The organism is Stenotrophomonas sp. 96582_Sma, assembly GCF_056480905.1.
Map to the genome: position 1 here is coordinate 3,767,865 of NZ_CM151122.1, position 52,100 is coordinate 3,819,964.

The 52,100-nt window shown below is 65.8% G+C and carries 69 protein-coding genes and 1 tRNA gene (2 of these 70 cut by a window edge); 28 read left to right on the forward strand and 42 right to left on the reverse strand.

Annotated elements, in window-relative coordinates; translation table 11 throughout:
• Both ACZK2R_RS17570 and ACZK2R_RS17575 read left to right on the forward strand, forming a co-directional pair.
• On the forward strand, positions 1-232 hold the 3' portion of the coding sequence (locus ACZK2R_RS17570; RefSeq protein WP_180837839.1) for a CPBP family glutamic-type intramembrane protease. 536 nt of this gene lie to the left of the window's left edge; the window shows 232 of its 768 coding nt (coding positions 537-768); its start codon lies off the left edge, out of view; it ends in the stop codon at positions 230-232.
• 94 nt (positions 233-326) lie between these two features.
• The gene (locus ACZK2R_RS17575; protein ID WP_049400506.1) at positions 327-752 is read left to right on the forward strand and encodes a response regulator; all 426 of its coding nucleotides are present in this window, start codon (positions 327-329) and stop codon (positions 750-752) included.
• A gap of 107 nt (positions 753-859) precedes the next feature.
• On the opposite strand, the gene ACZK2R_RS17580 is transcribed toward ACZK2R_RS17575, so the two are convergent.
• Together ACZK2R_RS17580 and ACZK2R_RS17585 are read right to left on the reverse strand one after the other, a co-directional pair.
• Positions 860-1,798, reverse strand: a complete 939-nt coding sequence (locus tag ACZK2R_RS17580) for an alpha/beta hydrolase (protein WP_180837838.1) — start codon at positions 1,796-1,798, stop codon at positions 860-862.
• An 84-nt stretch (positions 1,799-1,882) separates the two neighbouring features.
• Complete coding sequence (locus ACZK2R_RS17585) at positions 1,883-2,734, reverse strand: alpha/beta hydrolase (RefSeq protein ID WP_180837837.1); 852 nt, start codon at positions 2,732-2,734, stop codon at positions 1,883-1,885.
• A 173-nt stretch (positions 2,735-2,907) separates the two neighbouring features.
• Between ACZK2R_RS17585 and ACZK2R_RS17590 the strand changes: the two genes are divergently transcribed.
• Positions 2,908-3,246, forward strand: coding sequence for a hypothetical protein (locus ACZK2R_RS17590; protein WP_180837836.1), 339 nt, complete (start codon positions 2,908-2,910; stop codon positions 3,244-3,246).
• A 248-nt stretch (positions 3,247-3,494) separates the two neighbouring features.
• Here the strand turns inward: ACZK2R_RS17590 and ACZK2R_RS17595 are convergent, their stop codons facing one another.
• On the reverse strand, positions 3,495-3,839 hold the full coding sequence (locus ACZK2R_RS17595) for a hypothetical protein (protein ID WP_478487442.1): 345 nt from the start codon (positions 3,837-3,839) through the stop codon (positions 3,495-3,497).
• Positions 3,840-4,084: 245 nt separating this feature from the next.
• Between ACZK2R_RS17595 and ACZK2R_RS17600 the strand changes: the two genes are divergently transcribed.
• Positions 4,085-4,750 (forward strand): SOS response-associated peptidase, encoded by a 666-nt coding sequence (locus ACZK2R_RS17600; protein WP_478487444.1) that lies wholly within the window; start codon positions 4,085-4,087, stop codon positions 4,748-4,750.
• A 40-nt stretch (positions 4,751-4,790) separates the two neighbouring features.
• Here the strand turns inward: ACZK2R_RS17600 and ACZK2R_RS17605 are convergent, their stop codons facing one another.
• The 7 genes from ACZK2R_RS17605 to ACZK2R_RS17635 are packed head-to-tail and all read right to left on the reverse strand — an operon-like array spanning position 4,791 to position 10,652.
• The gene (locus ACZK2R_RS17605; RefSeq protein ID WP_478487446.1) at positions 4,791-7,901 is read right to left on the reverse strand and encodes an SGNH/GDSL hydrolase family protein; all 3,111 of its coding nucleotides are present in this window, start codon (positions 7,899-7,901) and stop codon (positions 4,791-4,793) included.
• Between the two features lie 9 nt (positions 7,902-7,910).
• Positions 7,911-8,945 carry a hypothetical protein gene (locus ACZK2R_RS17610; RefSeq protein ID WP_478487448.1) on the reverse strand — a complete coding sequence of 345 codons (1,035 nt, stop codon included), beginning with the start codon at positions 8,943-8,945 and terminating at the stop codon, positions 7,911-7,913.
• Complete coding sequence (gene lysC / locus ACZK2R_RS17615; protein ID WP_478487450.1) at positions 8,942-9,229, reverse strand: Rz1-like lysis system protein LysC; 288 nt, start codon at positions 9,227-9,229, stop codon at positions 8,942-8,944. Before lysC ends, ACZK2R_RS17610 begins: the two co-directional genes overlap by 4 nt.
• Positions 9,205-9,639: a hypothetical protein gene (locus ACZK2R_RS17620; RefSeq protein ID WP_478487452.1), complete on the reverse strand. Its 435-nt coding sequence runs from the start codon at positions 9,637-9,639 to the stop codon at positions 9,205-9,207. The genes lysC and ACZK2R_RS17620 overlap by 25 nt, the downstream gene beginning before the upstream one ends.
• Complete coding sequence (locus ACZK2R_RS17625; RefSeq protein ID WP_478487453.1) at positions 9,626-9,850, reverse strand: DUF7940 domain-containing protein; 225 nt, start codon at positions 9,848-9,850, stop codon at positions 9,626-9,628. The genes ACZK2R_RS17620 and ACZK2R_RS17625 overlap by 14 nt, the downstream gene beginning before the upstream one ends.
• A complete protein-coding gene (locus ACZK2R_RS17630; RefSeq protein ID WP_478487455.1) occupies positions 9,847-10,164 on the reverse strand; it encodes a hypothetical protein in 318 nt (105 codons plus the stop codon). Before ACZK2R_RS17630 ends, ACZK2R_RS17625 begins: the two co-directional genes overlap by 4 nt.
• Positions 10,161-10,652, reverse strand: coding sequence for a glycoside hydrolase family 24 protein (locus tag ACZK2R_RS17635; protein WP_478487457.1), 492 nt, complete (start codon positions 10,650-10,652; stop codon positions 10,161-10,163). The genes ACZK2R_RS17630 and ACZK2R_RS17635 overlap by 4 nt, the downstream gene beginning before the upstream one ends.
• A 389-nt stretch (positions 10,653-11,041) precedes the next feature.
• Here ACZK2R_RS17635 and ACZK2R_RS17640 point away from each other — a divergent pair, with 389 nt between their 5' ends.
• The 3 genes from ACZK2R_RS17640 to ACZK2R_RS17650 all read left to right on the forward strand — a co-directional run bounded on the left by ACZK2R_RS17640 (position 11,042) and on the right by ACZK2R_RS17650 (position 12,151).
• The gene (locus tag ACZK2R_RS17640) at positions 11,042-11,455 is read left to right on the forward strand and encodes a hypothetical protein (RefSeq protein ID WP_478487459.1); all 414 of its coding nucleotides are present in this window, start codon (positions 11,042-11,044) and stop codon (positions 11,453-11,455) included.
• 148 nt (positions 11,456-11,603) lie between these two features.
• Positions 11,604-11,969 (forward strand): hypothetical protein, encoded by a 366-nt coding sequence (locus tag ACZK2R_RS17645; protein WP_478487460.1) that lies wholly within the window; start codon positions 11,604-11,606, stop codon positions 11,967-11,969.
• A complete protein-coding gene (locus tag ACZK2R_RS17650) occupies positions 11,966-12,151 on the forward strand; it encodes a hypothetical protein (RefSeq protein ID WP_478487461.1) in 186 nt (61 codons plus the stop codon). Before ACZK2R_RS17645 ends, ACZK2R_RS17650 begins: the two co-directional genes overlap by 4 nt.
• Here the strand turns inward: ACZK2R_RS17650 and ACZK2R_RS17655 are convergent.
• The 11 genes from ACZK2R_RS17655 to ACZK2R_RS17705 all read right to left on the reverse strand — a co-directional run bounded on the left by ACZK2R_RS17655 (position 12,120) and on the right by ACZK2R_RS17705 (position 23,726).
• The gene (locus tag ACZK2R_RS17655; protein ID WP_478487462.1) at positions 12,120-14,453 is read right to left on the reverse strand and encodes a hypothetical protein; all 2,334 of its coding nucleotides are present in this window, start codon (positions 14,451-14,453) and stop codon (positions 12,120-12,122) included. The genes ACZK2R_RS17650 and ACZK2R_RS17655 overlap by 32 nt on opposite strands.
• Entirely contained in the window at positions 14,453-15,562 is a 1,110-nt protein-coding gene (locus ACZK2R_RS17660; protein ID WP_478487464.1) for a hypothetical protein, read from the reverse strand. The genes ACZK2R_RS17655 and ACZK2R_RS17660 overlap by 1 nt, the downstream gene beginning before the upstream one ends.
• A gap of 1 nt (position 15,563) precedes the next feature.
• The gene (locus tag ACZK2R_RS17665) at positions 15,564-16,220 is read right to left on the reverse strand and encodes a hypothetical protein (protein WP_478487465.1); all 657 of its coding nucleotides are present in this window, start codon (positions 16,218-16,220) and stop codon (positions 15,564-15,566) included.
• Positions 16,217-16,654 carry a hypothetical protein gene (locus ACZK2R_RS17670; protein ID WP_478487467.1) on the reverse strand — a complete coding sequence of 146 codons (438 nt, stop codon included), beginning with the start codon at positions 16,652-16,654 and terminating at the stop codon, positions 16,217-16,219. Before ACZK2R_RS17670 ends, ACZK2R_RS17665 begins: the two co-directional genes overlap by 4 nt.
• Entirely contained in the window at positions 16,651-17,265 is a 615-nt protein-coding gene (locus tag ACZK2R_RS17675; protein WP_111097957.1) for a hypothetical protein, read from the reverse strand. Before ACZK2R_RS17675 ends, ACZK2R_RS17670 begins: the two co-directional genes overlap by 4 nt.
• Positions 17,265-17,717: a hypothetical protein gene (locus ACZK2R_RS17680; protein WP_478487469.1), complete on the reverse strand. Its 453-nt coding sequence runs from the start codon at positions 17,715-17,717 to the stop codon at positions 17,265-17,267. Before ACZK2R_RS17680 ends, ACZK2R_RS17675 begins: the two co-directional genes overlap by 1 nt.
• 94 nt (positions 17,718-17,811) lie before the next feature.
• Positions 17,812-20,292, reverse strand: a complete 2,481-nt coding sequence (locus ACZK2R_RS17685) for a hypothetical protein (RefSeq protein ID WP_478487471.1) — start codon at positions 20,290-20,292, stop codon at positions 17,812-17,814.
• Positions 20,292-21,704 carry a phage adaptor protein gene (locus ACZK2R_RS17690; protein ID WP_478487472.1) on the reverse strand — a complete coding sequence of 471 codons (1,413 nt, stop codon included), beginning with the start codon at positions 21,702-21,704 and terminating at the stop codon, positions 20,292-20,294. The genes ACZK2R_RS17685 and ACZK2R_RS17690 overlap by 1 nt, the downstream gene beginning before the upstream one ends.
• A gap of 69 nt (positions 21,705-21,773) precedes the next feature.
• The gene (locus ACZK2R_RS17695) at positions 21,774-22,307 is read right to left on the reverse strand and encodes a hypothetical protein (RefSeq protein WP_478487473.1); all 534 of its coding nucleotides are present in this window, start codon (positions 22,305-22,307) and stop codon (positions 21,774-21,776) included.
• Complete coding sequence (locus ACZK2R_RS17700; protein WP_249843385.1) at positions 22,307-22,618, reverse strand: hypothetical protein; 312 nt, start codon at positions 22,616-22,618, stop codon at positions 22,307-22,309. The genes ACZK2R_RS17695 and ACZK2R_RS17700 overlap by 1 nt, the downstream gene beginning before the upstream one ends.
• A gap of 46 nt (positions 22,619-22,664) precedes the next feature.
• On the reverse strand, positions 22,665-23,726 hold the full coding sequence (locus ACZK2R_RS17705; protein ID WP_478487475.1) for a phage major capsid protein: 1,062 nt from the start codon (positions 23,724-23,726) through the stop codon (positions 22,665-22,667).
• Positions 23,727-23,964: 238 nt separating this feature from the next.
• On the opposite strand from ACZK2R_RS17705, the gene ACZK2R_RS17710 reads away from it, so the two are divergent.
• A complete protein-coding gene (locus ACZK2R_RS17710; protein WP_478487477.1) occupies positions 23,965-24,453 on the forward strand; it encodes a hypothetical protein in 489 nt (162 codons plus the stop codon).
• A 35-nt stretch (positions 24,454-24,488) separates the two neighbouring features.
• On the opposite strand, the gene ACZK2R_RS17715 is transcribed toward ACZK2R_RS17710, so the two are convergent.
• The 14 genes from ACZK2R_RS17715 to ACZK2R_RS17780 all read right to left on the reverse strand — a co-directional run bounded on the left by ACZK2R_RS17715 (position 24,489) and on the right by ACZK2R_RS17780 (position 35,211).
• Positions 24,489-25,571 (reverse strand): hypothetical protein, encoded by a 1,083-nt coding sequence (locus ACZK2R_RS17715; protein ID WP_478487478.1) that lies wholly within the window; start codon positions 25,569-25,571, stop codon positions 24,489-24,491.
• A 101-nt stretch (positions 25,572-25,672) separates the two neighbouring features.
• On the reverse strand, positions 25,673-25,918 hold the full coding sequence (locus tag ACZK2R_RS17720; protein WP_478487480.1) for an Acb2/Tad1 domain-containing protein: 246 nt from the start codon (positions 25,916-25,918) through the stop codon (positions 25,673-25,675).
• Between the two features lie 15 nt (positions 25,919-25,933).
• Positions 25,934-27,979 carry a hypothetical protein gene (locus ACZK2R_RS17725; RefSeq protein ID WP_478487482.1) on the reverse strand — a complete coding sequence of 682 codons (2,046 nt, stop codon included), beginning with the start codon at positions 27,977-27,979 and terminating at the stop codon, positions 25,934-25,936.
• Complete coding sequence (locus ACZK2R_RS17730) at positions 27,976-29,331, reverse strand: phage terminase large subunit (RefSeq protein WP_478487483.1); 1,356 nt, start codon at positions 29,329-29,331, stop codon at positions 27,976-27,978. The genes ACZK2R_RS17725 and ACZK2R_RS17730 overlap by 4 nt, the downstream gene beginning before the upstream one ends.
• Positions 29,318-29,836, reverse strand: a complete 519-nt coding sequence (locus ACZK2R_RS17735; protein ID WP_204328302.1) for a terminase — start codon at positions 29,834-29,836, stop codon at positions 29,318-29,320. Before ACZK2R_RS17735 ends, ACZK2R_RS17730 begins: the two co-directional genes overlap by 14 nt.
• Positions 29,837-30,157: 321 nt before the next feature.
• A complete protein-coding gene (locus ACZK2R_RS17740; RefSeq protein ID WP_478487485.1) occupies positions 30,158-30,571 on the reverse strand; it encodes a hypothetical protein in 414 nt (137 codons plus the stop codon).
• Positions 30,572-30,600: 29 nt separating this feature from the next.
• Positions 30,601-31,131, reverse strand: a complete 531-nt coding sequence (locus ACZK2R_RS17745; RefSeq protein WP_478487487.1) for a hypothetical protein — start codon at positions 31,129-31,131, stop codon at positions 30,601-30,603.
• Complete coding sequence (locus tag ACZK2R_RS17750; RefSeq protein ID WP_478487489.1) at positions 31,116-31,499, reverse strand: Ref family recombination enhancement nuclease; 384 nt, start codon at positions 31,497-31,499, stop codon at positions 31,116-31,118. The genes ACZK2R_RS17745 and ACZK2R_RS17750 overlap by 16 nt, the downstream gene beginning before the upstream one ends.
• Positions 31,496-31,948 (reverse strand): recombination protein NinB, encoded by a 453-nt coding sequence (locus tag ACZK2R_RS17755; RefSeq protein WP_478487490.1) that lies wholly within the window; start codon positions 31,946-31,948, stop codon positions 31,496-31,498. Before ACZK2R_RS17755 ends, ACZK2R_RS17750 begins: the two co-directional genes overlap by 4 nt.
• Positions 31,945-32,115 (reverse strand): hypothetical protein, encoded by a 171-nt coding sequence (locus ACZK2R_RS17760; protein ID WP_478487492.1) that lies wholly within the window; start codon positions 32,113-32,115, stop codon positions 31,945-31,947. The genes ACZK2R_RS17755 and ACZK2R_RS17760 overlap by 4 nt, the downstream gene beginning before the upstream one ends.
• A complete protein-coding gene (dnaB, locus tag ACZK2R_RS17765; RefSeq protein ID WP_478487494.1) occupies positions 32,112-33,593 on the reverse strand; it encodes a replicative DNA helicase in 1,482 nt (493 codons plus the stop codon). The genes ACZK2R_RS17760 and dnaB overlap by 4 nt, the downstream gene beginning before the upstream one ends.
• The gene (locus ACZK2R_RS17770; RefSeq protein ID WP_478487495.1) at positions 33,590-34,429 is read right to left on the reverse strand and encodes a hypothetical protein; all 840 of its coding nucleotides are present in this window, start codon (positions 34,427-34,429) and stop codon (positions 33,590-33,592) included. The genes dnaB and ACZK2R_RS17770 overlap by 4 nt, the downstream gene beginning before the upstream one ends.
• Complete coding sequence (locus ACZK2R_RS17775; protein WP_478487497.1) at positions 34,378-34,749, reverse strand: hypothetical protein; 372 nt, start codon at positions 34,747-34,749, stop codon at positions 34,378-34,380. Before ACZK2R_RS17775 ends, ACZK2R_RS17770 begins: the two co-directional genes overlap by 52 nt.
• Before the next feature lie 261 nt (positions 34,750-35,010).
• Complete coding sequence (locus ACZK2R_RS17780) at positions 35,011-35,211, reverse strand: helix-turn-helix domain-containing protein (protein ID WP_111097938.1); 201 nt, start codon at positions 35,209-35,211, stop codon at positions 35,011-35,013.
• Positions 35,212-35,303: 92 nt separating this feature from the next.
• Between ACZK2R_RS17780 and ACZK2R_RS17785 the strand changes: the two genes are divergently transcribed.
• The 19 genes from ACZK2R_RS17785 to ACZK2R_RS17875 all read left to right on the forward strand — a co-directional run bounded on the left by ACZK2R_RS17785 (position 35,304) and on the right by ACZK2R_RS17875 (position 45,618).
• The gene (locus tag ACZK2R_RS17785) at positions 35,304-35,978 is read left to right on the forward strand and encodes an XRE family transcriptional regulator (RefSeq protein ID WP_478487499.1); all 675 of its coding nucleotides are present in this window, start codon (positions 35,304-35,306) and stop codon (positions 35,976-35,978) included.
• Positions 35,978-36,235 (forward strand): hypothetical protein, encoded by a 258-nt coding sequence (locus tag ACZK2R_RS17790; RefSeq protein WP_478487501.1) that lies wholly within the window; start codon positions 35,978-35,980, stop codon positions 36,233-36,235. Before ACZK2R_RS17785 ends, ACZK2R_RS17790 begins: the two co-directional genes overlap by 1 nt.
• On the forward strand, positions 36,232-36,654 hold the full coding sequence (locus ACZK2R_RS17795) for a hypothetical protein (RefSeq protein WP_478487503.1): 423 nt from the start codon (positions 36,232-36,234) through the stop codon (positions 36,652-36,654). The genes ACZK2R_RS17790 and ACZK2R_RS17795 overlap by 4 nt, the downstream gene beginning before the upstream one ends.
• A 133-nt stretch (positions 36,655-36,787) precedes the next feature.
• A complete protein-coding gene (locus ACZK2R_RS17800) occupies positions 36,788-36,988 on the forward strand; it encodes a hypothetical protein (protein WP_478487504.1) in 201 nt (66 codons plus the stop codon).
• 3 nt (positions 36,989-36,991) lie between these two features.
• The gene (locus ACZK2R_RS17805; protein ID WP_478487506.1) at positions 36,992-37,342 is read left to right on the forward strand and encodes a hypothetical protein; all 351 of its coding nucleotides are present in this window, start codon (positions 36,992-36,994) and stop codon (positions 37,340-37,342) included.
• Complete coding sequence (locus ACZK2R_RS17810) at positions 37,339-37,665, forward strand: hypothetical protein (RefSeq protein WP_313510280.1); 327 nt, start codon at positions 37,339-37,341, stop codon at positions 37,663-37,665. Before ACZK2R_RS17805 ends, ACZK2R_RS17810 begins: the two co-directional genes overlap by 4 nt.
• 109 nt (positions 37,666-37,774) lie before the next feature.
• Positions 37,775-38,053: a hypothetical protein gene (locus ACZK2R_RS17815; RefSeq protein WP_478487508.1), complete on the forward strand. Its 279-nt coding sequence runs from the start codon at positions 37,775-37,777 to the stop codon at positions 38,051-38,053.
• On the forward strand, positions 38,043-38,405 hold the full coding sequence (locus tag ACZK2R_RS17820) for a hypothetical protein (RefSeq protein ID WP_478487509.1): 363 nt from the start codon (positions 38,043-38,045) through the stop codon (positions 38,403-38,405). Before ACZK2R_RS17815 ends, ACZK2R_RS17820 begins: the two co-directional genes overlap by 11 nt.
• Before the next feature lie 160 nt (positions 38,406-38,565).
• Positions 38,566-39,084: a hypothetical protein gene (locus tag ACZK2R_RS17825; RefSeq protein WP_180836641.1), complete on the forward strand. Its 519-nt coding sequence runs from the start codon at positions 38,566-38,568 to the stop codon at positions 39,082-39,084.
• Between the two features lie 94 nt (positions 39,085-39,178).
• A complete protein-coding gene (locus ACZK2R_RS17830) occupies positions 39,179-40,117 on the forward strand; it encodes a hypothetical protein (protein WP_180836640.1) in 939 nt (312 codons plus the stop codon).
• Positions 40,118-40,124: 7 nt separating this feature from the next.
• Complete coding sequence (bet, locus tag ACZK2R_RS17835) at positions 40,125-41,087, forward strand: phage recombination protein Bet (protein WP_219630767.1); 963 nt, start codon at positions 40,125-40,127, stop codon at positions 41,085-41,087.
• A complete protein-coding gene (locus ACZK2R_RS17840) occupies positions 41,084-41,866 on the forward strand; it encodes a lambda exonuclease family protein (RefSeq protein ID WP_180836639.1) in 783 nt (260 codons plus the stop codon). Before bet ends, ACZK2R_RS17840 begins: the two co-directional genes overlap by 4 nt.
• 29 nt (positions 41,867-41,895) lie before the next feature.
• Complete coding sequence (locus ACZK2R_RS17845; protein ID WP_228756390.1) at positions 41,896-42,180, forward strand: hypothetical protein; 285 nt, start codon at positions 41,896-41,898, stop codon at positions 42,178-42,180.
• On the forward strand, positions 42,177-42,398 hold the full coding sequence (locus ACZK2R_RS17850; protein ID WP_180836638.1) for a hypothetical protein: 222 nt from the start codon (positions 42,177-42,179) through the stop codon (positions 42,396-42,398). Before ACZK2R_RS17845 ends, ACZK2R_RS17850 begins: the two co-directional genes overlap by 4 nt.
• Positions 42,395-42,685: a hypothetical protein gene (locus ACZK2R_RS17855; protein ID WP_180836637.1), complete on the forward strand. Its 291-nt coding sequence runs from the start codon at positions 42,395-42,397 to the stop codon at positions 42,683-42,685. Before ACZK2R_RS17850 ends, ACZK2R_RS17855 begins: the two co-directional genes overlap by 4 nt.
• Positions 42,682-43,818, forward strand: coding sequence for a hypothetical protein (locus ACZK2R_RS17860; protein WP_180836636.1), 1,137 nt, complete (start codon positions 42,682-42,684; stop codon positions 43,816-43,818). Before ACZK2R_RS17855 ends, ACZK2R_RS17860 begins: the two co-directional genes overlap by 4 nt.
• The gene (locus tag ACZK2R_RS17865; RefSeq protein ID WP_180836635.1) at positions 43,815-44,363 is read left to right on the forward strand and encodes a methyltransferase domain-containing protein; all 549 of its coding nucleotides are present in this window, start codon (positions 43,815-43,817) and stop codon (positions 44,361-44,363) included. Before ACZK2R_RS17860 ends, ACZK2R_RS17865 begins: the two co-directional genes overlap by 4 nt.
• A gap of 11 nt (positions 44,364-44,374) precedes the next feature.
• Positions 44,375-44,590 (forward strand): DUF4224 domain-containing protein, encoded by a 216-nt coding sequence (locus tag ACZK2R_RS17870; RefSeq protein WP_049446516.1) that lies wholly within the window; start codon positions 44,375-44,377, stop codon positions 44,588-44,590.
• Positions 44,590-45,618, forward strand: a complete 1,029-nt coding sequence (locus tag ACZK2R_RS17875; RefSeq protein WP_123959457.1) for a site-specific integrase — start codon at positions 44,590-44,592, stop codon at positions 45,616-45,618. Before ACZK2R_RS17870 ends, ACZK2R_RS17875 begins: the two co-directional genes overlap by 1 nt.
• Before the next feature lie 60 nt (positions 45,619-45,678).
• Here ACZK2R_RS17875 and ACZK2R_RS17880 read toward each other — a convergent pair.
• Positions 45,679-45,754, reverse strand: a tRNA-Lys gene (locus ACZK2R_RS17880).
• A gap of 178 nt (positions 45,755-45,932) precedes the next feature.
• Between ACZK2R_RS17880 and ACZK2R_RS17885 the strand changes: the two genes are divergently transcribed.
• The gene (locus ACZK2R_RS17885) at positions 45,933-46,889 is read left to right on the forward strand and encodes a DUF2268 domain-containing putative Zn-dependent protease (protein WP_180837835.1); all 957 of its coding nucleotides are present in this window, start codon (positions 45,933-45,935) and stop codon (positions 46,887-46,889) included.
• Between the two features lie 52 nt (positions 46,890-46,941).
• On the opposite strand, the gene queC is transcribed toward ACZK2R_RS17885, so the two are convergent.
• The 6 genes from queC to tolA form a co-directional block, all read right to left on the reverse strand.
• Positions 46,942-47,607, reverse strand: a complete 666-nt coding sequence (gene queC, locus ACZK2R_RS17890; RefSeq protein WP_049422913.1) for a 7-cyano-7-deazaguanine synthase QueC — start codon at positions 47,605-47,607, stop codon at positions 46,942-46,944.
• 78 nt (positions 47,608-47,685) lie between these two features.
• The gene (gene queE / locus ACZK2R_RS17895) at positions 47,686-48,387 is read right to left on the reverse strand and encodes a 7-carboxy-7-deazaguanine synthase QueE (RefSeq protein WP_180837834.1); all 702 of its coding nucleotides are present in this window, start codon (positions 48,385-48,387) and stop codon (positions 47,686-47,688) included.
• A gap of 237 nt (positions 48,388-48,624) precedes the next feature.
• Entirely contained in the window at positions 48,625-49,443 is an 819-nt protein-coding gene (gene ybgF, locus ACZK2R_RS17900; RefSeq protein WP_010481611.1) for a tol-pal system protein YbgF, read from the reverse strand.
• Positions 49,444-49,446: 3 nt separating this feature from the next.
• On the reverse strand, positions 49,447-49,965 hold the full coding sequence (gene pal, locus ACZK2R_RS17905; RefSeq protein WP_180837833.1) for a peptidoglycan-associated lipoprotein Pal: 519 nt from the start codon (positions 49,963-49,965) through the stop codon (positions 49,447-49,449).
• 64 nt (positions 49,966-50,029) lie between these two features.
• On the reverse strand, positions 50,030-51,349 hold the full coding sequence (tolB, locus tag ACZK2R_RS17910) for a Tol-Pal system beta propeller repeat protein TolB (RefSeq protein WP_032128528.1): 1,320 nt from the start codon (positions 51,347-51,349) through the stop codon (positions 50,030-50,032).
• 284 nt (positions 51,350-51,633) lie between these two features.
• On the reverse strand, positions 51,634-52,100 hold the final stretch of the coding sequence (gene tolA, locus ACZK2R_RS17915; RefSeq protein ID WP_005410750.1) for a cell envelope integrity protein TolA. Its footprint extends 589 nt past the window's final position; the window shows 467 of its 1,056 coding nt (coding positions 590-1,056); the start codon falls outside the window, past its right edge; its stop codon occupies positions 51,634-51,636.

The window sequence follows — 52,100 nt, forward strand, 5'->3', positions numbered from 1 at the left end:
AGTGATCGCCGTGGGCGGCTTCATCTTCGCCTGGCTTGACCACCTCGACGGCGACACCCTGTGGTGCGGCCTGGTCCTGCATGTTTCGATGAACCTGGCCTGGAATGTGTTCAGCCTTGACGACGCCGTCGCGCTCGGCTGGCAGGCCACCAGCCTGCGCATCGGCACCGCGCTGCTGGCGGTGGCGATGCTGGCCTGGCACGTGCGCCGCCAACGGCGCGGACAGCTGTAACGCCCACTTAGCTTGCCGTGCACGCCGGGCTCACTACCGGCTTGCGCATACTTGCGCGCCTTTCGCTCCCCCTGTTGTCCGGAGTTGCCGCGTCATGTTGCTGTCCAAGCGCTTTGTGGAACCGCGCGTCCTGCTGATCGAGGACGCCGAGGAAACCCAGGAACTCAGTCGCCTCGCCCTGGAAAGCCAGGCCTGCCAGGTCACCGCTGTCAGCAGCGCCGAGGCCGCGCTGGGCCTGCTCAACGCCGGTGAACCGTTCGACCTGCTGTTCACCGACGTCTGCCTGGGCGGCATCAGCGGCATCGAAACCGCCAACCGCGTGCGTGAGCACCTGCCGCAGCTGCCGATCCTGGTCACCTCCGGCATGGACCAGCACCGCGTGCTGCCGCAGCTGCGCGCCGGCATCCACTTCCTGCCCAAGCCGTACAGCATGAGCGAGCTGCTCGACGCCATCCGGCTGTGCTTCCGGCACGCAGCGGATGCCACGTTGATACCGCCGCCGCAGGCCAGCGCGGCCTGAGGCAATCATCCACGCCTGGCGTGGATCTACTGATTCCGTTTCTCTTCGGCATGGATCCGCGTCAACACCACCGGTAGATCCACGCCATGCGTGGATGCAGCCCCCCATCAACCGCCGGTGTACGGCCCTTCACCCGGCATCACCTCCAGCAGTGCGCGAGTGATCACCTGCGGGTAGACCGTAAGATGGTCCTCGCCGTCAATCACCACGTTGTCCACCTTCAACTTGCGCCCCGTGCGCTTCAGCTGGGCAGTGAAGTCCGCGGTCTGCTTCAGCATGTCGTTGCCGGTGGAATAACGCGGCCCTGGCTTGTCCGTCTCGTAACTGCCCACCGACAGCAGCACGCGCGTAGGCTGCGTCGGGATGACTGCGGCATCCTGCATGCGCGGCAGCAGAAGCTGGTCGAACCACAGCGAAGGACTGGACAGGATGTAGGTGCTGAACATGTCCGGTTGAGTGGTCAGCACATAGGCGCCGAACAGCGCGCCATAGGAATGACCAGCGAACATGCGCCGGGCGGGATCGGTGCGATAACGCGCATCGACCATCGGCAGCACCTGTGTCGCCAGGAAATCACGGTAGTGCGCGGCACCGCCGTAGGTGACGTCATCACTGTAATAGCCATCGACCGTGCGCGCCGGATTGCTGGGCGTGTAGTCGCGCGAGCGGCTCTGCTTTGAAGTCAGGCCTTCCTGCGGCGGCAAACCGACCAGGATGAAATTCTCGATGTTGACGCCCTGCTGCCCCACCAGATTGCGCACGCTGCGCACCAGCGGGAAGCTGTACAGCGCATCGGTCACGTACAGCACTGGATAGTGCTTTTCAGGGTGCGCGGCATAGTCGGCCGGCAGCGCCACCCAGATCGGATAGTCGCGGCCCACGGGGTCATGTATGCGCAACGCTTCCGTATCCGGCAGCACCACGCCTGGCGCAGCGGCTGCCGCGCTCTCCTTCGCTTCACTCTGCGCTGCCGGCGGCGCCACCGACATCGCACAGCCACTCACGGCCAGGCAGGCCGCCACACTCCATCCACGCACACGCTGCATCCACGCTCTCCCATTGCGGGCGACGCACCCGGGTGGCGCCGCTACCGCATCCTCACACGTCATGCGGTGCAGTGCCACGCCGGATCAGGGCGAGGCCTGCGGCGGCGCCGGGAACAGCGTGCGCAGTGCCTGCAAGGCGGCCGGATGATAGATCGTCGCGTGGGTTTCCTCCGGCAGTGGCAGGTGCTTCACCAGCGGCGACGGCGACGCCTGCTGCAGCAGCGTGGCCAACTGCGCGGCGGACGCAGCCAGCTCCGGCTGCCCACTGCTGGCCAGGAACACACGCAGCTGCGCACGCGTCACCGCCGGCAACTGCTTGGCCGCAGCGGCCAACATCGTGCCCCGGTTCCACCACAGGCTGGGGTCCAGCGCGATGTAGCTGTTGAAGAGTGTCGGCTCCTGCAGCAACGTCTCGACCACGAACAGGCCGGCCAGCGATTCACCGATCAGCGCGCGCTCGTCGGTGGTCGGGTAGCGTTGGCGCACCTGCGGCATCAGTTCATCGCGCAGGAAGCTGCGGTAGGCCGCTGAACCGCCGATGCGGGGCGCGATCTTCTGGTCCTGCGGGTCGCTGCTGGGGCCCGTCATGTCGCGGCGGCGCTCGGTGTTCTCGATGCCGACCAGCAGGAACGGACGCATGCTGCCGTTGCCGCTCAGCACCTGCACCAGCCCGGCCACATGCAGGAAGTCCTCGCCGATGCCGCCATCGGCCATGTACAGCACCGGCAACGCCGCCTTCGGGTCCAGGCCCCACGGCTGCGGGCGGTAGACATTGATGCGGCGGGTTTCGCCCAGCGCCTTCGATTCAATGGTGAAGGTCTCGCCGATGACCAGCGGGGTTGCGGCGGCGGCCTGTGCGGACGGCGCCGGCTCGGCGGCCATCAAGGGTGCGGCGGAGATGGCGGACAACAACAGCGACAGCACGATCAGACGCATGGGGTGGTCCATTCCAGGAAAGCGCTGAGCATAGACCGCCGGAGACATTGTCGTTCGCGGCACTTTGCCGATCTACTGGAATTGGAGCACCATGGAGTCGGTGATGGTCATGCAACGCGCACCTTGGCTCACGGACTGGTCACCGCCAGGCTCATATTCACAAGGAGGTTCCCATGTTGAGTGTATTGATCGCCATCACCCTTGCTGCCGGCTCACCGCAGGCCAGCAGCATTCCCGCAGCATCCGCAGCGTATGCGGACTGCCTGCTAGCCCACCTTCAACCGGGATTGTCCGACCGCGCGATCCCGCTACTGCAGCAGGCCTGCGCCTCGAAGCATCCGGAAAGCTACGTCGCATCGGCAGAACTGGAACGCCGAATCAGCGCCCAGCGCCGAGCCGACTTTGAGGCGGCTCAAGTGGAGGCGGTTCGTTCCGCGAATGCGGCAGCAACGGCCGCACAGGAGGCTGCCGACGCGGCGGCGGCTAAAGCGAAGAATGCGCGGACGAAGTAGTTGACCTGGACGAGCGCCACAAAAAAGGCACCGCATTGCGGTGCCTTTCTGAATGACCTGGGTCATTGGATGCAATGGTGGGCCGTGAAGGATTCGAACCTTCGACCAAAAGATTAAAAGTCTGACGAAGAACCATTGCGGCGCAAGGCTTTCGCCCTGATTCCCGCTCCGCAACACCATCTGCAACGGCGCCCTGAAACCCTTGTGTGGCTTGGCGCCGTTTCTCGTTGCGGAGCGCCCCAAAGCCCCTACCCGATCCAGCCGAAAGGCGGATCCTGGTCGGCCTTGGCCAGCCGGTTCCCCCGGACCTTCTCCTGCCATGCCAGGATCTTGGCCACATCCTCCCGCAGCCTGTCCTCGTGCCTGGTCACCCACAGCTCGGCCCCTGCCCGGCCCTGCTCGTAGCTGCTGCACCAGCGGAACGGCCCGCCGGGGCCATGCCGATGCCGGTCCAGCGAGGCGATCCAGATCCCGTCATTCACCCGCTGGGCCATAGCCACCACCCACACGCTGTGGCAGGCGATCACGGTCAGCGGGTCATTGGGCAGGCTGGCGGACCTGGTCGTCCAGCGGAAGTCGGCGGGGAGCGGCATGGCCGGAAGGATACGACCGGCCGTCGCAGATCCTGCGAACGCGGGGGGTGACCTGGCTGAATCGTTCGGGATGGGTGCCGGCGCGGCGCTGCTCACGCGCCCCCGGGTTGAGCTGCCTGCGGCCCCGGATCCGGCAAGGTCAGGATGCCCGCCCGGCACGACTGGCGCCATCGGGCAACCTCGCCCTGTCGAGTCGGGCTGTCCCTACACGCCCCGGGCACGGCAGGCCGGGCTACCCTCCGGCCATGTGCGGCCGATTCGTCCAGCTCCCCGTGATCGACTTCGGCCAGCCGGGGCTGGCTGACCTTGCCCCCGGCCTGGCCGAGATCCAGCCCAGCTACAACCTGGCGCCGACGCAGCGCGCCTCAGTGATCCTGGACCGCGGCGAAGGCCGGCAGGTCACCCGCTTGGCTTGGGGCCTGCTGCCGTTCTGGGCCAAGGCCAAAGGCCTGCAGGGCTCGACCATCAACGCCCGCATCGAGACGGTGGCCACCAAGCCCGCCTTCCGGGCGGCGTTCAAGAAGCGCCGCTGCGTGATCCCCATGGCCGGCTACTACGAGTGGTCGGTCAGTCCCGAGGACGGCAAGAAGGACCCGTGGTTCATCCACGCCACCGGGCCGCTGCTGGCCGCCGGGCTGTGGGAGGACACCAGCCCACTGCTGCCCGACGGCAACTTGGGGACCTTCACCATCATCACCGGCGACAGCAGCGGCGTCTCAGCCGACATCCACGACCGCATGCCGGTCTGGCTGCAGGCCAGCCAGATCGATGAGTGGATGGCAGCCAGCCCCGACGACGCCATGGCCATGCTGCTGGCCAGCGAGACGCCGGCGATGGAGGCCTACCGCGTCAGCCGCGCAGTGAACACGCCGCGGAACAACCGCGAGGACCTGCTGCAGCAGGTTGCCTGATCGAGGGACCGAGCATGTGCTCTGCACGGCCCCTCTGCGATCACCCCAGTACCGATTCAACCAGCACCTGACCGTACCGCGCGAACTCCGCCGGGCCCGGGTGGTTGATGAGGTTGGCCATCGCCAGCGACTCTGGAGCCGCGCCGATGCCGCCGAGCTGGTCATCCCGCCCGATCCAATGCTGCGGAACGAATGCGCTCCCAGACTCCATCGCTGCGCGCCACAGAGCCCGATTGGTGTAGTTCCAGCCGGACAACGTGGGACCATCCACCGAGTTGCGGCGCGGCACGGACATGATGACCACATCCATTCCCGCTGTCTGGGCCTGCTGGGCAATGCTCTTCACCCGCGCGAGCGTGGCCGTCTGTCCCAGCTCATTCATGCCGAAGTGGATCAGCAGCAGGTCCGCACCGGACGCCAGCATCGGCGCCAGGCGGTCTGGGTACAGGCCGTTATTGATCGTGTCGGCGCTGTTGGTGCCGCCGATCCCGAAGTTCAGATGGGTTACTCCGGCGCCGCTCAGCTCTTCCAGCGCGGCCACCAAGTGCCAAGGGGCGCTGATCTTCACGTGTACCCGTCCCGCTCCGTCCCCGAAATCGTACTTCGGCAGCGCGGCCACCGTGTCGGCCGGCACATATCCCAGGTAGGTCTCGGGGCGGTCCCGGCCAGGCCCGTTGGCGGTGTATCCGACATTGCCGGTCTGGATGGCTGTGATCGAATCGCCATAGGAGGCCACCGTGATCGCCTCACCGCGCGCCGCTTTGCCCAGCACCCGGCGCAGGCAGGCGCGGTTGTGCATCAGCAGCTGCTGCCAGTCGGTTTCACTACCTCGCCGCACTACGCCGCCCTGGAACTGGCCAGCGTTGATCGCGGTGACGCTGTTGCCGACCACGTGCAGGTAGCCGATGGGCACCAGCCCTGCATCCGGCTCGGGGCGATACTCGATGGCGTCGAAGTCGCGTTCGGCGCCCGCCTTGACCGAAACCACCTGCGTCTGCGGATCGATCTGGATCACGTCGTACCGCTCGCGCTTGTAGCTGTAGCTCACATCAATATCGTAAGCAGCGACGTTCACCAGGCCGCGCACCTTGCCATTGACGTGGTAGGCGAAGTCAGCGCCCAGCGTCAACGGCGTGCCGGTGTCGCTGCGCACCGCCGATACGCCACTCAGGTTGCGATGGCCAATCCATACCCCAGCGATGCTGGTGAACACGGTATCGGTGTCATAGATGAGACTGTAGTCCTCCTTCGTCTCGGTCCCCGAGGCGGCAGCCGTGACGGAAAGCGCCGCGTTGATGCCGACCCTGCGACCGTCACCGTAAGCGGATCCGGACACGAATACCGACAGGCCGAAGACCTCCACGTCGACATCGTAGGCATCCAGCAGGCTTGCGCTTCCCCCGCCTGCGTCTTCTGAAGCCACGCGGTACACGTCACCGCCCAGCTGCCAGGCGAGCGCCGAGCCGGTACCAATTGCTGAAGAGCCCCGAAACCACCCGCGCTGCTGTTGGTTGTAGCCGTTGTCAGCAGCGCGCGTAATGCCAATCCCGATGTTCGCCGATGCTCCCGTGAACGCCCACACCTCGAAGAGATAGGTCTGGCCTTCGACTGTCGTAATCGCAGGGAACGGGAATCGCAGGTCCTGCCATACCCCGGACGCGGCAACCAACCCGAGTTCCGCCACAGTCTTGCTGCCGCTGTAGATCAGCGCTGCGGTTCCGTCGTTTGCAGGGTAGATTCCGGCCGTAGTGGGATTGGTGGGGCGCGACCAGACGCGCAGCCGGAGAGTGGACACTGTGCTGGCCAGCTCAACGTTGAGCGCCACTGTGGCAATGGAGGCACCCGCCGCAATGTCCTGGCCAGCACCAGCCTGCGCTCCGAACGTCCAGGCGTAATGACCGTCGGTCTGTGGATACCTCGCTTCGTTGGTCACCCTTGATGCAGATGCCATGAAGGACAACGAGAAACTGCGATCGATGACGCTGGCCTGCACTTCGAGCGCATCAACCTGCGGTGCCAGCATGCTGTCTACCTCACGGAAGTAGGCCTCATAGGCCAAACGGTTGGGCGAACTGATCAGCTGGCTCGAACCGCCAGCATTGCCGAACCAACCGCGCCGGAACTGCGTGATGCCGGGAGCATCGTTGCGAATGCCGATCGACAGCCCGCCGGCCGCGCTGAGCTTCCAGACCAGCAGGTCCGAGCCGGTAACGGTGACCGCCTGCGGCAATCGGAACTCAATATGCTGCCAGTCGTTGCCGTCGGCCAGGTCCGCGCCGTTCACCGTAACGTGGGTGAGCAGGGTGTCGTTCGCGGTCGGCGGGTAGGCCGACGTGCTTCCCGCCTGCACACGCGAGTACACCTCCAGCGTGATGTCTCCAAGCAAGGGAACGTTGCTCATCCAGAACCGGTAGGCATTGACCAGCTGCCCGGCGACCGCCTCTGACGCGGAGTAGACAGCCCGATTGCCGACCGGATCGTTGACCGCGTTGTGCAGGACCTGCGTGACCATCTTCTCCGTCACATTCACCTGCGTGAGTGCGTCATCAGCACCGCGGGTAGCCCTGGCGATTCCGAACCGTGTCGGGTTGCGGTCGGCCTTCGTGGCAATCAGATCCGCGCGCAGCCACTTCCAGGCGGTTCCGGTCCAGCTGTATTGCCCGGCGTTGCTCACCGGCGACCCGCTCACCGGGTCAGTGTGCTGACCTGCATCGTTCGTGACGAATGCGCCCTGCCCAGCAAACGCTCCCGTCTTCGCAGCCAGATCGGCCCAAGTCGACTCATAGATCGCATCGCTCGATTGCGCGGCCTCCAGATCATCAATCCGGCCGTTGAGAACGTCTTTCGTGCTGTCGAGTTCTGCCGGCTGCACAGCCGAATCCGCGCGCGCGCCCTGACCGGCAGTGGCGAAACTACCGGAAGGCTCGAAGGCAGCAGTTCCGAGGCTATCGATCACCCCTTGGACCGCTCCCACCTTGAAGTCCAGAGAATCTGCGTCAGTGGAGCCATCGACCCCCACCTTCCGCTGCACAGCCTCGATCGCGTCGTTGGCGTCGCCATGCTGGCTGGAGTGGGAGCGCACCTTCGCCTGGCTGTCGTTCGGCAGGGGATTGTCGAATTGATCGATTTCGCTGGGGAATTTCGTAGTCATCGGGATACCTCAGGAGATGCGTACACAGAGGACGGAACCGTTGCGGTACATGGCACCGACAGCCACACCAGCGGCTGCGGCTGCGGTGTCATCAACGGCGTTGGGAAGGCTGACCAGCGACGCGATGATCACGAAGTCGGTGGCGGCATGGTTGGCGGCAGTCCCCAGGCCGAGGGAGTCAGCGATGTCGGCGGCAGTGACGTCGCCCTGCAGGCCAACCACGGAACGGGTGGCGTCGACGTCTGCGGCGTCCAGCGAGACTGTGCCGGTCTGCCCGTTGACCGACTGCACCAGGTCAGGAGGCGTCTGCAGCAGCGTCCAGTCGGCCATGGTTCCGGCGCTGCCGCCGTTCTGGATGTAGGTGCGGTTCTGGTCCGTGCGGACGGCTACGTCGCCCTCCTCCACCACCAGCGCCAGCTGCGCGGCCTCACTGTTCACCACATAGGTGGACGTGATCGCAAGCGCCGGCAGGTACTGCGTCGGGATCTTGCTGGCGGCGTCCAGCGGCGTAATACCGTTGGGCTGACCCTTCTGCGTAGCGATGCGCGCATCGGCCCGTGCATCAGCACGCGCGGCGGTGAAGTACAGATTGCTCCCGCCCTCGGCCAGGTCGTCAGTGCTTGCTACCGCGGTGGCGATGACGCGGCCGTACACGTCGCGGGTGATCTTCAACAGCGCCTGGCCGTCTTCGGTGTTCCCGACTTCTTCCAGCCGAACCACAGTGTCGCCATCGCGGCCATTGCCGTTGACGACGGTGATCCCGCCGCCGGAACGGAAGGTCCGCATGCGCCAGTCGGCAGGGCCGACCAGAACCGGGTAGCCAATACCCGATACTTTGGCGAACGCCGCGAGGTTCTTCGGGACGTTGGTCACGTTGTCCCAAGTCACGCTGCTGCTGCCGGTGCCGCCGCCGAGTTGGGCCGGATCGATCAGTGTCTTGCCGTCGGCCGCGTACAGGTTGACGCCCACGATGGCGCCTTTGGTGGCATCGGTAGGGATGTTCACCACACGGCCGAGCTGGTCCTTGAGCTTGACCTTGCTCACGGCTGGGTCTTCCCCTCACCCAGTCTGCGGATCTCGCCCATGCGGCTGTCGCAGTCCTGCAGCGTCTCCAGGTTGGCGTTGTAGGCCTCCACCACCGCCTCTACCGTGCGCGACTCTGCGCGCTTGGTCGGGCAGGGCTTGGTCAGCCGTGCATCGACCGGCACCAACTTTTCGACGGTGAGACGAACCACCTCGGGCAGCTTCGGCTGCTCGGGCTTCTTCGAACAGGTGCCGAAGCCGCACAGCGGCAACAGCAGGATCAGAGCAAGGGGATGGAATCGCACAGCTGCATCTCCAATTGGGACCGGCATACCGGTTTCATCTTGGCCGCCTGCAACGCCTTCTCCGCTGCGGTGGCTCGGCGCTGGCCCTCGGCCGCCGCCGCTTCAGCACGGCGGGCCGCCGCGTCGGAGGCCTTGCGCGCTGCCTCGGCAGCATCGATCGATGCCTGGGTCTGCCGGTTCACTTCCTGCAGCAGCTCGCCGGCGGCGTTGGCCGCGCGCAGGTTCTCTGCAGCCTCGGCGCGTGCGCCTTCCAGCTGTCGCTGCACGGCCTCGATCTGCTCCCGATCCTGTGCGGCCTGGCGGTCCTCACCTCGCTGGCAGCCGGCGACGAACAGGCCGCCGGCCAGCACCACCGCAAGGCCCCAGCGGATCAGGTCTGCATAGGGTCGGATCGGGTCAGGGATTTGCATCGGAGCGCCTCCGGGCCTTCAGCACGCGGGCCACCACACCGACCGCTCCGAGCGCTCGGATCGACCACTTCGCCGGCTCGGGCAGTTCGTCCATCCAGCCCATGGCGGCGATCGCGTCGTACATGTCCGGGAACAGGCACACCAGGCCGAACACCCACACCGAGGCCAGCTTCCAGGCGCGGCGCCACCCGTCGATAAGCTCGACCTTCATTTCAGCCCCCTGAGCTGTTTCAGCTCCTTGATGTCGGCCTTGTTCTGCTCGACCTGCACGGCCAGCTTGGCCAGTTCGAGCTTCAGCGCCGGCACATCGGCCAGCTGCGTGTTGAAGGTCTGCAGCTGCTGCTGCACGGTGGCCATCTGCTGGTTCGTGACCTGCTGCTGGGTCAGCACCGCCTGCATCGAGCTGATCAGCCAATACCCGCCAGCGACCATGAAGCCGGCGAAGGCCCCCACGATCCATTTCTCGACGGGGCCGAGCGAAATGCGGGTGCGGCCGTCCTGGCTCGGCTGGGCTTCCATGCTCATACGCCCCCACCCAGAGTGCCGCCGGCCTTCTTGTAGATCTGCCGCAGCTTCTCCAGGCTCTGTTCGTGCTGGCCGTAGCCGGCGCCCGGCAGGCTGGCCCACTCCTTGGAACACAGCGCCACGGCGCGGTCGAACTGACCGGCCTTCACCGCGTCAAGCGCACGGCGGCCGCGGATCAGCTCGATGCAGCCCTTGTCCTGGCTCAGCGGGCCGAAATCCGGCAGCTTCAGCCGAGCCTGCAAGGTGGCCCAAGTCCGCTTCAGGAACTGGTACCGGCCGGCAGCGGTGGAGCTGAGCGTGGAATTCAGCCGCACCAGCCTCTCGGGGTGCTTGCTGAGGTCGGAGAACAGGCCGCCGCCCACCAGGACGTCGTAGCCGTGCTGCTTGGTCGGCTGCCGGCCGTTGTCGGTCCCTTCGGACCAGGCCAGCATGTCCAGGAACGCCACGACGTTCTGCCCGCCCGCCTCCTGTGCTGTGATTCGTGCCACTGTCGGCCCCCTTGGAAGTGATGGGCCTACGGTGCCTTCAGGGGGTTCCGGTTCAATGGGCTACTATTGAGCCTCCACACCAACCGCCTAGCCCATGACGACGCTCAGATACATCAAAGCCTCTGAAATTGTTAAATATTTCAAAGACAAAGGGATCACAGCCTCGTGCCTTCGGTGTGGGGTGTCCAAATGGGAACTGACTGATACCGAATTTACGAGGGGTGTAGGTGGGCCGATCCTATCCCCCGAAGGGATTCCAACCCAAAAGCATCGTCCACTCATCCATTTGTTCTGCAAGAACTGCGGTACAACTTGGGATCTGGAGAGGTCCGTTGTCGCGAAGGTGATCGCCGAAGGTGAAGCCGACGTGGACGAGAGCGAGAATTGAAATGGCCGCCCCCGAGTTCTACATCGTCAACAGCCAAGGTGGCAGAGACGTACCCAAGGTCTATGCCAAGAACTCTGAAGAACCGACTGATGCCGCCGTTCAGCAAGTTGTGCTTGAAGGTGGTGGTGGCCCGCCCCATGATGGAGCCATGGAAGCACGAGTTGCCAAGCTGGAAGTGACCACTGAGTACATCCAAAGGGATGTGGCAGAGATCAAGTCCGACCTGAAAATCACCAACCAAGCCATTCGCGACTTCAGCACTCTGGTGAACTCTGAGTTTCGAAAGGTTGACGACGAATTCAAGAAGGTCCGCGATGAAGCGAAGGCCGACCTTCACAAGATTTTCGCCGCCCTGGTCTTCGTTGCCGTTGGTCTTGCTGGACTGATGGCGAAGGGCTTCGGCTGGTTCTCTTAACAGCCACCTTCGAACGATCGATGAGGCCCGGGCAACCGGGCCTTTCCTTTGGCGCGGAGGCCTGCCGGGGCTGGTGGTACCATCCGCGTGCCCGGGATGGCCGGGCTGCCAAGGATCGTCAGGCCCCTGGCCAACCATGAGAGATCGAATGAACCTGATGCATTCGTCGATGGACGAGCTTCGAAACTATCGGACGAGCACCAGGCAGCTCCTGGCTGAAGGCAAAGATGCCTTATCCGTGATGGTTGCTGTGGATAGTCGGCTGATTGAGGTTTCGAATCATGTAGCCATCTGCCATCGTGTTCTGGCCGAGAGCAGGGCCAACCTCCGCTTCAGCATGTTCGCAGAGCGGAAGAAGATCCTTGCCAGTATCGAGCGGACAGGCAACATCCTTGAAGAGCTCGACCAAATTCAGTACGAGCTCGTTGATGTGAAGGGGCAATGCGTGGGCATGCTACGAAGCGAGCTCCAGGGAATGCAGCGCGCTATCAACCAGCTACTGGGGAAATCATGAACGACTGGAAGAAGACCAACTACGGCACCCCGAAGACATGGGCCGAGATCCAGAACGAGAAGACCGAGGCGGAGCTGGAGAAGGTCAGTGCCAGCCCCACGCCGATGCTGCTGTGGCTGGGCTTCCTTGCCCTTCTGCTGCTCGTTTGCGTTATTGGTTTTGTCCTGTCATTCCTGCGCTGAGCTGCTGCTCCACCTGATCCGCAAGCTCTGCCACGTCAGGGTCACGGCTCCGATCCGCAATCCCTCGCAGCACTTGAAGTTGAGCGGGAAGTTCGCCAACGGGCCTCTCAGACGTGCGCGCCAGCCAGTTCACGTACTTGGGCGAGGTCATTAGCTTGGCCGTCGCGTTCGCGATACCCGAACCAATCAGCGATCCGCCAACTGCAAGAAAGGCGCCGCCAGCATTTCCCATCGCCAGCGCGGTACCGGCACCGGCGCCAGTCGTGGCGATCTGACCTATCAGTGCCTCACGCCCAGCAGTTCCTGACGGGTTGGCAAACACCTTGGAGCCCTCCCTGATGCGCGACGTGGCCTTGGCGACGGTCTCCATGTTCTTCTGGAACTCCGGCCCGTAGCTGCCGAACAACACCTTGCGGGCCTCGGGGCTGGTGTTGGCGTAGTTCGTCAAGAATGTGGACATCGAGAACACGTTGTTCTCGTCGGTCTGCTGACTGCCTACGGCGCGCCCCATGCGTCGGATGAACGCGGACGTGACCATCTTCTTTTCGTTCTCGGGCAACGTCTGCATGATCGAGCGAATGCGCGTCGGGCCATCCTTGGCGCCGCTCACTGCTGCCAGGTATGCCGCTTCGCCGTCCTTCTTCCCGATGATGTTGTCGATGTTCTCCAGCTGGTCCACGTAGCGGGAGTGGTACTGATTGGCGCTGGTCAGGGCTTCTGCAGCCTTCGGGTTGCCCGTGGCCTTGACGGCCTCTTCCATGTCCCTGCTCAGCGCCGCATAGACCGGGCGCCACATGCTGCGTGGTACATCGCTGCCGAAGTTGGCGTTGTCGATCTCCCGACCGACCAGCGACCGGAGCTTCTGCAACGCCTCGTAGGGCAGCCGGTTGTCGGTCATGTTGCCCAGTGTGGCCATGACGTTCTGCTCGATCTGGTCAGCCGACGGCACCGGTTCCATCACGGTCATCCCCAGCGACTTGCGGCGCGCGTTCTCCATCTCGATGGATCGGGCCTGGGCCTGCAGATAGCCGCGGTATGCATCTGCCTGCTCCTGCACGCCGGGCTGAGTCAGCAGTGCCTGGACGCCCTGCGTGTCATCGATCAGGCCGCCCTCGATGCTGCCCAGGCGTGCGTTCTGGAACAGACGGGAGGTGGAAGGCGCACCGGGAATAGCCTGATTCAGGTCAGCCAGCGCCGCCTGTACATTGCCGATGTCGACCCGCGTGTCCTGCGGAATCAGCTCATCCAGTTGCTGATACAGCGCATTGCTCTCGGCGCGCGAAAGCTCCTTGAATCCGCCCGGTCCGGCGATTCCTTGCCGAATGGCCAAGCCGGCCATTTCTGGATCAACGACTTGGCCACCCGGAGCCAGAGAAGTCGCGATGTCATCGATGCGCTGTCCGAACTGCCCGGCTTGCCGCTGTGCAAATCGGTCGATCACACCCGCTGAGCCCGGAACACTGCCGAGGAACGTCTCGGCAGCCTGCAGCACACGATTGCCGGTGGCTTGCCCCATGCTTGGCTGCACGCCAGCCTCCGCGAATTCACCCAGAGCAGCTCTCAGAGCGCCTGGATCGCTACCGCGCAGAACTCGCCGCGTCGTGTTCGCCGCCACCGCCGGCACCACGCCAGATGTGGGAAGACGAGGAACTGCACCCGGTGCAAGACCGCCGGCCAAGGCCGCAGCCAACTGCAGGCCAGCGCCGCCGCCGGCTTCGCGGGTGCCTCCAGCGGCAGCGGAGCCACCGACCGTGCTGGCGACCTGTAGCGCGGGCTGGGAGGTCAGGAAGTCGGCGGCAGCAGTGCGCACCGAGGGCGCTGCGGCAACGGAGCGACCAGCATTGAGCGCCCCACCCGCTCCCAGCGTCAGGCCGGTACCGGTCAGCGCTTCGCCGACATCGCCCAGCACGCGGTCGCCGGCGGTCTGCGCCTGGGGCAGGCCCAGCACATCGGCCAGGCGCGCGGCATTGTCGCGGAAGCTGGCCACGGGACGGCCGGTGACCTTCGTTTCCAGCGCGCCCAGGGCATCGCCGCCGAGGGCGCCCAGGAGGCTACCGCCTCCCTGGAGAATCGAGCGGAGGCCGAAAGCCGCATCACGCCCCATGCCGTACTCCCAGCCATCAGGCGCCAAGGCCTGCACAGCTGGTAGATCCGTGATCGGTGGTTGGGCAGTTGGCGCTTGGGGGCCCTGCTCCGCATCGCGCTGGGCCTTGTAGGCCTGTGCCAGCCGGCGGGCGTCCTCAGTGTTGCCGGCGGCATCAGCGGCGCGCAGGGCCTGTTCGAGTTGTTCCAGAGTGGCCATCAGCGAACCCCGTACTTGCCGAGAAGGTCATCCACACCGCCGCCTGCCGAAGGCGCTGATTCGCCACCGGCCTGCGAAGCCGCGCCACGCATCAAGGCACGATAAATCAGGTCGGCGTTGACGCTGGCCGGCTTGGTCGAGCTGAAAACCGAGCGCTCCGCTGCCTTGAAGTCCGCATCCGTGACTGGACCAGACGGGTTGTTGATGCGCGCCTGCCTGCCGGCGGCCGAGCTGGTGTAGGCGTCGAGATCGCTGTTGGCCAAAATGTTGGCACCAGGCAGGCGACCAACCAGCGGGCCTGCAGTGAGGCGTCCTCCCTTCGCCACCTCGATCCGGATTTGCTCAGGTGTCATCAGCCGCACCTGCTCTGGCGTCTTGCCCAAGTACGCCGCAGCGAAGTCGTAGGCGTCGTCGGCCAGCGCCTTCCCCGCAAACGCTTGCTTCAGCTCGTCGCTACTCATCTTCTGTCCAGCGCCGCCAGCTGCGCCGCCGGCAGCAGTCCCCCCTGGATTCCAGCGGCCGTCCCGCTGCAACCCGAACTGCTCCTTCGCCAGAGCGAGGCGCTGTCGCGTGGCGTCCGCAGTGGCATAGGAGCTGGCAGCACTCGCATCCGATGCGCGCGCGCGTGCTGTATCCGCAGCGATGCTTGCCCGGCCCTGGTCGGTCGTGCTGATCCCGCCGCCGCCGGGCAGAAGCCGGTTGTTGATCAGGTTCTGGCCCTGAATGCTGGCCAGCTCCACCGGGCCATTCGCCACGCCCATCAGGTAGGCGTTGCCGCCGCCGAAGTCACCGGCAAGCGATCGCGCCACCGCGCCTTGGCGGAAGTCCTGCTCCTGCAAGGCGCCGCGGTAGCCACTGAGCTGCCGGGGATCGATGTTTCCTGCGATCAGATTGGTGAGAAGGCCTGAATCCTCTTGGCTATAGCCCGCCTTCAGCAGAACGTCCCTACGCTGCTCTGCGGCGACGCGCTCTGCAGTGTCCTTCTCCGCCTTCGCGAGAAGGACTGCCAGCTGTGCAGCACGCGTCTGGCCGGCCTGATATGCCCGCTCCTGCCCCGCTCCGCCACCTGCAAATGCCTGCCCCAGAGAGGCCCATCCGTTCGTAGCCATCTCAGCGTCCCCACAGGTTCGAATTCTGGTACCAGGTACTGGCCTGGTTGCCGAAGTTGGCGGTAGCCCCAGCATTGGTCTTGGGCGCAGCACCGCCGCGCGCCGCCATCCCGCTGCCGATGCCTTGGGCGATCTGGCCGGCGGCGGTCAGCCACGGATCGGGGCGAATAGCCTGCAGCCGGAGCTGTGCCAGGAAGTCATCGCTGGCCGCCTCGCGCCCGATCAGGCCCAGCTGCGATGCGAGATTCCCGCTCTGCAGCGCCTCGCGCCTGCGTTGCTGCTGTGGCGCGTCGATGCGGGCCATCAGCCCGGCTGCGCGCTGGCCGTAATCGCTGATGCCAAGCGCGGCATCATTGGCCGACGCCCGGTAAGCGTCACTGACTGCGCCCCCCTGATTCAGGCCCCGGCTTGCCGCCATCTGCGCGGCCTGCGACTGGTCCATCAGGCTGCGTGTGACGGCCGCCCGCTCCGCGCTGCCGTCGTCGGTCGCGCGCTTGGTCAGCAGCTGGTTCACCGCGTAATCGGCACGCTCCTGGTTGGCCGCCTGCTGGTAGATCCGGTTCGCCGCCTGGTTGTCGGCCTTCTTGGCAGCCTGGTGCTGCGTGTACTGCTGCGTCGCGGCGCCGATCACCGCGATGGCCGTTGCGACCCACGTCATGGCTGTTCCTCCAATTCCAGCGGCTCGTCGTCGGGCATGATCACCAGCGCCTCGATCCGCTCCAGATCCGTTTCGTCCGTGAGGTGGACGGTTACCAGCTCGCTCGGCGCGTGCGCGTAGATGGCCCGCTTCATTCCCGGCGGCGAGTCGATGACGTGGAAGCCCTGTAGCTCCACCATGCCGTCGGCGGTGCGCAGGGTGACGTGGCCAGAGACAATCAGGGCATGTCGGAAGCGGTGTCGCTTGCCCACGACCAGTGCACCGGCCGGCATCGACATGCGGCGCAGGTACTGGCCAGGAAGGAAGGTGTGCTCCACCGGCATGTCCGCCTGCGGCAGCTGCGCGCACAGTTCCTGCAGCTGCACGATGTCAGCAAGTGATGGCTGGCTCACCAGCCGAGCCATGGTGCTGATCACGTCGGGCATCGCGTTCATCGGGCACCGCCGTAGCCGAAGCCTGGCTGGTACAGCGTGTTGTAGACATCGCGGAAGCCCCGGCGGTCTGCTGCTGCCTCGCGGCTGCGGGTATACACGTCTGCAAGGCCGCCGAAGATCTCGCCCAGCGAATCAGCCCGCAGTCGGCCCTGTGCGGCCTGCAGGTTGCCCTGCAGCGCCTGCGCCGACTGCGTGGCTCCGCTGGTCAGGCTCATGCCGCCGGCGACCTGCGACAGCAGGTTCTGGCGGGACGTCTCGTCCGATGCCTTCAGGTCGGCCAGCGCGCCCTGCGCCAGGCGCTCGGCATCCAGCACGCCGCGCTGATAGTCCTCGCCGAGGCGACGGTTGGCGTCTACAGCTGCGGATCCGCCTGCGAGGCCGCTGCGGGCCATGGCGAACTTCAGGCTTCGGTCTGCCTGCTCCTTCTGTCGCCCCAGCTCGCCACCATAGAAATCCCGAGTGGCGCCCAGGAAGTCGTCGTAGCCGGCCTGACGCGAGGGTGCGCTGTAGAGCCGGTTCACCTGGTCGGTGGCGCGATTGATGTTCGAGGTTCGCCAGGCCTCGGTTTGTGCCGCGGCATTGGCCGCCTTGCTTCCGCTACTGCCGCCCATCAGGCACCTCGCATACGTGAAAAGTGAGCGATGTCCTCGCCGTTGGCGCCCTGCCTGCTCCAGACACCGTCGTCCTGCATTCCCAGCGACCGTTCGAACCACTCGATGGCCGCCAAGCGGTCAGCCAGAGCATTGACCTGCAGACGCCGCGCGCCGGCTTCGAATAGCTGGTCGATCAGCCAGCGGCTGGCCTTCGTCATCGCGCGCCACTGCTCGGCCCAGCCCTGTTCAGTGCCGACCATCCACGATTGCCAGATGCCCGGGCCGACCGGCTCGAATCCGCCAGCAGCAGCGGGCGTCCCATCAGCGCGCAGCACGGTGAGGGCATACGGGGAAGAAGTGGCCCAGGCATTCACCAGCGCGTGTGCGGTGGTGTCCGGGCTGTAGCTGGTGCCGCCCAAGACGGCCCGGAACTGGCGCTGCTCTTCGTGCCGAAGAATGTCGGCCAGCACCACCAGGTGGAGTGGCCGACAGGGCACAACATTGCGCGGGAGACGGGGGGAAATCATGCCGAAATGCTGACTTCCTACCCCCCTTGATCAATGGTCACGCCATCGGGCGAAGGTCCTGCACGTACAGGCCGAAGGCATTCCACTGCCATGCCTCGGTGCCGTCGTAGACCAGCCGCACAGCGAACGTGGGCGCCGCCATCGACATTGGCACCGGCCCACCGGTGAGCGTGTCCGGGTCGACCTGGTATGCAGGGGTGAACGCCCCACCGTTGGTCTGGTCGAAGCCCACCTGGATGCCGACCTTGCCCCGCCCAACCACCTCGAAGCCGTAGAGCATCTTCGTGACGCCGGCCGGGCCAAAGTCCAGCCACGGCCACTGGATCACGCCTTGGAACGGAGTGAACACGCCCGGGGAGAGCTCGTCCCCGATCGCGCCGTCGACCATGCGATAGATGCGGTCGGCCGAACGCAGGTAGAGCGCGTCGCCCTGGATCGCCCAGGTGTGCACCTCGAACGGGAAGACGTACCGCGACCAGGCACCCACCTGTCCAATCTGCGTCATGGTGTAAACGAAAACCTCTGTCTGGCCGTCCTTCGCGAACATCAGCCAGTACTGGCCAGCGGCCGGGAAGTACAGGCCGCGCGGCACCACCGAAGGCTGCGCCAGCCATGCCTGCACCAGCGGGTCGATCGGCATGCCTACGTCGCCAGCCTGGAAGTTCGTGCTGCTGGCAGCGATGCCGACGCTTCGCACGCCCTGGCTGGCCAGGAACAGCAGATCGTTGCCCACTGCCGCAATGGCGCGGTGCTGGGTGCTGCCCACCGGCAGCGCGTCGAGCAGCGACATGCTGGCCGGATCTTCATCGATCTGCCACAGCTGGAATGCCTCGGCATTGAACACGGTCAGGTTGCCGCGGTAGAGGCCCATGGCAGCCACCGGGTTGGCGCCGTAGTTCTGCAGGCCCGTGGGCAGGAACCCGGCATCGTTGGCGCTGCTCCAGTCCTTTGGGGCCACTGTGGCGCTGTATGGAACGGTGTCGCCATTGCCGGCGAAGACCTTGGAAGCGCCGATCAACACAACCTTGCTGTTGGGGCAGTTCGGGTCCTCTACCCGGCGGCTCACCGCCTGCCAGGTCACGCTGCCATCCACCACGGTGCCGCCCACGTTGGTTGGCCATGCCGGCTCGCTGCCGCCGCTCACGTACAGCGGAGACGCTGTCCAGGTAACCCGGGTGATCGCCACAGCTTCCCAGGTCACCCCGCCATCGACCACGCGCTTGCCGAGGATGTTCGGCCACGCTGGCTCAGTGGCACCGGTGTGCGCCACCACGTCCTGCACTGCGCGATACACCAGGCCTGCGGGAAGGCCATTCACGGCACCGCTGACAGTGAGGTTGTCGGCACCGGTCACGTGGTCATGGTCACCAACCGACCACAGAGCGATGACGCCCCGGGCATACGACGCGCCGGCTGGCTTCGGCGAGACCGCAGTGGAGATCGCCGCATCGCTGCTGACGATGTTCCCCTGCGTGTAACTGATCATCACGTCGTCCTTGTCGTACCAGCGAATCTCTACCCAGCCGCGCGTGGCGCCAGCCTTGGCCGGGCCCTGCTCGATCAGACAGTTGGCCGTGAGGGAAGCCCCGTCAGCGACGACGAAGCGCGCCTGATTCACCGCTGCGCCATCGCTGATGCGCCCTGGCAGCTCCAGCTTGCCCGAGACGATGTGCGCACCACCTTCCAGATCCCAGCCGGTGTTGCCGTCGGTGAAGTTGCCGTTGATCGGTGCAGTTGCCGTCGGACTGGGCAGGTTCACCGGCCTGATGAGGTCACCTTTGGCCGCCTGCTTGGCGGCCGTCCACTGCGGGACCGAGCCACCTGCCGTGCCGCTGCCAGCATTCCCCAGCGGGTTCTCCAGCGGCACGTCCTCGTTCACGGTGCCGCCGGCAGTTGCCGGCCACTGCGGTTCGGTGTCGCCGGAGCGCGCGTTGGCACCGCTCACCGAGCTGACCGTGTACTTGAAGCCGTTGTTGGCCGACGGCACCACCACATTGCCGACAGTGCGCGCCGCGTAGGCCTCCCATGTTGCGTGGCCACCACCGGTGTCGACCAGCGAATAGGCCAGGCCGTTGGGGGCCGTCGGGCTGACCAGCGCCCCCGGCAGGTAGGTGGTGTTGGCCGCCCACGGCTTCCCCTCCTCCAGCCAGTAGTGATAGGTCGACTCATCGGAGAACTCGGCCACCACGTACAGGAACCCAAGGTACGGCAGCGAGTAATGGATCTCCTTCAGCGTCGCGGCTCCGTTGCTCGGGTGCTTCAGCACCACCACCGAGTAGCCAGGGCCAGCCGGCATCACCTGGTCCGCATAGACGACGAACGCGCCCTTGAATGAGGTCAGGCCGATCGTACCGGGCGGCAGGTCCAGTTGGATGCGCGCGGCCTGGCGCATGCGGATGGTGCGGGCTGCGGTCACATAGCCGTTGAGCAGGTCGAACAGCGCATCCTCCGACGCGCCGCCCTTGTCGCGCAGGCGGGTGATGCCGGCCTTTACGGCGGACAGGTAGGTGGCACGCATTAGTTGCCCTCCGGCCAGCCGCCAACGGGGATCGGACGCCGCGCAGGCGGGATCTGTCGCGTGCCGGGGACGTAGCGCCGGGTGCCGTGGGAGCCGGCGATCAGCTGCCGCACATAGGCCTGGGCCTGCTGCATGTAGTTGCCGGCGTCGGGCTGCTTGTAGTGCGCCTTCGCGTTCGCCAGAGCATGGAGGAACACCGCGCGGCTGTTGACCGTCAGCAGGTCGTCGTCACCGGTGAGCCACTTCAGGCCAAGGTGGCCGCGGATCTTGATCGTGTACGCGCGGTCGGGTGCCGGGAAGATCTCGATGCAGCCGGTGATCCGGTAATAGGCCGGCTTGCTCAGCGAGGTGCTGGTGTACAGCACAGGGTCGATACCCTCGATCAGGGGCGTCCACTGCACGTCGTCCTGAATGCCTGCCCAGGTGATGCGTCGGAAGTCCAGGTACTGATCCAGATCCAGCGGCACGTCGTACAGGTTGGCGCCGGGCACGCACTGGATGGTCCACCAGCGCTCGGTGCGCAGTTCCTTGTACTGCTGATACAGCTGGTCCTGAGCGTCACGAATGAAGCTGTCGACCATCGCGTCGAGGTCGAACGGCCGGCGCTGTGCCATCTCCTGCAGGCGGCTGTAGTAGGCCTCGGCATCCTTCTGGCCGTACTTTGCCTTCGCATCGGCGATCGCCTGCATTTCCACGGCCACGCCGTCGATCAGGGTCTTGTCGCCGCCTTCGACCAGCGGCGCCTTCCCGTCGCCGTAGCGGTCCATTGCGTACCGCTGCAGCAGCGAGTCCTGCGCGGTGTTGATGATCTGGTCCACGTCGGCAGACTTCGCCACGGTGGTGATGTAGCCGCCAAGCTGGTCGTAGTAAGCCTTCGCGTCCTGCTGGCCGTGGTGGGCCTTGCCGTTGGCCAGCGCCAGCAGGAAGACGGCCCACGGATCGAGCGTGGTCACGTCGGCGTCGTCATGGAACGGTGCCAGCGGCGTGCTGACGCTCAGCCGGTACTGGTGCTGCAGCGCCACCTGCGCTTCGGAAAGGAAGTTCGTCAGCAGCTCCTTGACGCCCGGCGCCCAAGCATCGGCAGTGGCCTGCGCAGAGAAGCCGAGCCGCCGCAGAAGATCCAACCGCAGCGATACCATCGTGCGCGGCGCAGGCGTGCCCACGTAGGTGAATCCAAGCGCCGTCGATACCGTCTGCCGCAGCTGGTCGAACGTGCGCTGCACCTTCACCGGCTCGACCACGAAGCCCAGGCGCCGGATCACCTCCTGCCGTGCCTTCTTCAGGGACCATTCCACGCCCAGCGATGACAGGTTCACCTGGCCGGTGTCGTAGTTGATCGGCGCGTCATACCCCAGCGGGCTGTCGTAGACGTTGCCGCCGTTGACCATGATCGGTGCGTTGTTGCCGCCCATATCGTTCTCCAGAAAGAAAAACGGCCGACCGAGTCGCCCCGGCCGGCCGCCAGCCCGCCGCCAGCGGACTTAAACGGTTTCGCTGCCCTGGTCGCCCAGCGCCGCAGCAATGGCATCCAGTACGCCCTTGCGAGGCTTCTCGCGGGCGTTCTCGATCGCCGCCAGCTCGTGCAGGTCCTCGTCGGTCAGGTTGTCCAGCGCCGCCTCGATCTCGGCGACGGTCTTGCCGGCGAGGGCTTCCAGCTCGGTCGGCTGGTCGTCTTCTTCCTCGTCGTCCTGGTCGACCTGCTCGGCTTCGTCCTTGGCCGCGGCGATGCTGGATGCCACCGCCTTGGCGAAGTCACGTTCGTTGCGGTAGGCGTACTTCAGTGCCTCGGCACCTTCCGCAGTACGGCCGTACTTGTTCTGCAGGCCGGCGAACACTTCCGCCATATCGAAGTTTTCAACCTCGATGGCCTCGCGCTTCGATTCGCTGATGGATTCCGGCGGATACAGCTCTTCCACGATCGGCAGCTCGTAATCGAAGATCTGCACCGGAAGCTTGGTGGTTGCGTCGCGGTCGATGACCAGCGTCAGCAACAGCAGGGATACGGTCTTGGCCATTACTGCACGCCCTCCAGGGTGATTGGCGCCGTCGCGGCGGTGCCAGTGCGGATGAAGTCCGGCAGGTCGGCGATCTCGACCACCGGCGCCAGGTTGGCGGCTGCGCTCAGCAGGGTGAACCAGCCCGAGCTGCCAGCGGCCGGGGTGCTGCCGTCGGCCGGTGCTTCATGGCCCTGCAGCAGAACGCCGGTGGTCACGGTGGTGTTGTCACCCAGGTTGGCCAGGCCTTCGCGGCCCCAGCCACCCAGCAGCGGGGTCTTGTTGAGCTTGACGATGGTGCCCCCGGTCGGGAGCGTCTTCACGTTCGGCATTTCGTTCTCCTGCCGGCGAGGAATGCCCCGCCGGCGTTGCGTGGGGTCAGGCGATCGAGAAGACCGCGTTGCTGTTGCCCTTCTTCAGCGTCAGGCCGTAGTGCGCCGTCATGCCGAAGTAGTGGGTGTGGCGGTCGTACACGCGCGGCGGCGTGCGGCGGACCATCCAGCGGCCCTTCACCGGGCGCAGCTTCAGCGACTTGCTGTTGAGGAAGTAGCCGCGCTTCTTCCACGGCACAGCGATGGCGCCCAGCAGGTCGTCCAGGGCGTCGAAGGTCGGATCCCACACCACCGGAACGCCCTTGAAGGCCAGCGCCTTGGTGGACGGGTCCAGGGTGACGCCGCCGGTGGCCGAAGTGCCCATGGTGATCTGGCGGCTCATGACCTTCAGCGCGTCCGCCTGGATGGCGTCGTACATGTCCGAGCCGACCACGATGAAGTCAGGCGCACCCAACTTGCCGTAGGCGATGGACTTACGCCACAGGGTTTCCAGGTGCGAGATCAGGTTGCCGGCGGTGGCGGTGCTGATGCCGATGTCGGCCCAATTGCGCCAGTACGGGGTGGCCGCGCGATCGATCCCGCCGACGGTACCCACCGTCGGGGTAGTGCTGACCAGCGCGTCCAGACCCGGAACGGCCTTCGGGTTGGTGGCGCCGTCCAGGTGCACTTCAATGTCCCAGTTCTCCTGGAAACCATCCTTAAGGGTGGTCCAGTTCTCCTGGAGGATGTTGACGATCTGGATCTTCTCGGCTTCGGTCATCACCGCATTGCGGTCATCGGTGAGGATGATGCCGTTGTTGGCCAGCTCGGTTTCGTTGAGGGTGAAGCCGTCGAATGCCTCATACGCCTGGAATGGCGCCAGACGCACGGTCTTCTTGCGGTTGTAGGTGACCTGGTCGTCACCGGTGAAGTTCTGGTAGTTCGAGTCGTTCGTGTAGCGGATCTTCTCGTTGAAGACGCCGTTGCCGAAGACCGAATCGGCCTTGTTGCGGATGAACCAATCGGCCAGGGGTCGCTGGGTGGTGAACTGATCGATGGGGTCGTTGGTGGCGTAGGACTGCATCTGGGTGTTGGCACCAGACAGCAGCTGCGCAGCGGTAAGCGGCATAGGAATGGCCTCGGAAGGAAAGATGGCTAGCCCGGAGGGGCTGAGGGTCTTTCCGCGTTCCGAGGGCGCGAGGCTCGTTACAGCGCTACCGGCGGCGAACCCGGCTTACGTCACACGCGGGGCGGCTGGTGTGCCGCTCGGTGGTCAAGATGCCAGCGCTGGTGGGCGCGTCAATGGGCGCTGGCGGTACACTCGGCGAGCCGGGGCAAGCCGGCTATCCACATACAGGGGCAATGGAATGATTTTTCCCGCAGAAGCATTTTTCGCTGCTGAAGCACGCGAGGTTCCCGCCGGTCATTTCTATTTGAAGGACGGCAATTGGTTTATCTCAGTTGATGCAAACCAGGGCCAAGGCGGATACATGTCCGCAGTGCAGCTCACTGGCGACTTGGTAGGGCTGTTTCTCCCCAACCCGGTCGGCGTTTCGACCTACATCGGCGGCGGATGGACGGTGGAGGCGCGCATCGAATGGATTTCTGAAACCGTCGATGGCCAACGCGGAAACTGGAACGCCGCATTGGTGCTGGGCGACAAGCCCTACCTCTACGCCCAGTACGGCCAAGGCGACAGGTTCTTTGGCTTGGACGGTATCCAGTCTAATGGAAGTGGTCTCAGCGATTCGCGCCGTCGCTTCACCCAGTGGTCTGGATGGATGGTCGGGCCGGATGGCGATGACATCGGCGACCAGCCATTGTTCGAAGTAGTTTCGGTCCCGCGAATCTACTGATCCAGAAAAGAAGGGGCCGAAAGGCCCCTTCTCCGTTACTGCCCACGCGCCCGGGCTGCCTGGACACCGATGTCGAATGCGTTGTCGGGCGTGATCTGCGGCGCCACCGGTGCGGCGGAGTTCGCCCGAATCGGATTTGGGGCATTGCGGGCAACTGGTGCTGCTGCAGCAGGAGCGGCGACCGCGGTGGCCGGCAGCGCCAGGTAGGCGCGGTGAATCTCGGTCTGCCACTGCGCCGGCGGCAGCGTGCGCTGGATGATGTCGATCGTCGGCGCCAGCAGCGCCAGCTTCTGATCGAACAGGGCATCACCAGCGCGCAGATGCGTCCCCAGCGCCTGCACCGATGCGATCCCCTGCTGGTACTGCAGACCCTGTTGCTGGCGATCCTGCTGCGCCTGGGTGTGGTTCTGCTGCAGCTGGCTCGTCTGCCGGTGCTGGGCCAGTTCCAGCGCCACGTCGCGGGTGATGTCACCAGAGGTGACGCGGCCGGCCAGGTCCGGGTGGGCGCTCAGCGGATCGAAGCCAGGCGCCTCGCGGCACAGCTGTTGGCCCAGCCACTGCAGCTCGCCCTGCATGCGCTCGTATGCGTCTGCCATGCGCTTTGGGTCGCCCGAGTTGATGTCGGACAGGTAACGCAGTGCGCCCCCGAACTGCTCCGGCGTGGCGCCAGTGCTCTGGACCGTTTCCTCCCACTGGCTGACTCGCTCGCGGGCGTCGCGCGCCTGCGTGTGCAGCTCCTGGAAGCGCTCGGCCGCGCGTTCCTTCAGGCCCAGCTGCTTCACCTCGTCATCGACGGTCGGCTGCTGCGGCTGCGCGGGCTGTGCCGGCGGCTGCTCGCCGGCGGGCGGTGCGTTCGGGTCTGCCGCGGCCGGCGTGGCCGGTGCGACGTCCTGCGGCGGCTGGCCGTCTGCTGCCGGAGCGTCGCCGGGCAGTGCATCCTCGCGTGCTTCCTGCTCGCGCGCAGCTTCAACGCCAGCGGAGAACGCATCCAGCTCAGTAGCAGGCGGCTGCGGCGCATCGCCGCCATCGGCAACCGGCGGCGCGCCGGTGTCGCCCGGCTGTACGTCGGTCGGGGTGGCATCCGGCCTGGCCGGGCTGTTCGGGTCTTCGATGTGCATGGTGGAACCTCAGTTGGCGGCGGGATGGCGTGGTGCTGGTGATCAGCGGGCCATGCTGGCGATCGCGCGCCAGATGGCCAGGGTCAGGGGATGGCGGCGCATCAGAACGATTCCGGTTTTGCTACGGCACGGGTCAGTGCCATCAGGCCGGTCTGGAAGTCGGTCTTGGCGATGGCCGACCAGCGATAGCAGCCGGTATCGCCAACGTCAGTGCCCGAGTTCACTTCGTCCACCTTCTTGATCAGGGCTTCCAGCTCGGCGCCCTTGGCCTTGATCTCGTTCATCAGGTCGATTTCGGCCTGCGACAACTCGCGGTAGCCGGTGATCTTGCGGTGCTGGTTTTCCATGGTCTGCTCCTGTGGTCAGAGAGGCGGGGCGACAACGCCGCCCACGGGTGCTGCGGTGGGTACCGGCGCTTCGGCCGGCGGAAGGGCTTGCATCGGATCGGCAGGCGGCATGCCGGGCAAGGCCGGCGCATCGATCACGGCGCCTGGGGCGACCTGCGGCACCTGCGGAATGAAGGTGTAGGCGTCGATCGACGTGTCGCCGGTGCGCTCGATGGTTTCGACCATCAGCTGCTCCAGGCTGTTGGCGATGTCCAGGGGCGTTGCTCCGCGCATCTGGCCGATGGTGACGACGGCCTCCTGCAACTGCGGCAGGATCGCGCCCCACTGCTGCCGGCGCAGATTGGATGCCGGGCGCCCCGAGCTGCCAGCGCGAATGTCGACGTTCAGCAGCGCAGTGACCAGCTCCGGCAGGGTCGCGTTGAACCACAGCGCCTCTGGCCCGGCAATGTCGCTGACCTCTTCCGGCGAAAGGCCGGCGGGTGACATGGCTTCCTCGGCGGTGTACTGCGCGACCTCGCCCAGCACATCGTCAAGGCTGTCGCGGCTGTAGCCCAGGCGGGATTCGGTGCCCTGCTGCTGGATGTCGGCCTCGGTGGCCGTCTTCGCGGTCTGGATGCTGGAGGACAGCGCCTCCTGGATGCCCCAGATCAGTTCCAGCTCGGCGCGGATGGGCGCGGTGTCGTAAAGCGCGGCGTCGATCTGGTTGTACTGGATGGGGAACAGCACGCTGGTGGTGGGCAAGCCCTTCAGGTCCAGGCCGACCATCTCCCCGATGCCGGCTCCCTCCAGCTTCGCTGCGTCGCCCGGCTCGACAGCGCCACGGTCGAAACCAAGCTTCGGGATGGCGCGGCGGCGATGCTCCCGGTAGTTGGTGCGGGTGCGGTTGTACTCGTCCAGCAAGGCGCGTGAGCGGTCCACCAGCGACTGCGGGTGCCGCTCCCCATCCACCCACAGCGGCGCCCACTGGAAGAACGGGTAGAAGCGCGTGCTGCGCTGGTCGGGGGTGTACGGCTGGCGCAGGTTGCGGCGCAGGCCGGGCGTGATGGTGTGCACCAGGTTGGTGGTCAGGTCCCACACCTCCCAGATGCACAGGAAGCGCGGGCCGGCATCACTGCCCTGCCCCGTTGCCGTGGCGCTGCGGAACACCTCGGCGTCGCTGTCGCTCACCACACCATCGGCCGGGGCGAACCCACCTTCGCGCGCGCGGCTCTCGGGCTGCACGTGGTAGTAGGCCTCGGCCTTCCCCAGCTCGTCGCGCAGCTCCGGGAACGTGGCCTGCGCCTTGTCGTACGGCATGAAGGTGCGGTGGGCGATCCACGGCGAGATGGCGTAGTCCTTCAGAGTGGCCACGTCCATGGAGACCTGGATGTCTTCGCCGCGCACGAAGTCGAAGACCAGGCCGTTGTAGATGATGTGCTCGACCTGGGATTCCAGCGTCTGCATCTGCTGTTCGTACTGAGCCTTCAGCAGGTCCGGGTTGGCGGCGTTTCCCTCGGCCAGCTCGCTTTCCATCAGGGCCAGGGCTTCGAGCTTGGCGCGCAGGTCGGCGATGCGCTGGTCCGTGGTTGGGTCGCGCTCGGTCTCGCGGTGCCATGCCGCTTTGATCCAGCCGATGCCGATGCTCAGGCCCGAACGCACCATGGCGTCGGCGGCGTGCTTCAAGCGCCCGCGCTTCCACAGCGAGGCGATGACGATCTCCAGCGTGCGGCCGACCTGCTTGGCCAGCTTCACCCGGCTGGAGCCGACCGACTCGGCGGGCTGCACGGCGGGCTCAGGGTCACGCGCATACAGGAACGACGTCAGCAGGTTCACGTAGGTGCCGGCGATCGGCACGCTCACGTCATAGACCGGATCGACCTGGTTGCGGCAATAGCGCCGGTCCAGCGCATAGCCCTTGCGGGCGTGCTTGTCGAACTCGCGCGACTCCTTGATGCGCTTGTGCCAGTTGGCGACGTCTGCCTCTTCCTGTGCCAGCGCCTGGGCCTGCGCCTCGCGCTCTGCGTCGGCTGCCTGCTCGGCCGCCAGTGCGTCGGTGAAGCTGTCGGCGGTGGGCATGGTCACAGGGCGGATCTCCTACGTTCGGCGAGTGAGGGCTGGTCGGAATGCTCCAACCACTGGCGGCTATGGGGCACCAGCACCCGAGGCCGTTCAATGGACGGTCGGTCGCGCGCGCTTACTGCGGCGGGGAATTTGCTGTGGATGAAGTAGCCCAGGGCGTCCGGCGGATGGTCGAACCCGGTCGTCTTGTCGGGCAGCCCGTTGGCGTCGTAGGGCTGCTTCTCCAGCGCCTCGGTCAGCTTCGGGCAGTTGCGCACGTTCACCAGGAAGCGGCGGCGGCGCTTGGCGTTGAGGATCATGGCGTTGACGCTGACCACCCGCGAGCGGATGCGCGGGTTGGCCGCCGGCACCACGATGGTCATTGACCGTTCGGCGCGGATCAGGCCCAGGTCGGACGTGCTGGCGTTGTTGGTGTGCTGGCTGTCGCCGCTGGCGTCCGGGTAGATCGTCATGCGGTGGCCACCGAACTGGTCCCGCAGTGCCTGGATCATCGCGGGGGTGTCGCGAATGCCGGTCAGCTCGGCCAGCGCAATCGGCTCGCCGTCGCGGATCACGCAGACGATGGCCGTCATGTTCAGCACGTTGAAGTCCATGCCGATGTGCAGCGCCTCGCCGTCCTGGATCTCGGCCGTCGTGTTGTTGGCGGTGCGGGAGAACGCCGGATACACAGACCCGGTGGTCAGGTTGACGAACATCCCATCGATGTAGGCCTGCACCAGCTGCGGCGGGTAGCTCTCGAACAGCGACTGGATGTAGTCGTCGGGCAGGTTGGCCTCGTTATCGTAGGTGCTGGCGTGCACCAGGCCGTACAGCGCCTGCAGCTTCGGGTTCTCGCTGGGCAGCTGGTGGAACTGCTCGTAGACGAAGTTGAACCCCTCGGGGGTGGTCGTCACATCGATGCCGTTCTGCAGGCCGTCGGCCTTCACGCGCAGGCGGGCGATGATCTTGCGCCAGGCGTCCTGGGCCTTCCGCTTCTTCAGGGTGTCGATCTCATCGACCAGGGCCTTGCCGACCTTGAAGCCCACGATGCTGGCCGGGTTGTCCATCGACCGGCAGATGACTGTGCCGCGGTACTGCCGGCCGGAGTACAGGTGGGCTTCCTTGTTCGACTCTACGATGCGCGCGCGTAGGCCCCAGTCGAAGGCCACTTCCTCGATGGTGGGATAGAAGATGTCGCGGATCTGCGGATAGCTGGGGGCGAAGTAGCCGGCCGGCACGCGCGGATGCGTCCACACGTGGCTGCACAGCGAGCCGCAACCCACCCAGGTCTTGCCCGAGCCGAACCCACCCACGAAGGCGCGAAACTTGTGCGGCAGCTGCAGGAACGCGGCCTGCGGTTCGTTAAGGGTTGGCATTCCGGCGGCGCCCGCTGACCACGTTCACCGTGACCGCGACCGGTGCTGGTGTCTCGCCGTCGTCCTCGCCCTCTGGCTTGTCACGCCAGCTGCCCGGCTTGCGGTTCTTCAGCCAGAAGATCGCCGCAGTGGTGTCCGGCGGGAACTGCTTGTCCGTCGAGGTGACCACGATCTCCCCTTCCACCACCCGGACGTCGTCCTCTCGGCAGCGGTAGCCGGTTGCCCGCTCGAACAGGGCGCGCTCCACTCGCAGGTCGGCCTCGGCCTTACTCAGCTTTAGGGCTTCCGAAAACTCGGGGTGCTTGATCTTCCACAGGTTGACCGTGGACAGGGCCACGCCGAAGAACTCAGCTACTTCCGGGTCAGTGCAGCCCCTGCGGCCCAGCAGTGCGGCCTGGCGCGTGAACTCCGCGCGGTACTTGGTGGGCCTGCCCCCCTTCGAAGGGGCTTTGGCGGCCTTCTTGGCCGGTTTGGCCTTCGGGGCGTCTGACTTCTTGCGGGGCATCAGCTCGCCCTCTGCGGGCAACGCTGCCGATTCCCGGGGGCATGAACGTCACCATGGAGAGGCAAGTCCCCATGGCCGCCGCAACGCGGCTCTCCCCGTGTCGGCTGCACACTGTTGTCGACACCTGCGTGCTGGTCGTCCCGGTACTCGCCCCGGGTGGCTTCCTGACTGTTCCGCCACCAGGGCGACGGGCTGCGGTCGATAGCCGGCACCGTTCCGTCGGGACGGACGATGCTGGCGTGCAGCAGTTCCATGGTGGATAGCGTCTGGCGGTCGCTCATGCTGCTGTTATCCCAGCCTGGGCATTCCGATCAATGGCGATCAGGCAGCAGCGAACAATTCCAGCTGCATCGGCCAGCGGATGGGTTCGGGCTGCTCCCAGCCGTAGTGCTCCCGCAGGTCCTCGGCGATCTGCTCCGGGCTGGGGAAACTGACCCGTTTGCCGTCGGCGGTGTCGGCGCCATAGAGCCCGAACAGCCAGTCGGGATGTTCCCGAAGCATGCCCTCCCCCGCTGCTGAGCCAATGCGCAGGGCGAAGATGCTGCAGGCCGGGTCTCCGAACACATAGCTGCCCTCTCCTTGGGCGTTGCGTATGTCGCGCACACGGGAAAGCACCTTCCTGGCCACCACCAGCACGTCCGCCTCGCTGACCACGGCAAGGCCGACCGCTGACCGGCGGAACTGCCGGTGCGGTGCTGCCTGCCTGGTCGTCTGGTTGTCGGTCTTCTTGCGCATGGTCGTTCCCCCGGTGGGGTTCGTCGGGATCAGGCTGAGGCCTCGTCGGTGATGTGCGAGGCCAGGTAGGTGTTCTCGAACCACAGGGCGATCAGCAGCGCGTCGGCGCGGCCGTTGTCCTTCTTGCGGCGCAGGGACGGCGCAGCGGATGGGAACCGGCTGATCGCCAGCACGCGGGCGGCGTCCTTCTCCTGTTTCAGCAGCCCGAAGGACCGCTTCCAGCTGGCAGGCTCCGCTCTGGTGGTCGGTATGCCCAGCAGCTCCAGCACAGCCTTGGCTTTGCCGTAGGTGTCGCCGAAGTTCATGGAGGACTGCGCACCCTGCTTGCGGCCCTTGGCCGGCATGGCCCGCACCCGCTCGATGCAGGCCGAGACGTGGGCACCAGGGTTCATCTCCCTGGCTGCGCGGATGAACAGCGCCATCGCGCGCGCGTCGAGCTCGGTGTGGCCGTCCACTTCCATGATCGGGGTGTCGATCACCGGGCCAGCCTCACCATCCACCAGCGTGGCGATGGCGCCGGTCAGGCCCGGGTCAATTCCAAACGTCAGGCGGCTCGCCATGGCTTCACCCTCCCCCAGTAGATGTCCAGCGCGGTGTTCTGCAGGTCCAGCAGGTAGTCGTCGTTGCCGATCTCCTGCCGGAATCGGCGCGGCTGCTTGGCGTAGGACGGGCCGAACAGGCGCTCGCAGGTGTCCGCGTCCATGCCGCCGAAGGGTTCCCCACGGTGCGACCACGGGTTCAGGCCGATGGTGAAGTCGTGGCCACGCCGCTTCTGGCCGTGCTTGCCGCCCACGGTCAGGTGGTGCACCTCGCAGGGGATGTAGCCCAGGCCGAGGGCATAGGCGACCACGCAGCCGATGTCCTTTATGGCGTCCATGCGCTGCTGCTGCTCGACCGTGGGCTTGCTGGTGCTGCGTCCGCGCTTCATGCCGCATACCTCTGCAGTCGCTTCGGCGCCTGGCCGCTCAGGCGCACGTTGTTCTCCACGGCCCACGCCTGCGCGAAGGTGATCAGCTCGGCCATCTGGCCCACGGTCATGCGCCGGGTCTGGATGGACAGGTTCACGATGCTGGCGCCGTCGAGGGACGGGACCACGTCGCCCTGCTGGCGGTTGGATTCGCGCGCCCAGGCATCGACCAGCAGGCGTTTCCAGCCCTCGGCGTCGATGTAGCGGCCGGCCCACTTCAGCTGGGTGGCCATCTCGCCGCAGATGGCGTGGAACATGGCGTTCTGCTCCAGGCTGCGGCTGGGCTTGTACTCCTTGACGGTCACACACACGTCCTGCCCCAGCTCCAGGAACTGGCAGGCGAAGTGCCATGCAGCCGCCATGCGGTCGCGGGCATTGCCGGCTCGGAGAATGAAGGTCCCCAGGTTCATGCTGCGCGCTCCTCTTCCGCTGCCAGGGTGGTGGCCATGCCCCTGCACCAGCCGGCGATTGCGTAGCCGATGGGGTTCATATCCAGATCGGCGTCGACTGGCGGCAAACAGGCCTCGATCTGTTCGGCCTGCTCAATGCACCAGTTCGCCCTCTCGTTCGGGTTCATGCGCGCTCTCCGGTTGCCATGTCCTTGCCGCTCCTGCGGCGATCGCGAGGTGCATCGAATCCGCCGCTGTCATCGTCTGCATCGCGCAGCACGGTTCTGAGCGAGTAGTTCGGCTTCTCGCCGTGGTAGTTCTCGAAACGGCTGCATTCCAGGTGGTGCCGCAGGTAAGCGGTGCCGGTCTCGCCCTGCCGGTTCTTGGCCAGGATGAATTCCGAGATGCCGGGAGCGCCGCAGGCGTCCTTCGTGTAGTAGTCGTCGCGGTAGATGAAGGCGATCACGTCGGCGTCCTGCTCGATGCCGCCGGACTCGCGCAGGTCGGCCATTACCGGGCGCTTGTCGGTGCGCGTTTCCAGCGAGCGATTGAGCTGCGACAGCGCGATCACTGGGCAGCCCAGCGTCTTGGCCAGCTTCTTCAGCGTGCGCGAAATGTAGGAGACTTCCTCGGTGCGATTGCCGGCCTTGGCCGGACCCGACAGCAGCTGCAGGTAGTCGACCGCGACCACGCCCAACCCGCCCTTCACCTTGGCGTGCATGCGGGACGCGCGCGCCACCAGCGAATCCACCGGCAGCGAGCCGCAATCATCGATCGCCAGCGGCAGGCCGTGCAGGAAGTTCCGAGCGATGCTCAGCTTGTGCCAGTCGTCGTTCGTCAGCTCGCCCTTCACGCGCATGCGCGACAACGGCACGCCCGAGTGCATGCTCATCAACCGCGCCAGCAGCTGCCGGCGGGCCATCTCCAGGCTGAACACCGCAGCGTGCTTGCCCTGCACTGCCACGCTGTAGACCCACTCCAGCATGTTCGCCGTCTTGCCCATCGACGGCCGGGCCGCGAGGATCATCAGGTCCGTGGGTTCCAGGCCGGGCAGCTTCCTGGCCACGTTCTGCCACGGTGGCACCAGCCCGAGGTCGGCGGTACCTTCGAACCGGGCTTCCATTTCCTCCCACATGCCCTGCAGGTCGCTGCGCACCATCACCAGGCCACCGTTGCCGCCTGACTGCACGCTCAGGTTGGCGAACTTCGCTGTAGCGCTGGCCACCAGCGCATCGGCGTCCTCGTCGGCAGTGCCGTAGGCGTCGTTGGTGATCTCGGTCGCGCGCTCGATCACGCCCCGCAGCAGCGCCTTGTTGCGCACGACCTCGGCATAGCCGCGGATGTTGGCCGCTGACGGCGTGGTGCTGGCCAGCTCGACCAGGTACGCGCCATCGCCTACCAGTTCCAGCTGCCGCTGGTTCTCGAACCAGTTGATCAGCAGCACCGTATCGAAGGGCTGTTCGCGATCGGCCAGATCGCAGATGGCGTGCCAGATCAGCTGGTGATCGCGGCGGTAGAAGTCCCGCTCGGTCAGCACGTCGCGGACCTCGCGCAGCGCTTCCGGCGCCAGCATCAGACCGCCCAGGACGGACTGCTCAGCGTCGATCGAGTGCGGTGGCACCGGCAGGTAGGCGTAGTCGTCGCGGTAGGCAGGCTGGGCGCTCATGGGGCCTGCTCCTGCTCACGGGCCTTCTCGGCATCGCGCTCGCGGGCCAGCTGCACACCGGCCGTCGTCAGTTCGCACCCACCTGCAGGCGGCAGCCACCAAAGCTTGAACCAGTTCCGGCGGACGGCATCGCGGAAGTGGGCGCGCCAATCCTTCTGCATCTTTCCGCTGTCGCGGTGTCTGCCAGCGAACTCTCGCCATGCCAGGTGCAAGAAGTCCTTCGGGATCCCAGCGTCACGGGCGAAGGCAAAGATCGGGTCCGTCCTCGGGATGGCCGATTCGCCGGCGTCCTGGCACTGGTCGAGGAAGGCAGCGAAGGTGATCTTCTCCCGCTTCTTCCGCCCTAGCTTCGCCCCCACGGCGGCAGCCGGGGGAGTATGGGGGGGCTTTTCTCCTTTCCCTTCCTTTCCCTTCCCTTCCGGGGGTGAGGCCTCGTCGAGGCCTCGGCGATCATCGTCCGAATAAGCCGGATGTTTGTACGTTGGCTTGTCGATTTTCTGATGCTTCTTCCAGCCTGTGACGTGCAAGAACTCCTTGGAAGCGTTGGTGTAGAAGGCGATCAGCGAATTCGTCGACAGCTCGTCGAGCCATCCCTGAACATCCGACGAGGAAATATCGTCTCCGGGGAACACTTCGGCCTTGATGGTCTTCGCACTGGCAACGTGGTTGCCGCCGTCATCGCAGAAATTCCACAGGCCGATGAACAGCAGACGAGCCATCGGCGAGCATTCCATCACCTGTTCGCTGGACCAGAATTCGGGTTTGACGGTGCGAATGCGAGCCATCAGGAAGCCCTCAGCATCCCGGCCAGGCGCGAAACTTCCGAACGCCAGCACCGGGGCTCCATGGCAGCCTGCAGGTCGAAGAACTGCCGCAGCAGGTTCGACTCGGTCGCAGCGCACAGCGGGCCGACCAGACGGCGCGGGATCGGACGCACACCGCGGCGCATGCGCGACACGTAGCTCTCCGACTTGCCTATCGCAGCGGCCACGCTGGCCAGCTTGTGGTCGCCGGCCCTCATCGCGATGGCCAGCGCCTGGTCCGGTGTCTCGATCTGCCGCACGACCTGCAGCGGTGCGTCCTTCGGCTTCCTGGTCACGCAGATACCCAGGTGAAGCCGTCCAGTTGGATCCGTCAGGTTGTCAGTGATTTCCATGATTTGCCTTTTCTTGCCAGGGGGTTGGGGGCGGAAATGGAGGCCCACCACAACGGAAGGCCCCGATGCCCGGTTCACTGCGGAATGCCCACGGAAACGTCGTCCAGATGATCTGGACCGGTGGGCGGTGCTTTGCCCTCGTAAGGGCGGGGGAAAAGACCCACGTTCGTCCGCTGAAGCGGAAGAAGCGCGAGCCGATGGCGGCCGGTGCGGTGGGCGTGGTTGTGCCCTTCCCCACCAGGCCGGTGTGAGGTGGCCATGTCAGGCAGCCTCGGGCGGGCGCGCGCCAGTGCTGTACAGGTGGTGCAGATTCACTGCAGCCATCCCGCCCGGCTCTCTGGTGCGGCCCTGCTTCAGATCACTGACGGTCTGCGGCGACTTGCCGATGGCCCGGCCGATTTCGGTCAGGGACCAGCCGCGCTGTTCGAGCGCCTTGATTCGGTCTGCCCAAGTGATTTCCATGTGCGCGTTCCTATTGGATGCGCCGATCCTATGGGATGCCATAGACCCCTGTCAATGACATCCCATAATGGTTTTCCGTAATGCTCGCGCCCATGAATACGATTGGCGAACGGATCAAGGAAGCCCGGCGCGTGCGTGGGATGTCGCGGCCTCAGCTCGCCGAGGCCGCCAAGATCAAGTACCCCACCTTGGCCGGTATCGAGAACAACGACCAGGCCGGAACCACGCAACTGCCGTTGATCGCCGAGGCGCTGGGCGTCTCTGCGAAGTGGCTCCAGACTGGCAAGGGCCCAATGGAAGTAGGATTGGCCACCGTTGAACAAGATGACTACGCCGACGTAATCGGCTATTCCCAGGCTGTGGGCTTGGGGGCCGCCGGCGCTGAGGCAGAGGAATACGCCGAGACCCACAGCCTGAAGTTCAAGAAAGCGAGCCTCCGCCGTCGCGGTATCTACGGCCGCAACCTGGCGATCTACTACGGCAAGGGCGACTCGATGGAACCGACCATCGAGGACGGCGACGCAATCCTCTTCGACACCTCAGACACCAGGGTGGCCGATGGCTGTCTGTACCTGATCCAGGTACACGGCGCGGCCAACCCCGAGTACTACGTGAAGAGGGCCATGGTGCTGGACGGCACGGTCTTCTTCAGCAGCGACAACCCCAAAGGCGACCACCACTGGCAGAAGCCACGGCGGATGGACTCCAAGCGGGAACCGATCACGGTCGTGGGCCGTGTGCACTGGATTGGCGGATGGGCAGACTGATGAGCGAAACGAACGAGTTGCTCATAGAGCAGATAAAAGGCTTGACTGAAACAGTCAGCCGCTTGGTGGACAAAGCAACCGGCACTGATTTTGTGCTCGTCTCAATTCTGCAGGGTCATCCAAATAAGCAGCTTGTCAGAGCTCAGCTCAAGGACTTTCTGGATGCGCTGGAGACAAGAGAGAAAGCTAGGCCAGCGGTTCTTTCGCAAATTCGCTTGTACCTGGACCTTCTCAACGACGGCGATTCTGAGCAATGACAGTCAATCTCAAGAGCGTTGATCGCATCCTCAAGGAAGGTGGAACCCTTGTAGGTAGTGGCGGGCCGCCCTATGGTGGTGATATGGACAAACGTCTTTCTGATCTTGAAGCTCTGGTACCAAACCTAGCTACAAAGCTAGACCTATCCGAGCTCCGCTCAGAGATCCACAAGGGATTTACCGATCAGACCAAGTGGATAGTGGGTACCGCTCTTGGCGGCATCGTCTTGTTCGTAACGATCATGACGTTCGTGCTGAACAACGCAGTGCCCAAGGCACCAGCGACACCACCGCAGGCACCGGTGACGATTCAGGCACCGCAGGCTGCACCACCGTCACCTCCGATCATCATCCAGATGCCTCCGCAGACTCAGGCTGTAGCGCCGGCCCAGACCCCGCCCCCACCGGCCAAGCCCTGACCGAACAACCCCGCTCCGGCGGGGTTTTTTGTTGCCCATGAAAATAATCTATGGAATCCCATTGACACTCAATTATGGGATGCCATAGAGTTGCCCCGTCGGCCCTCCCGGGCCATCTGAAACGGGGTGCAGGATGAACAACTTCAACCGCATGACGATTCGAGGCGGCAAGGTCTTCAAGATGAAGCCGGCCTGCTCGGGCTACGCCACGGACATGGCAGCTCGCCGGATCACTTGGTTTGTATCCGCCATCGCACGGCCGCTGTTCGAAGGGTCCATTGAGGACTGCAAGGCGTTCATTGCCGCCAGTCACGCTGAACTGGTGGAGGCCTGAGCCATGAGCCTCCACACCGCCAACGACATTGCCCGGAACGCCCAGCGCAGCTGGGAAGACCAGGAAGATCCGCGCTTTGAACAGGAACACCGCGCCGAGCAGGCTGCGGACCTGGCCAAGGCCTACCGCACCGACCCGGTGAAGCTGCGTGAGGCCGAGGAACTGACGGCCGGCACCTTCAGCGGTACCCACTACACCGAGGTGTCGCTGGCGCTGCACCGGCTGCACCACACGGACCCGGCCGACCTGATGGGCTCGGGCGTGCTGCAGGATCTGTACCGGCTGGCCCGCGAAGAGGCCGCCGCGCTCGACGCGCAGCTGCTGGAAATGGCGCTGCAGCAGGTGGCGGCATGAGCGCCTACGAGATCAAGGTGTCGATCACCCCGCTTTGCCCCTGCTGCGGCAAGGAAAGCCAGTCGAGCGGCTTTGTGGCCGAGAGCCGCGCTCCGCAGGGCGTGTTTGATCGCGACAACCCGTACGAACGCACAGACCAACGTGTGTTCTTCTCGCCCTGCCCTGAATGCTTCGTCTTCCGAGGCGATGTCATCAAGCTGATCGAGGCGGCTCAGGCAGCACGCGCGTCGATGCAGCACATGCGCGGGCCGGAATCCATCATCCACGAACGCACTGCAGAACTCGATGCCGCCCTCGCCCACGTCAAAGGCGGTGCCGCATGACCGCCGCCGAACGCGAGCAGCGCCACCACGTGGTCGCCACTGTCGTCGCCAATGCCCTGTCGTTCTGCCTGGGCGTGCTGGCCACCGTGCTGCTGCAGGCGGTGCTGTCGTGACCGCCGGTCTGCTGGACGCGCTGGAACACGCGATCGCGATGGCTACCGATCGCGCCGAGATTCGCGAGTTCGAAGTTCTGCGCGATGCCCATGACTTGGCAACCGAGCTTCTTGCTGCTGCGCACGCCTCGCTGACCGCCCGCGACCTGGCCGACCAGATGGCCGCCGACGACCGACTGCGCGCCGCTCTGGCTGCGTGCGAATCCACCGACAACGATCACAACCGCGAGGCCGAGGACGGCCTGTGCGTGGAGGAAAACGACGATGAGCAGTAAGCACACGCCGGGGCCGTGGGCCTATCAAGAGGACAGCGATGCCTACACACACATCGTGCGCGGGCCCAACAACCGCTTCATCTGCCAGCTCGCACAAGTCACGTCTGCCGAAATCGAAGCCAACGCCCGCCTGATCGCCGCGGCGCCAGAGCTGCTGGCCGAGCTGAAGCGTGCGCAGGATTTCATCGACGGCATCAGGCAGGAGTTACATCACCGCCGGGTTGCTGACTGGTATCCCGAGGCTGCACACAACGCCGCCGAGCAGATGAGCGAGGACATGCGCCTGCTAGGCAATGCCTGCGCGGACTTCGACCTGTCCGCCGCCATCGCCAAGGCCACAGGGGAAGCCTGATGCGCCTCCTGACCTTCTTCGGCTGCAGCAACCGCGCCGAATTCCTCGCCTTCCTGGGCTGCGTCGCCATCGTCCTCGGCCTTGGCTGGGCGATGTGCTGGCCGCTGGCCTGGTCCTGACTTCCCGCCGGCGCGGCCGGCTCCTACGAGAGGCACCACCGATGTTCCAACTCGATCAACACGATGCGGTGTTCTCGCATCTGAACCTGCGGAAGGAAAAGCACGGCGACGAAGACGCGGCCGCGGCTGACCTGAAGTTCTCGCTGAACGCTCCGAACACGATCCTCAACACCATCGACCCGGCCATCCTGCCGGCGTTCTGGAAGAAGGCCGACAAGGGTCAGCAGCAGAACCTGCCGATGGAAGGCAGCACCGACCTGGTGGCGCTCAACCTGCCGCTGCTGGGCGAGCAGGACATCACCGGCAAGTTCGAAGGCTACGAGCTGTCGATCGGCTCGCTGATGGACCACATCGAGGCGGTGTTCTTCGCCGACGCCAAGGTGAAAAAGATCACCTGGAAACCGCTCGAAGGCGGCAGCGTGGCCATGGGCTTCACCGTCTCGGTGCTGCTGGACGAGGACGAAGACGCCGAGCTGATCTCTGCATGGCGCCGGGGTGATGTGCGTCTGACCCTCACGCCGCCGAGCGCCGCCCCGCAGCAGGCCGACCTGGCCGCGTAACGAAATCCCCCCGCCCGCCCCCTGCGGGTGCCTGCGCCGGCCAGGCCTTCCACAAAGCCGGCACCTCATTTCATGTCGAAAAAAAGGAATTGCCATGTCCGAAGCCCTGATCCCGCTCGAATCCGTCAACGCCGTCGAGGTCTTCACCGGCGGCGGACTGGACGACCTTCTGGCCCGCATCCGCGCCGAAGCCGTCACCCTGGTGCCGAACGTCAAGACGGTGGCCGGCCGCAAAGAAATCGCCTCGATTGCCTACAAGGTGTCGCGCTCCAAGATCGCCATCGATGACGCCGGCAAGGCGCTGGTCGCGGACCTGAAGAAGCAGACCGGCGACATTGATTCCGCCCGCAAAAAGGCCCGCGACAACCTGGACGCGCTCCGCGACGAAGTGCGCAAGCCGCTCACCGATTGGGAGGCCGAGCAGGAGCGCATCAAGCGCGAACGTGTGGAAGCCGAAGAACGCGAACGCGCTGCAGCCGAAGAGGCCCGTCTGGCTGAAATCGCCCGCCGGGAAGAAGAGATCCGCGCCCGCGAGGAAGCAGTGCGCGCTGCTGAGGAAGCCGAACGCCAGCGCGTCGCCGCCGAACAGGCTGAGCGTGAGCGCGTTGAACGAGAGGCCCGCCTGCAGGCAGAGGCCGCCGAGAACGCGAAGCGCGAGGCAGCCGCTGCAGTGGAACGCGCCGAACGCGAGGCCCGCGAAGCCACCGAACGCGCGGCCCGTGAGGCAGCCGAAGCCGAGCAGCGCGCCAAGGACGCAGCAGCGCGTGCCGAACGCGAGAAGGCCGAAGCCGTCGCCGCCGCCGAGCGCCGTGCGCAGGAAGAAGCCGACCGCGCCGAGCGCGAGCGCCAGGCCAAGGCCGATGCGCAGCGCCAGGCGGACGAGGCCCGCGCCGCAGACGTCGAACACCGCCGTTTGATCAACCGTGCCGCCGTCGCCGCGCTGGTCGGCCTGGGCATCGAAGACGAAACCGCCGCCGCCGTCATCACCGCCATCGTGCAGGGCAAGGTCCCGGCCGTGGCCATCCGCTACTGAGGCCCCCATGAACCAGATGACCACCCGCGCCGCTGCCGGCGCCCTGATGACCAGCGAGCAGGCCGAAGCCATCCGCGGCGCGTTGAAGTCCAGCCTGTACCCAGGCGCAAACGACGCCTCCATCGATATGGTGCTGAGCTACTGCCAGGCCGCCGGGCTCGACCCGATGACGAAGCCGGTGCACATCGTGCCCATGAAGGTGAAGATCGGCGAGAACCCCGACGGCAGCGCCGTCAACGGCATGCGCGACGTGGTCATGCCCGGCATCGGCCTGTACCGCATCAACGCATCCCGCACCGGCCAGTACGCTGGCTGCAGCGAGCCCGAGTTCGGGCCGACCTGCACCATGGAATCCGTGCGTGACGTCTGGTCCAACGCGCCCAACGGCCGCCGGCAGAAGACGCAGCAGCCGTTCCAGCTTCAGTACCCGGAGTGGTGCCGGGTCACGGTCCGCAAGCTGCTCGGCAGCCAGGTGGTCGAGTTCTCGGCCAAGGAATACTGGCTGGAAAACTACGCGTCCAAGAGCGATGGCAGTCCCAACGCCATGTGGGAAAAGCGCGCCTTCGGCCAGCTGGCGAAGTGCGCAGAGGCCCAGGCACTGCGCAAGGCGTTCCCGGAAGCGGTCGGCTCCCAGCCCACCGCCGAGGAAATGGAAGGCAAGGACATCATCGATGCCGAATCTGTGCGCGCAGATCGCCGGTCCTCCACCGCCGGCGCCATCACCCGCCAGCAGCCGGCCGAGCCACAGGACACCCCGGAGCGGCAAGCGCTGTATGCCAGCCTGCAGGAGTTCGCCGAGTGCGGCATGGAGGAATACCAGGGCGCCTGGGGCCGTCTGTCCAAGGAACAGCGCCAGCTGATCGGAAGCGCTGGCCACGAAACCCTGAAGGGCATCGCCGAGCGCGCCAGCGCCACCGACGTGGAGGATGGCGACCAGCAGCAGGCGGCCGATGAAGAGGTGCCACTGTGATCGTCATCGGGTGCGACCAGGGCAGTGAGGCGTGGCACCGCGCCCGCGCCGGCATCATCACGGCCAGCATGTTCGCCACCGCGCGCTCGCGCGTAGGCGAGCTGACCGACCAGCAGCGCACCTATGTGGACGCGGTGCTGTCCGGCCTGGCCGAGAAAACCGCCATGGAGCGCGCCGGCTACAAGGCCGTGCCGCGCTCGGCCATCATCGAGAAGGCCATCGCCGGTGAGCCCATCGGCGACTTCAGCGAGGCGTCGAAGAACTACGCCTTCCGGCTGGCCATCGAGCGCATCAGCGGCGAGCCGCTGGACGAGGGCTTCGAGACGTTCGCCATGCGCCGCGGCCATGAGCTTGAGCCGGAGGCCCGCACCGAGCATGAGGTGCAGTCCGGCCTGCTGGTGAAGCGTGCTGGGTTCGTGCTGAGCGACTGCGGCGACTACGGCTGCTCGGCCGACGGATTCATCGGCGAGGACGGTGGTAGCGAATACAAGTGCTTCATCAACCCCGAGAAGCTGCGCGCCTTCCACATCGACAACGATGCGAGCGAGGTGTTCGAGCAGGCACAGGGCTGCATGTGGCTCACCGGCCGGCAGTGGTGGCACATCGGTCTCTACTGCCCGGCGCTGACCGCCGTCGGTAAGCAGCTGTGGTGGCGCCGCTTCGACCGCGACGAGGCTTTCATCGGCAAGCTGCGCGCCGACCTGGAACTGTTTCGGCAGATGGTGGTCGGGTTCGAGCAGTCCCTACGCGCTGGCGATCACCAGCAGGTGGCAGCGTGAGCGGCCGGCGCGCAGGGGTGAAGGCTGCCATGCGGAAGCCGATCCCGCCGAACGCTACCGCCCGCGACCTGGTGCGTCGCTACGTGCACGAAGACGGCAAGAGCCTGGGCGCGCTGTCCACCGCATGGGGCTGCAAGCCCTTCAGTGTGTGGCGCGTGTTCCAGCGCACCGACCGGCCGCTGCAGCCGCACCACGTCGAGGGCGCCATCACCGCGCTGCAGCTGGACGAGTTCGACGCCAACGAGCTGCGGTTGCGTGCGGCGCGCGAAGCCGGCTGGAAGATCGACCCGTTCTACCTGGGTACCGAAGCATGAAGACCTGCACGAAGTGCGCGGCCCGGCTGCCGCTGCGGTTCTTCCCCCTGATCAACGGCAAGGTCACCGCCGCGTGCGCGCCCTGCCGGAACACCGAGCGCCGCCTGCACGACCCGCTGCGACCCCTGCGCCGCGATCCGCTGCAGGTGCGCCTCAATAACCTCACCAACCTGTGGCACGGGCCGGTGCGCCGCGTGCCGCTGCGGAGCCACGCATGACCCACCACCGCTACGACCGCCGGCTGCCGAAGCGCACCGAGGGCTTCGCCTGGGGCCGGTCCATCGACAAGGTGCTGGGCGGCCACGTCCTCACCTACCGCCTGTTCCGCCGCGACCTGGCCGGGAAGCTGCACATCGAGACGCGGACGTTCCAGCTCAACGACCACCGCCGGCACATCGCGCTGCAGCTGCTGATCGCACGCCGCCAGCTGCGCGAACGCGTCGACCGCATCGGCTATGCCCTGATCGAGGCCGAACAGGCCTCCCCACTGCAGGAGGTTGCATGAACGATATCGACCAGACCGCGCTGGAAATCGCGCGAGCATTCATCCCGGTGGACGTGGTTGGCCAGCAGCGCGCCAACCTGCAGGTGGCCATCATCGAGGCCATCAAGAAGCACGCGAACCCGAAGACCCTGGCGGACGCGCGGCCCGGTGGGAGGGTGAGGCTGGGGGATCAGCGCTCCGACCTGGTGCCGGGCATCGTCCGCTGTGCGAAGTGCACGTTCCAACTTCACCGCACGAACCTGTATCTGCAAAGCGGGACTGTCGGTGCTGGTGACAGCAAGACGGAGCCGTGCCCGAATGGCTGCGGTCCGCTCTGGCCCGTGACGTGGGAAACGTGGGCGCGCGAAGGCTGGGCCGAGGCCGAACGACTGCACCTGGAGAAAGCCGCCCTCTCCGCCCAGCCCTACCCGAGTGGTCAGGGGGATGCTCCGTTCACTTGGAGTGATCGCGCCAAGGCGGATGCACTCGAAGCCGGCCAGTACGCGTTCACCGAGGCAGACGGCAAAGACCTTGGCTACACCGCCTGCATTGAGGCGTGCGTGGACGCGATCTGTCTGGTGCTGGAAATGCCTGAACACCGTCTAGCCCTCGCCGCCCGCCAGCCGTCCAAGCAACCGGATAGCGTTGCTCAGGGCGAAGCAACGGAATTCTGCATCGAGAAGGGGGACCGCCAGCCGGTGGGGGAGCCGATTGGCTGGTTCACCGACGATCACCTCACCGACCGCTCTGCGACTACCTACGACCGCACCGTCGCCGATCGCTGGCGCGCCAAGGGATGGCCGGTGTCCCCGCTCTACGCCGCCCCCGCGCAGGCCGTGGACCTGGGAACCGGCATCAAGGCAATCGCTTCGGAGCGTGAGCGTCAGCTGTGTATCGAAGGCTTCTCCAGAGATTCCGATGAGCAGTATCGCGAAGGCGAACTGGCCAGGGCTGCGACCGCTTACGTGCAGTTGGCTGCCATGGATCTCCAAGTGGGAAGCCGTAAGCACATTGCCTCGCAGGAACCGCCGTTCTTCTGGCCGTGGGCACCGGAGTGGTGGAAGCCGGTCGACGCACGCCACGACCTGGTGCGCGCCGGTGCGTTGATCGCCGCACAGATCGACCTGATCGACAGCCAGGCGGTGGGCAAATGAGCCGTGCGCATCCCTACGCCGCACGACCGGAGGCAGCCACTCACACGTGGCTGACCCCTCCGGAGATCATCGCGGCCCTTGGCGCGTTCGATCTGGACCCGTGCGCCGCTCCGTCGCCGCGCCCGTGGCCGACCGCCACCCAACACATCGAGCTGCCAGAGGACGGGCTGTCTGCAGAGTGGCATGGCCGGGTGTGGTGCAACCCTCCGTTCGGTCGGCACACCGAGGCATGGCTGGCGCGCATGGCCGATCACGGGAATGGGATCGCGCTGGCGTTCGCTCGCACCGAGACGGCCATGTTCCAGCGCTACGTCTGGCCACGGGCCGATGCCGTCATGTTTCTGGCAAAGCGTCCGCACTTTTGCAGGCCGGATGGAAGCCGGGCCACGGGCAACAGCGGCGGCCCGATCTGCCTGATCGCTTACGGCTGGAACAACGTGGCAGCGCTGATGGAATCAGGCCTTGAAGGCGCGGTGGTCCGATGCCTGAAGGCTGCAGCAACCCAGGCCACCGAGCAGCTGCGCGCTGCGCTGGCCACGAACTGAAGGAGGACACCATGGCCGACAGCCCCTACCTGTCCCGTGACGATATCAAGGCGCTGTGCCGCACACCGCGGCGCAAGGGCCAAGCCGAGTTCCTGCGCAACAACGGGATCCGGCACTATCTGGACGCCCACGGGTGGCCAGTGGTGCTGTGGTCCGCGATCGAGGGCAAGCCGGAGCCAAAGACGCCGCCGGCGACGGAATGGAAACCGAACAAGGCAGCAGCGTGATGGGAAGGAAACCGAAGAAGCCGGGGGCAATCCCCCGGTTCCGCCCCCGGAAACAGAAATCCGGCGTGGTGCACTACTACTACGACCACGGCGGCAAGCCTCGCAAGGAAACTGCGCTGGGCAGCGACTACGGCCTGGCCATCCAGAAGTGGGCCGAGCTCGAGCGCGCGGCGACGATACCGACCGATGCGAAGCTAACGTTCCGTCAGGCCGCCGAGCGGTACCGCATCGAGGTGATTCCGACCAAGGCCGAGGGAACGCGAAAGGCTAACCTGCGCGAGCTGGACACGCTGCTGAAGTTCTTCGATGACCCGCCGGGCCCGCTCGATGCCATTCGACCGACGCACGTTTTCAACTTCCTGCAGTGGCGCCGCGCTGCGCCGGTCAGCGCGAACCGTGAGAAATCGCTGCTGTCGCACCTGTGGAACTGGTGCCGCAAGAAGGGCTACACCGATCTGCCGAACCCATGCGCGGGCGTTAACCGCAATCGCGAGGACGGTCGCGACGTGTACGTGGAGGACGACGTGCTGCAGCGTGTGTACGACGCTGCGGACCAGGTGCTGAAAGACGCGATGGACTTGGCCTACCTGACCGGCCAGCGACCGGCGGACGTGCGCGAGCTGGACCGCCGCAACATCAAGGACGGAGTGCTGGTGTTGCGCCAGAGCAAGACGAAGATGCAGATGCGCATCGCCATTACCGGCGAGCTGAAGGTGCTGATCGACCGCCTGCTGTCGAGGAAGCGGCCGGACGATGCACCGATCAGCACGCGCCTGCTGCTGGGCGAGGACTGGCTACCGATCGGCAAGGACGCACTGCGCTACCGCTTCGATCGGGCGCGCGAGCGTGCCGGCATCCCGAAGGACCAGTTCCAGTTCAGAGATCTGCGCGCCAAGGCCGGCACCGATAAGGCCGATTCGGCTGGCGATATTCGGAAGGCACAGCAGCAGCTCGGCCACCAGTCGGTGACCACCACAGAGATCTATGTGCGGAAGCGCCGCGGTGCGTTGACCAGCCCGACAAAGTGAATTGCGGAGCGGTCGATATTTTGCGGAGCGATGGGTAAGGGCTGAAACCCTTGGTGCATATGGTGGGCCGTGTAGGATTCGAACCTACGACCAAAAGATTAAAAGTCTTCTGCTCTACCGACTGAGCTAACGGCCCATTGCACTGCCCCAGCCTTTCGGCGGGGTGGGCATTCTACCCTACTTTGCCGGGCCGGGTGAAACCCTGGTGCATGAGGTTGCCGGCCAGCGGCCGGCACTACCACGATCTGGGCCGCCGGCTTAAACCTTCCGGGCCTCCGTCGCATCCCATCTGTGATCCTTCCCCGGAGCCACGGATGCGCCTGCCCTTCTGCCTCATTGCCGCCCTGCTGCTGCCCTGCGCAGCACTGGCCGCCCCGCCCCAGGTCGTCACTGATGATATCGGCCGCTTCTGGGCTACCTATGACGCCGTGCGCACCGAGCCCGACGTTGAACGCCAGGTCGCACTGGTGCAGGAGCGCTACATCGATCCAGGCAGCCCCGGCCTGCATGCGCTGATGCAGGTGCGCAACTACACCGCTCGCGAATACGCCACGGCCATGCGTACGTGGCCGCGCTTCTGGACGTCGGTACGGCCATTGACCGCCAACGCGCAGCAGGCCAGCGCCACCCTGGAACGGGACCTGGCTGCGTTCCGGGAGCTTTACCCCGCCCTGCGCCCCGCCAACATCACCTATGCGGTCGGTGTTCTGCGTACCGGCGGCACGACGCTGGGTGACAAGGTGCTGATCGGAGCGGAGATGGCGCTGGGCGATGAGCGCGTGGACGTGAGCGAGCTGCCGGAGCCGACGCGCAGCCGCCTGCGGATCTTCTACGACAGCCGTCCGGGGGCGAACAACGCGCAGAACAACCTGCACGAGTACGTGCATACGCAGCAACGCGAGACCACCGGCAGCCTGGCCCAGTACGCGGTGCGCGAGGGTGTGGCCGAGTATGTGGCGGAGCGCATCAGTGGGCGCCGGCCGGCATTACCCTTCTACGACTACGGCGCAACACACGAAGCGGAAATCCGCACGCGCTTCATTGCTGAGATGAACGGGGAAAATCTCGACAACTGGCTCTACAACAGCGCCCGCAATCCGTTCGGGGTGAGTGATGTGGGGTACTACGCCGGGTATCGCATCGCGCAGGGGTACATGCGGCAGCAGGCCGATGAGAAGGCGGCGATCGCACGGATGATCGAACTGGACTATGCCGATCCGGAGGCGGTGCGGGCGTTTATTGACGCGTCGGGGTGGTTGCGGCAGCGGTAGGCCAAGGAGTGCGAACCAACGGTTCGCACCCACCGAGAGAGTGATTGCGCGGTCAGGCGTACAGCGTCGGGTCGGCTACGCCGGCCTCGGTGAAGCCCTGCGCGCGCAGGCGGCAGGCATCGCAGTGGCCGCAGGCGGCGCCGTTGGCGTCGGCGTTGTAGCAGGACACGGTCAGGCCGAAGTCCACGCCCAGGCGCACGCCTTCGCTGACGATCTGGCCCTTGCTGAGGAACTGCAGCGGTGCGTGCACCTTGATGCCCGCGCCTTCCACGCCCGACTTGGTGGCCAGGTTGGCCAGCGCCTGGAACGCGGCCACGAACTCGGGACGGCAGTCCGGGTAGCCGGAGTAGTCCACGGCGTTGACGCCGCAGAAGATGTCGTTGGCGCCGAGCACTTCGGCCCAGCCCAACGCCAGCGACAGCATGATGGTGTTGCGTGCCGGCACGTAGGTGACCGGAATGCCGGCACCGCCGGCCTCGGGCACGTCGATGTCGTCGGTCAACGCCGAGCCGCCGATGCTGCGCAGGTCCACGTCCACGGTCTTGTGCGCGATAACGCCCTGGGCCTTGGCCACGCGGGCGGCGGCATCCAGTTCGGAAGTATGGCGCTGGCCGTAGCGCACGCTCAGGGCATGCACGGCGAAGCCCTGTTCCTGGGCCATGGCGATGACGGCGGCTGAATCCATGCCGCCGGAGAGAAGCACGACTGCCTTCTTCATGGGTAAAACATCCGGTTGGGAGGGGAAAGCCAGCACGCTGTCCCGCGCCGGAGCTACATCAGGGAACGCTGCCTGGGCTCATCGGCCCGGCTCATCGTTCCACAGGATTTTATGCAACTGCATCTGGAAGCGCACCGGCAGCCGGTCCTCGACGATCCAGTCGGCCAGCTGGCGCGGGGTGATCTCACCCTTGCTCGGCGAGAAGAACACGGTGCAACGCTTCACCAGATCGTGCTCGGCCAACAGGGACTTGGCCCAGTCGTAATCCTCGCGGCTGCAGATGACGAACTTGATCTGGTCGCGGGCGGTCAGCAACGGCAGGTTGTCCCAGCGGTTGCGCGCCACTTCGGCCGAACCCGGGGTCTTGATGTCGACCACGCGCGATACCCGGGAGTCCACGACGCTGACGTCCAGCGCACCGGAGGTTTCCAGCGAGACATCCATGCCGGCGTCGCACAGCTTCTGCAGCAGTACCAGGCAGCGCTTCTGCGCCAGCGGCTCGCCACCAGTCACGCAGACGTGGCGCACGCCCTGGGCCAGCACCTCGGCCACGATGTCGTCGATGTCCCACCAGGTGCCGCCATGGAAGGCATAGGCGGTGTCGCAGTACTGGCAACGCAGCGGGCAGCCGGTCAGGCGCACGAACACGGTCGGCCAGCCGGCGGTATCGGCTTCGCCCTGCAGCGAGGTGAAGATCTCGGTGATCTTCAGGCGTGGCAGGGGCGACTGCACGATCTCACTGGGCGTGGCGGCGGCGCTGGACGAGGTAACGGCGGTCATGGCGGGGACTTCTTGGTGGGACACGTGGCGGGTGGGCTACCGTGGCCGGTAACGAAAGCAGCCGAGCATGGCTCGGCTCTACAACTGCAGCCGGTCGGGTGTGGCCCAGCCGGTAATGCAAGCCGCCGGGCATGGCCCGGCGCTACCGGATCCGGGCGGGTTTGCCGGTCCGGAAACGAAAGCAGCCGAGCGTGGGCTCGGCTCTACAGGGCACCCATTGTACGCCCGGTCAGCGGATCAGCGGATCTGCTTGCCGAGGCGGATCGACTGCAGGCGGTCCTGCGCGGTGCGCGCGGCGTCCGAGCCGGGGTACTGCGCCACGACGGTCTCCAGCGTCTGCTGGGCCTGGTCGACCTTGCCCTCGCCATACTGCGAGAGGCCAACCTTGAGCAGGCCGCCTGCGGCCTTGTCGTGGGTCGGATAGCGCGAGAGCAGTTCACGGAACTGGGTCTCCGCCATCGGGAAATTGCGGGTGGCGTAGTAGCTCTCGCCCAGCCAGTACAGCGCGTTCGGCGCGTAGACGCCGTTCGGGTACAGCTGCAGGAAGCTCAGGAACAGCTGCGCCGAATCATCGTACTTGCCGGCCTTCAGCGAATCGAAGGCGACGTTGTAGGAGGTGCGCTCGTCGCCGGTGGCGGCAAGGCTGCCGGCATCACCATGGACGGAAGGCGGCCGCTCGGAAGTGGCCGCCGCTGCGGGTTTTGCCGGGGCCGGGGCGGCCTTCGGCGCGCTCGCCGGAACGGGCGGCAGGGCCGGGGCGGCATTGCCCCCTTCCAACCGGTTCAGGCGGCTGTCCAGATCCAGGTACTGGTCCTGGGCGGACTGCTTGAGCTGGGCGTTGTCGTGCTGCAACTGCTCGATCGAGGCCTGCAGGCTGGTGACCTGCTGCCGCAGCTGATTGATCTGGTTCAACAGGTCCTGGTTGGCACTGTTGTTGTACATCTGCTGCTCGATCGCGCCAACGCGGTCGGCCAGGCTCTGTCGCTGTGCATGCGCCGGTGCGGCAGCCACGAGGGCTGCCGCAACGACCAGCATCAGTTTGATGCCAATACGCATGGATTACTGCGCGGTGTAGACGATTTCGACGCGACGGTTCTGCGACCAGCAGGACTCGTTCGACTCGGTGCAGACCGGACGCTCTTCACCGTAGGACACGACGGTCAGCTGCGAAGCCGAGCCACCGTTGGCCTGCAGGGCCGAGTTGACGCCGTTGCCACGACGCTCGCCCAGGGCCTGGTTGTACGCGCGCGAACCGCGCTCGTCGGTGTGGCCCTGCAGGGTGATGCGCGAGGACGGACGGTCACGCAGGTACTTGGCGTGGCACGCCATGATGGCCTGGAATTCCGGCTTCACGTCTTCCTTGTCCAGGTCGAAGTAGACAACGCGCTGGCGCAGGCAAGCGTCGGTGTCCAGGTCGCCCGGGCCGTACAGGCCGGAGGTCGACGGAGCGGTCGGGGTGGTGGTCGAGGTGCCGGTGTCAACCGGGGCTGCCGGATCTTCCTTCACCTTCTTCGAGCAACCGGCCAGGACGGCCACAGACAGCAGGGAAACAAGCAGAACGCGGGTGGACTTGTTCATGGCGATACCTTTGTGGCTCCTAGGCCGATGAGGGGTTCAAGACAGCGAAAATATTAACACTCTTTTAGCGCTGGGTACGGTATGGGGACCATGCCGGTTCGCGCACATCTCCGTCAGCCAGAACCAACCGCTGGCGCACGCGCGCATCGGCAGAAACGGCGTACAGCACACCACGGCCACCCTCGCGGGCGGCGTACAACACCATGCTTGCGTTGGGCGCAAAGCTCGGAGATTCATCCAGCGAACCCGGGGACAGCGTGCTCCAGCGGGGCGAACCCAGCGAGCTGTCCATCATCGCGATCTTGTAGCTGTTGCCCGAGCCCTGGGCGACGGCGATCTTCTTGCCATCGTAGGACACCGAGGGCTTGGCATTGTAGTTGCCCTGGAAGGTCACGCGCTCGGCGCTGCCGCCGCCCGCACCGACCTTGTAGACCTGCGGACGGCCGCCGCGGTCGGAGGTGAAGTACACCGCGCTGCCGTCCGGTGCCCAGGTCGGCTCGGTATCGATGGCGAAGTGGTTGGTCAGCTGGGTCAGCTGCTTGCTGCCCAGGTCCATCACGTAGATTTCCGGGTTACCCGAACGCGACAGGGTCAGGGCCAGCTTGCGGCCGTCCGGCGAGAACGCCGGGGCGCTGTTGATGCCGCGGAAGCTGGTGACCAGCTCACGCGCACCGGTGCCGATGTTCTGGATGTAGATGGCCGAATTGCCACGCTCGAAGCTGACGTAGGCCAGCTTGCTGCCATCCGGGCTCCACGACGGCGACAGCAGCGGCTCGGCCGAACGCACGATGGTCTGCGGGTTGTAGCCATCGGAGTCGGCCACCATCAGCGCGTAGCGCATGGCGTCGCCCTTGCCGCTGGCGGTCACGTAGGCGATGCGGGTCCAGAAGGCGCCACGGACACCGGTGATCTTCTCGTAGATGGCGTCGGCCATCTGGTGGGCGACGTCACGCATGGCGTTGCCACGGGCGGTCATGGCCAGGCCCAGCAGGCGCTCGCCCTTCGGTACGTCGAACAGTTCGTACTCGACACGGTAGGCGCCGGCACCGGCGTCGAGCACGCGGCCGACCACGATGTAGTTCTGCTTCAGCGCGCGCCAGGTGGCGAACTGGATGTCGCCGCCCCGCACGGGCTTTTCGACGATCTGTGCTTCCGGCAGCGTGCGGAACTGGCCCGAACGCTCGAGGTCGGCGCGGACCACGCCGGCGACGTCGGTCTGCGGTGCAGCCGCCGAACCCTGGTAGGGCATCGGCACGATGGTGATCGGCAGCGCGGAGGCATTGCCGCCGATAATGTCGATATCCAGCCCCTTCTGCTGCGCGACGGCAGCAAAGGGCAGCAACAGGGCCGCAAACACGGCAAGCCAGCGAGGCATCTTTTTCATGGAGCGCTCAATAGGGGGAAACCGGAACGAGGGATAACAAAGCGGGAGTGAACCGCTTCGCAATCATGAACCAAGGGTACGTGAATTCCGGGTCAGTTCCAGCCCGTCCTCTCACGCACCGTTAACGTCGTGGCTAACATCGCACCGCCTGCCCCGGCCACACCGCCCCGCAGGGTGGTATTCCACAGCAGCCCCCAGCCTGCCCGGTCGAAACCGGGCCCGCCAGAGGCAAGCGCGACATCCGTGGGCGCAGGTGACCCGAGAGCCACCTTGCCCTGCCCGCCTCAGCGATCCTGGGCAGTAAAGGTGAAGTTGAGCGTGCGTGCGAACACAGACTCGAAGCCGCGGTACGGCAGCGGCTGCGCGTTGAGCACGGCGGCCTCGATCGAACGCTTGCCGGCCTCGTCGTACGGGCAGTTCGGGCTGACCTTGGCCTGCATCACCGTGCCCCCCGGAATCTGGGTGATGGTGATCTGGCAACGCTGGCCGAGCGGCACCGTATCCGGGCGCACCCACTGCGACAGCACCTTGGCCTGGATCGCGGCCGCGTACTTGGCCGAAAGATCATCGCTGTTGCCACCGCCACCGGCGGCCGGCTGGGAGGCACCGCTGGAACCGGCAGCGGCACTGCCGGCAGCATTACGCGCGGCTGCCACCTGGCGCAGCTTCTGCTCGGCCAGCTTGGCTTCCTTCTCGGCCTGCTCGCGGCGGGCGCGGATCTCGGCGATCTTCTTCTGCTTCTCGGCCTCGG

Coding starts and splice junctions, on each gene's coding strand:
- ACZK2R_RS17575 (WP_049400506.1), top strand. CDS start 327: ATGTTGCTGTCCAAGCGCTTTGTGGAACCGCGCGTCCTGCTGATCGAG.
- ACZK2R_RS17580 (WP_180837838.1), bottom strand. CDS start 1,798: ATGCAGCGTGTGCGTGGATGGAGTGTGGCGGCCTGCCTGGCCGTGAGT.
- ACZK2R_RS17585 (WP_180837837.1), bottom strand. CDS start 2,734: ATGCGTCTGATCGTGCTGTCGCTGTTGTTGTCCGCCATCTCCGCCGCA.
- ACZK2R_RS17590 (WP_180837836.1), top strand. CDS start 2,908: ATGTTGAGTGTATTGATCGCCATCACCCTTGCTGCCGGCTCACCGCAG.
- ACZK2R_RS17595 (WP_478487442.1), bottom strand. CDS start 3,839: ATGCCGCTCCCCGCCGACTTCCGCTGGACGACCAGGTCCGCCAGCCTG.
- ACZK2R_RS17600 (WP_478487444.1), top strand. CDS start 4,085: ATGTGCGGCCGATTCGTCCAGCTCCCCGTGATCGACTTCGGCCAGCCG.
- ACZK2R_RS17605 (WP_478487446.1), bottom strand. CDS start 7,901: ATGACTACGAAATTCCCCAGCGAAATCGATCAATTCGACAATCCCCTG.
- ACZK2R_RS17620 (WP_478487452.1), bottom strand. CDS start 9,639: ATGCAAATCCCTGACCCGATCCGACCCTATGCAGACCTGATCCGCTGG.
- ACZK2R_RS17625 (WP_478487453.1), bottom strand. CDS start 9,850: ATGAAGGTCGAGCTTATCGACGGGTGGCGCCGCGCCTGGAAGCTGGCC.
- ACZK2R_RS17630 (WP_478487455.1), bottom strand. CDS start 10,164: ATGAGCATGGAAGCCCAGCCGAGCCAGGACGGCCGCACCCGCATTTCG.
- ACZK2R_RS17640 (WP_478487459.1), top strand. CDS start 11,042: ATGGCCGCCCCCGAGTTCTACATCGTCAACAGCCAAGGTGGCAGAGAC.
- ACZK2R_RS17645 (WP_478487460.1), top strand. CDS start 11,604: ATGAACCTGATGCATTCGTCGATGGACGAGCTTCGAAACTATCGGACG.
- ACZK2R_RS17650 (WP_478487461.1), top strand. CDS start 11,966: ATGAACGACTGGAAGAAGACCAACTACGGCACCCCGAAGACATGGGCC.
- ACZK2R_RS17655 (WP_478487462.1), bottom strand. CDS start 14,453: ATGGCCACTCTGGAACAACTCGAACAGGCCCTGCGCGCCGCTGATGCC.
- ACZK2R_RS17660 (WP_478487464.1), bottom strand. CDS start 15,562: ATGGCTACGAACGGATGGGCCTCTCTGGGGCAGGCATTTGCAGGTGGC.
- ACZK2R_RS17665 (WP_478487465.1), bottom strand. CDS start 16,220: ATGACGTGGGTCGCAACGGCCATCGCGGTGATCGGCGCCGCGACGCAG.
- ACZK2R_RS17670 (WP_478487467.1), bottom strand. CDS start 16,654: ATGAACGCGATGCCCGACGTGATCAGCACCATGGCTCGGCTGGTGAGC.
- ACZK2R_RS17675 (WP_111097957.1), bottom strand. CDS start 17,265: ATGGGCGGCAGTAGCGGAAGCAAGGCGGCCAATGCCGCGGCACAAACC.
- ACZK2R_RS17685 (WP_478487471.1), bottom strand. CDS start 20,292: ATGCGTGCCACCTACCTGTCCGCCGTAAAGGCCGGCATCACCCGCCTG.
- ACZK2R_RS17690 (WP_478487472.1), bottom strand. CDS start 21,704: ATGGGCGGCAACAACGCACCGATCATGGTCAACGGCGGCAACGTCTAC.
- ACZK2R_RS17695 (WP_478487473.1), bottom strand. CDS start 22,307: ATGGCCAAGACCGTATCCCTGCTGTTGCTGACGCTGGTCATCGACCGC.
- ACZK2R_RS17700 (WP_249843385.1), bottom strand. CDS start 22,618: ATGCCGAACGTGAAGACGCTCCCGACCGGGGGCACCATCGTCAAGCTC.
- ACZK2R_RS17705 (WP_478487475.1), bottom strand. CDS start 23,726: ATGCCGCTTACCGCTGCGCAGCTGCTGTCTGGTGCCAACACCCAGATG.
- ACZK2R_RS17710 (WP_478487477.1), top strand. CDS start 23,965: ATGATTTTTCCCGCAGAAGCATTTTTCGCTGCTGAAGCACGCGAGGTT.
- ACZK2R_RS17715 (WP_478487478.1), bottom strand. CDS start 25,571: ATGCACATCGAAGACCCGAACAGCCCGGCCAGGCCGGATGCCACCCCG.
- ACZK2R_RS17720 (WP_478487480.1), bottom strand. CDS start 25,918: ATGGAAAACCAGCACCGCAAGATCACCGGCTACCGCGAGTTGTCGCAG.
- ACZK2R_RS17730 (WP_478487483.1), bottom strand. CDS start 29,331: ATGCCAACCCTTAACGAACCGCAGGCCGCGTTCCTGCAGCTGCCGCAC.
- ACZK2R_RS17735 (WP_204328302.1), bottom strand. CDS start 29,836: ATGCCCCGCAAGAAGTCAGACGCCCCGAAGGCCAAACCGGCCAAGAAG.
- ACZK2R_RS17740 (WP_478487485.1), bottom strand. CDS start 30,571: ATGCGCAAGAAGACCGACAACCAGACGACCAGGCAGGCAGCACCGCAC.
- ACZK2R_RS17745 (WP_478487487.1), bottom strand. CDS start 31,131: ATGGCGAGCCGCCTGACGTTTGGAATTGACCCGGGCCTGACCGGCGCC.
- ACZK2R_RS17750 (WP_478487489.1), bottom strand. CDS start 31,499: ATGAAGCGCGGACGCAGCACCAGCAAGCCCACGGTCGAGCAGCAGCAG.
- ACZK2R_RS17755 (WP_478487490.1), bottom strand. CDS start 31,948: ATGAACCTGGGGACCTTCATTCTCCGAGCCGGCAATGCCCGCGACCGC.
- ACZK2R_RS17760 (WP_478487492.1), bottom strand. CDS start 32,115: ATGAACCCGAACGAGAGGGCGAACTGGTGCATTGAGCAGGCCGAACAG.
- dnaB (WP_478487494.1), bottom strand. CDS start 33,593: ATGAGCGCCCAGCCTGCCTACCGCGACGACTACGCCTACCTGCCGGTG.
- ACZK2R_RS17775 (WP_478487497.1), bottom strand. CDS start 34,749: ATGGAAATCACTGACAACCTGACGGATCCAACTGGACGGCTTCACCTG.
- ACZK2R_RS17780 (WP_111097938.1), bottom strand. CDS start 35,211: ATGGAAATCACTTGGGCAGACCGAATCAAGGCGCTCGAACAGCGCGGC.
- ACZK2R_RS17785 (WP_478487499.1), top strand. CDS start 35,304: ATGAATACGATTGGCGAACGGATCAAGGAAGCCCGGCGCGTGCGTGGG.
- ACZK2R_RS17790 (WP_478487501.1), top strand. CDS start 35,978: ATGAGCGAAACGAACGAGTTGCTCATAGAGCAGATAAAAGGCTTGACT.
- ACZK2R_RS17795 (WP_478487503.1), top strand. CDS start 36,232: ATGACAGTCAATCTCAAGAGCGTTGATCGCATCCTCAAGGAAGGTGGA.
- ACZK2R_RS17800 (WP_478487504.1), top strand. CDS start 36,788: ATGAACAACTTCAACCGCATGACGATTCGAGGCGGCAAGGTCTTCAAG.
- ACZK2R_RS17805 (WP_478487506.1), top strand. CDS start 36,992: ATGAGCCTCCACACCGCCAACGACATTGCCCGGAACGCCCAGCGCAGC.
- ACZK2R_RS17810 (WP_313510280.1), top strand. CDS start 37,339: ATGAGCGCCTACGAGATCAAGGTGTCGATCACCCCGCTTTGCCCCTGC.
- ACZK2R_RS17820 (WP_478487509.1), top strand. CDS start 38,043: ATGAGCAGTAAGCACACGCCGGGGCCGTGGGCCTATCAAGAGGACAGC.
- ACZK2R_RS17825 (WP_180836641.1), top strand. CDS start 38,566: ATGTTCCAACTCGATCAACACGATGCGGTGTTCTCGCATCTGAACCTG.
- ACZK2R_RS17830 (WP_180836640.1), top strand. CDS start 39,179: ATGTCCGAAGCCCTGATCCCGCTCGAATCCGTCAACGCCGTCGAGGTC.
- bet (WP_219630767.1), top strand. CDS start 40,125: ATGAACCAGATGACCACCCGCGCCGCTGCCGGCGCCCTGATGACCAGC.
- ACZK2R_RS17845 (WP_228756390.1), top strand. CDS start 41,896: ATGCGGAAGCCGATCCCGCCGAACGCTACCGCCCGCGACCTGGTGCGT.
- ACZK2R_RS17850 (WP_180836638.1), top strand. CDS start 42,177: ATGAAGACCTGCACGAAGTGCGCGGCCCGGCTGCCGCTGCGGTTCTTC.
- ACZK2R_RS17855 (WP_180836637.1), top strand. CDS start 42,395: ATGACCCACCACCGCTACGACCGCCGGCTGCCGAAGCGCACCGAGGGC.
- ACZK2R_RS17860 (WP_180836636.1), top strand. CDS start 42,682: ATGAACGATATCGACCAGACCGCGCTGGAAATCGCGCGAGCATTCATC.
- ACZK2R_RS17865 (WP_180836635.1), top strand. CDS start 43,815: ATGAGCCGTGCGCATCCCTACGCCGCACGACCGGAGGCAGCCACTCAC.
- ACZK2R_RS17870 (WP_049446516.1), top strand. CDS start 44,375: ATGGCCGACAGCCCCTACCTGTCCCGTGACGATATCAAGGCGCTGTGC.
- ACZK2R_RS17875 (WP_123959457.1), top strand. CDS start 44,590: ATGGGAAGGAAACCGAAGAAGCCGGGGGCAATCCCCCGGTTCCGCCCC.
- ACZK2R_RS17885 (WP_180837835.1), top strand. CDS start 45,933: ATGCGCCTGCCCTTCTGCCTCATTGCCGCCCTGCTGCTGCCCTGCGCA.
- queC (WP_049422913.1), bottom strand. CDS start 47,607: ATGAAGAAGGCAGTCGTGCTTCTCTCCGGCGGCATGGATTCAGCCGCC.
- queE (WP_180837834.1), bottom strand. CDS start 48,387: ATGACCGCCGTTACCTCGTCCAGCGCCGCCGCCACGCCCAGTGAGATC.
- ybgF (WP_010481611.1), bottom strand. CDS start 49,443: ATGCGTATTGGCATCAAACTGATGCTGGTCGTTGCGGCAGCCCTCGTG.
- pal (WP_180837833.1), bottom strand. CDS start 49,965: ATGAACAAGTCCACCCGCGTTCTGCTTGTTTCCCTGCTGTCTGTGGCC.
- tolB (WP_032128528.1), bottom strand. CDS start 51,349: ATGAAAAAGATGCCTCGCTGGCTTGCCGTGTTTGCGGCCCTGTTGCTG.